Source organism: Micromonospora citrea, from assembly GCF_900090315.1.
In the GTDB taxonomy this organism is placed as follows: Bacteria; Actinomycetota; Actinomycetes; order Mycobacteriales; family Micromonosporaceae; genus Micromonospora; species Micromonospora citrea.
In genome coordinates, this window is the sequence record NZ_FMHZ01000002.1 from 1372530 (window position 1) to 1430200 (window position 57671).

Below are 57671 nucleotides of genomic sequence, written 5' to 3' on the forward strand. Positions count from 1 at the left end.
CGCTGCTGCGCCTCGACGGCCTCGTCGTCGACCGGGCGACCGGTGACCTCGCCGGCCGGATGCTGGTCTGGCCCGAGGCCGCCGCCATCTGGGGGCAGTCCCCGCTCGCCGGAATCGGGGCGGGCGCGTTCACGGCTGTCAGTTCCTGGGGAATCGGCGCCCACAGTCTGGCCCTCACCCTCGGCGCCGATCTCGGGCTCGTGGGCGTGCTGTGCTACGCAGCCGTCCTGGCCGCCGCCGTGCGGCCCGTCGGGCGCGCCTCCCAGCTCGGCGCGCGGCTGGCCGGGTTGTTCCTGGTGATGTTCCTGCCGATCTGGCTCACTGGACACTGGGAGGCCGCCCTGGCCGCCTGGCTACCGCTGGCGTTGCTCTCGCTCGTGCCCGCCCTCGCGGCCGACCGTCCACAGAGCACCGGCGGCCGGCACCACCGCAGGGTCCACCGGTCAGGACCCGACGGGGTGCTTCCCCGGCGCGGCGGCCGGCGGTCGGCGGTCGTGCCGGGGGGAACCGGCGACCCGACGCCACAGGTCGGTGTGCTGGCGCAGCACGCTCTGTAGCCCGTAGAGCCGGTGCACCCGGGCCCGGGCCCGGCCGGCCAGCTCAGCACGGCGCACCGGGTCGGTCATCAGCTCCCGCAGCGCCGCGGCGAGGCCGACGGGGTCCGAGGGCGCGACGACCACCCCGCTGTCGTCGCCGAGGATCTCGGCGGTCGCCCCCACGTCGGTGGCGACGACCGGGCAACCGAGCGCCATCGCCTCGACCACGACGTTGGGGAACCCCTCGGTGTGGCTGGGCAGGACGAACAGGTCGCAGCGACCCATCATGGCAAGGACCTCCGCATGCGGCAGCTCCCCCAGGAAGGACACCGACGCAGGCGGCTGGTGCTGCTCGGTGACCGATCGCAGGTAGGCCGGGTCGGCGGGGCCGACGAAGAGCAGCCGCCAGCCCGGCTGCGCGGCCGTCCGCCACGCGGTCAGCAGGTCCTCGACCCCCTTGGCGTGCAGGAACCAGCCAACGAACAGCACCGTGCGTTCCGCCGGCGCGGGGTCCCGGTGTGGCGCCGGGAGCCGGTCGAGGTCCACCCCGTTCGGCATCCGCCGCACCCACACCGTGGGGAGCTGGTTGCGGACAGTGGCCTCGGACGCCTCGTCGAGGACCAGAACGGCCGTCGCCAGCCGCATCGCCCGGGCCATCAACCGCCATTCCCGACTGCCGCGCCCGGCGATGTCGGGGATCCGCCCGAAGTGCAGGTGGTAGATGACCGGGCGCCGGTACACCCGGGTGATGAGCAGCAACGCCAGGTCCCGGAAGACGCCGGGGCCACCGGACGAGTGCAGGTGCACGACGTCGGTGCGGCCCGCGGCCAGGACGCGGCGCAGCGCCACGGCGCCGGCCGTGAGCTGGCGTACGCCCGCGGTCAGGCGCCGACCCCGCCCGAGTTCGTGCACGCCGCGCCACTGCTGGGCGATGTCGACCACCTCGATGTGGACCTCCGGATCGTCGCGGAACCGGTTGACCAGCATCGCCACCCCGCGGGCGATTCCTCCCATCGGTGGCGGCAACGGCCCCACCACACACACCCGCATCCGCTCCGGCATCTCAGTGTCCACGGTGTCCGGCACCCGTTACCTCCTGCACAGAATCGAGCAGCCGCGCCAGCGGCTGTGCGTACGCCCGGATGTCGAAGGAGTCCAGCGCCTGCTCCCGGGCGGCCTTGCGCATGAGCAGCCGTTCCTCGGTGGTCAGCCGCACCGCCCGGTGCAGCGCCGTTGTCAGCGCGGCCCCGGAGTGGTCGGCGCAGACCAGGGCGTTGACGCCGTCTTCCAGGTAGCGGCCCAGGTCGCTGGTCAGGTTGCAGATCACCGGGGTGCCGTTCGCCATCGACTCGCAGACCTTCGTCGGGAATCCGGCGTTGGCGTACCGTGCCGGTGGCCGGAGCAGGACGCTGAAGTCGGCCTCGCGCAGCAGGTGCGGCACGGTCCACTGCGGTACCCGGCCGACCACCTCCACCATCTCCGGCGGGTCGCCGCCGAGCAGGTCCCGCAGCTGTTGGCGGGACGGCCCCACCACCCGCAGCCGCAGCCGCGCACCGGAGCGCGCCACCGCCTCGACCGCCTGGACGACGGTGCCGAGCAGATCCTTGCGCCCGGGGGTGCCGGCGTAGACCAGGGTGAGCTCGTCACGCCCGGTGGCCGGGGCCTCCGGTGCGCCCGCCAGTTGCCGCACGTCGAGGGTCGGGGGCACCCGCACCACCGGGCAGCCCCGCCGCCGGAAGTGCTCCTCGAGCAGGGTGCTGATGGCGATGACGCCGGAGCAGCGCGGATAGTGGTGACGCAGGGCGAGCTTCGCCGACAGGTGCAGGGGGCCCAGCGCTCCGCCGGCCAGTTGCCGAGGGCTGTACCACTCGACCACGTCGACCACCAGCGGCACCCCGTGGCGCCGGCACCACCGGCGCAGGTGGACCATGTACGGCGTCCCGCCCCCGTAGACCACGACGTGCGAGGGTCGGGTCGGCTGCGCCGCCAGCCAGGCGACGGTCCGCGCCCCCCAGCGGAGGAGGACCTGGTTCGCCTTGGCGGCCGGGCTCGCCCCGGCGGGCGGCAGCTCGCCCACCCCGACGTGCGTTATCGTGCCCGGCGCAGCCGCGAAGTCGACGGGCCGAGGCTCGGTCGGGGTGTGTTCCCCGCCGACCACCACCACGTGTCGGCCGGTCAGGGCCAGCGACCGGGCGATCCCGTCGACCCGCCGGGAGCAGGCCTCGCCCCACGGGTAGCGGAACGGCCCCACGTACGCCACCCAGTCGGATGAATCAGTCACCGCGCCGTCCTTTCCGACACCGGGCCGGGTACGGCCACGGCGGAGACCTCCGTCAGGCGGGCGGCGAAGGCCCGGGCCACCTGACCCCTGCTGTGGTGGCGCCACGCCCATTCGTGCCCGGCACGGGCCAGTCGGCCGCGCAGGGCACCGTCGCGGCACAGCCGTTCGAGGGCCTGCCGCAGCTGTCTCTGGTCCTCGACGCCCACCCCCAGGGCGGCCCCGGCGGCATCGAGGTGCCGCATGGAGGCGAGCTCTCCCGGCCCGTACGCCAGGACGGGTCGCCCGGCGGCCAGGTACTGGGGGATCTTGGTGGAGAGCGAGAAACGGGTGTAGCGCCGCAGCTCCGGCCGGAAAGACTCCACATGCACCAGGACGTCCGCCTCGGCCAACGCGCGGGTGACCTCCGCGCCACCCAGGGACTCCCCGAGGTGGACCTGCGGGCAGTCAACGAACCGATCCCGGTAGCGGACCAGGTCCGCCTCGGGCGCGTGCACCGTCAACCGCGGTCGAGGCAGGTCCCCGGGCAGTTCGCCGAGGGCGAGGCCGACCTGACGCAGCACTGCCCACCGGTCGAGGTGCAGGCCCCCCACGTAGCTCAGGCGCAGCGCCCCGGTTTCCGCCCGACCGTCCACCGGGTCGACGAAGGCACTCTCGTCGACGCAGTTGGCGAACGCCGCGAACGGTCGGTCGTACCGCCGCTCGTACTCCCTGGCCATCTCGTCGCTGATGCACAGGCCGCTGACGCAGCGGCGCATGACCCGGTCCAGGTGGCGCCGGACCGAACGCTGGCCATAGCCGAGCAACTCACCGGAGGCGTAGAGGGTCGCCGGCCAGTCGTCCATGAAGTGGGGCACCAGCGGCGCGCCACTGCACTCGGCCAGCCGGTCTGCCAGCCGCATGATCCGGACGCTGCCCAGCATCGAGTAGACCACGTCGGGGCGGAACGCCCGGACCCACTCGACCAGCGGGCCGGCGATCCGCAGCGGGCTCAGGTCGGCCAGGGCCCGCAGTTCGGCGTGCAGCCGGGCCGACGAGGGTGCCCCCGCCGATACCGGTATCGCCCCGATCGCCGGATCGGCCCGCCCCCACGGCGAGCCGCCACGGCTCAGGAACCGCCGTCCGTAGTGGTCGACCGGGCTGCTACGCGGGTCGATCCGATGGAACCGGGAGCAGACCTCGGTGGAGGGTTCCGCGGCGGCGGTGTAGACCTGCGCGAGCCGGTCCCGCGGCCACCCCGCGAAGAGGTTGGCCAGGGTGATGCCGCTGCCCGTGGTGGCCCGGAAGGGCTCCGCCCCGACGACGAGGACGCGAGCCCGGCCCGGCTGCCCGTTCATGCCGTCACCCGCTGCCCGTGCGCCGCCGGTCGGGCTCGGGTCACCACCTGGCGGTAACCCAGTAGCGCCGCCGGGACGACCGTCACCAGCCCGACGGCCGCACCCAGCCACGGCACCGCGGCCGTCCCCAACGCTCCGGCGCCCCACCCCTTCAGCGGCACCGCCAGGGCGAGGTAGGCCGTCCAGCCGGCGAGCTGCGGGCGGACCACCCCGGCGGCGTTCTGCACCATGAACCAGGGTGAGGCCACCGCGAGCACCATCCACCAGGCACCGAGGCCGGCGAGCAGCCACCGGTCCGGTGCCTGCGCCATCCCCATCAGCGCGGCCAACGGCTCCCCACCGACGAGCGCCACCACGACGCTCGGCAACCCGACGGCTGCCACCGCGATGAGGGTCATCCGGCCGGTGAGGCGACGGACCCAGTCCACCCGTCCGTGGGCCAGCGCCTCACCGTACGCCGGCCACAACGCCGTGGTCATCATCGACATGAGCAGTCCCAACTGAGCGAACAAGCGGGCGGCCACGGCGAACACGGCCACCTCGGCCAGGCCGCGGGTCTGGGCGACGATCAGGGGGTCGGTGTTGGTCGCGACCGTCAGCACGGCCGTGAGCAGCAGGAACATCCCGCCCAGCTTGAGCAACACCCGGGCGGCGGATGCTTCCACGTACCGCGGTGACGGGGCCAGCTCCGGCATCCGCCGGATGTACAGCCACAGGCTGTTCACCAGGTTGCCCAGCAGCGGGCCGCTCACCGCGGCGGCCACCAGGGGCACCGGACCGGCGTCGAGGGCCACGGCGACCAGGGTCAGCGGGAGGCAGAGCAGGGACCCTGCCAGCTGCCACGAGTTGGCGCAGGCGACCTGCTGGACGCCGTACTGCACCCGAACGACCAGCGACATCGGCACGTTGAGGATGAAGACGGTCAGGCAGACCAGCGTCATGGTCCGGGCCGTCGGCACCAGCTCGGCGCTGGGCAGGTTGAACACGGCTACCCACGGGGTGACGAGCGCCCCGAGCCAGAGGGCGGCGCAGGCGGCACCCGCCGCGCCGGCCAGGGTCAGGTAGGCGGTGGAGACGTAGCGTCTGGCCTGCACGGCGTCGCCCCGGGCATGGGCGTCCGCCAGCTTGGTCATCAGCCCGTTACCCAGGCCGAGGTCGGCGAAGGCCGCCATCGCGGTGAGTGCCGTCACCGCCTGCCACAGGCCGAACAGCTCCACGCCCAGATACCGCTGGGTGAGCGGGAGCAGCAGCAGCGGCACGATGGCCCCGACCGCCCGGCTGCCCACCGTCGTCGCGATGCCGGCCACCAGCCTCCGGTCGCGGCCCCGGTCGGCCACCGCCGGGTCGGCCAGCGGGGCCCGGGCGTCGGCCGACTCCGTGACGGTGGGGTGCATCGTGGTCGGCCGCCCTAGACCGGACTCAGCGCGCGGGCAGCGGACTGCCACTCGACGGTCGCCACCAGGCCGGCGCGCAGCGAGTGCGGCCGGGCGGCGGGGAACAGCTCCCGCAGCCGGGTGCAGTCGGCCTGGGAGTCGCGGACGTCGCCGGGCCGCGGTGGGCCGTGCTCCACCTCGAGCCGCCAGCCGAGCACGCCCTCAAGCTCGGCGACCAGATCCCGCAGCGACGTACGGGTGCCGAACGCCAGGTTGACCACGTCGGACGCGCCGACGCGGCGCACCACGGCGTCGGTGATGACGTCGGTGACGTCGGCGACGTAGGTGAAGTCGCGGGTCTGCTGGCCGTCGCCGTGCAGCGTCAGGGGCCGGCCGTCGAGCGCGTCCGCGATGAACCTCGGCACCACGGCGGCGTAGGGGTGCTCGGGGTCCTGCCGCGGCCCGTACACGTTGAAGAAGCGGAACGGGAGCACCGCGAGGTCGAAGCAGGCAGCATAGGCGAGGGTGTAGGTCTCGGTGGCGAGCTTGGAGGCCGCGTACGGGCTCACCGGCATCGGCCGCAGCGCCTCGTGCCGGGGCATCCCCGGAACCGCCCCGTATACCGAGGAGGAGGAGGCCACCACCACGTGCCGCACGTCGTGGCGGCGCACCGCCTCCAGCACGCTCACCGTTCCCGTGGCGTTGGCGTGGTGGCTGCGCACCGGATCGTCGATCGACCCGGGCACCGAGCCGAGGGCACCGAGGTGCACGACGCTCGCGGCGCCCGGTAGCGCGTCGTCCAGCACGTCCGGGTCGCAGACCGAGCCGACGAGGACCCGGGCGGGTACGTCCCGCAAGTTGTCCAACGAACCGGTCGACAGGTCGTCGACCACCACGATCTCGCTGATCCGCGGCTGCTCAGCGAGCGCCCGTACCAGGTTCGAACCGATGAAACCGGCCCCCCCGCTGACCACAATCTTCAACTGTTCCCCCGATGTCGCATGTTGCTGCCTGTCGGCACCAACTAGGCGAATGACCCTTTTGCACCCTTCACGACAGTCAACGACAAGCAACACCCAAGGTCACGGTTCCGTATCAGGACGGGATGCCGTCGCACCGGCGATTCCCGCCACGTCGTCGGGGCGGTACCGGTCCACCGCCGCCCGCGCCCCGGCTAGTTGGGCGGGCGGTCATCAGGCGAACTGCTCCGCGTGCGCCTCGTACCAGCGCACCGTCTCTCGCAGGGCCTGGGCGCGCGGCACCGGCGTCACGTCGGGGAAGAGCGCGCGCAGCACCCCGTTGTCGGCGTCGGAGTGGCGGACATCGCCGGCGCGGGGCGGGCCGTGCACCACCTCGAGGCGGCGATCGAGCACCTCCTCCAGTTCCGCGATCAGTTCCAGCAGCGAGATCCGCGCGCCGAAGGCGAGATTCACCACGTCCGACGCGCAGACCCGGCGCAGGACCGCGTCGACGATGACGTCCGTGACGCTGCCGACGTAGGTGAAGTCGCGGGTCTGGGTGCCGTCGCCGTGCACCTGGAGCGGCCGGCCCGCCAGGGCCGCCGAGACGAACCTCGGCACCACGGCGGCGTACGCGTGGTTGGCGGCCTGGCGGGGCCCGTAGACGTTGAAGAAGCGGAACGGCAGCACGTCGATGCCGTAGCAGGAGGCGTAGGCGAGCGCGTATGCCTCGGTCGCGAGTTTCGAGACCGCGTACGGGCTCACCGGCATCGGCCGCAGGTCCTCCCGCCGGGGCAGGACGGGGTTGGCGCCGTAGACCGAGGACGAGGAGGCGACCACGACGTGGGGCACCCTGTGGCGCCGGACCACCTCCAGGACGCTCAGGGTACCGGTGGCGTTGGCGTGGTGGCTTCGCAGCGGGTCGTCGATGGAGCGGGGCACCGAGCCGAGGGCACCGAGGTGGACGACGCTGGCCGCCCCGCTCACCGCCTCGTCGAGCAGGTCGGGGTCGAGGACGGTCCCGGTGAACAGCCGCGCCGGCAGGTCGAGAAGGTTGTCCAGCGACCCGGTGGAGAGGTCGTCCACCACCACGATCTCACTGACCCGCGGCGCGTCGGCGAGGGCGCGTACCAGGTTGCAGCCGATGAAGCCGGCGCCACCGGTAACGACGATCTTCAAGGATCCTCCTCGTGGTTCCGCCCGACGCGCCACCTGCGCGTGGCACGGGGTACGAGCCGTCGGGCCGGTACCCGCTTCGACCAACGACCGGCGCACGGGCGCGTCACGCACGATGTGCGGAGCGTGACGAAGAGGCCCGTCGGTGCGCCTTCCGATACGCCCGTCGGGACGGCCGGGATGTGGTGAGCTGTAGGTATGGACCGGAGCCGGCTCGGGCTGGTGCTGCACCCCACCCGGGATGTCTCGGCCGTGGTCGACACGATCGTCGACTGGGCCGCCCGGCACCGGATCTCCCTGGCCGTACGCGCCGAGGACCGGCTCCGGGTGCCGGCCACGGTCGAGCCGCTGCCGGTGGGCGAGGTGGCCGTCCGGTCGGACGCGCTGATCGCCATCGGCGGGGACGGGACGATGCTCGGGGCGTTGCGCTCGGCCGTCCACGACCCGAAGCCGGTGCTCGGTGTGCACGTCGGCAAGCTCGGCTTCCTCGTCGAGGTGGAGCCGCCGGAGCTGCCGACAGCGCTGGACCGGCTGATCGCGCACGACTTCACGGTGGAGAGCCACAGCTGCCTGGCCTGCGACGTCTGTGGCGACGACGTCGTCGCGTTCAACGACGTGGCGCTGATCCGCCAGCCCGGCGCCGGCTTCGTCAGCGCCTCCCTCGCCGTCGACGGGCAGCAGTACGGGTACTACCGCTGCGACGCGCTGGTGGTCAGCACGCCCACCGGCTCGACCGCCTACAGCTACGCCGCCGGCGGCCCCCTGGTCTCGCCGGCCGCCCAGGCGGTCGTGGTTACCCCGTCCGCGCCGATGGCGGGCATCTCCCGGGCGGTGGTGCTCTCCCCCGACGAGACGATCCGCCTGGAACTGCGCGAGGGCTCCGGGCCGGTGGCGGTGGAGGTGGACGGCCTGGTCATCCGCGACGCCGCGAGGGAGGGCGTCGTGCAGGTGCGCTACCGACGCGACGCGGGCCTGGTCGTCCGCCTGGATCCGCGCCGCTACCAGGAACGCAACCAACTGAAGCTGAGCTTGCTGGACCTGCCGCTGCTGCCCGAGCAGCTCCGGGAACTGCTGCCGGAGGGCCTCCGCGAACGGCTCAACCGCCGCGACCTGCCCCCGCCCCGCTGACCGGCCCCGCGCGCCGGTCCCGGCCCGCCACCAGGCGCCGCTCGCTTGGTTCCCACCGCCAGACGCCCCTCGCCCGGCCCACCGCCAGGCCGATTCGAGCCCGCCACCAACGACACTGCCCGCCGAGTCACCGGCCCTCGCTTGCCCGGCGGGTCAACAGGTCGCGCCCGCCGGCTCGTCCGCCCGCCACGGCCGACTCGTCTTCGGCACCCTTTCGAGCTGATGTCGTAAGCGACTCACGCGTCTGTATCGGCCGTACGACACGGTTCGGGATCCGCACGGGTACCGAGAGGCCGCCGCCCCGGACCGTGGTCCGATGTCGCAAACGACTCAGCTCGAAAGGGGCCGGGGAAGGGTGCGCCCGCCGACGGCGTGCAAATTTCCGCAGCCGGCGGCCGGCAGACGGCGACAGCCGGCGGCGACAGGCGGCGGCCGGCGGCGACAGGCGGCGGCCAACGGCGACAGGCGGCGGCCAGCGGCGACAGGCGGCGGCCGGCGGCGACAGGCGGCGAGGCAGCCCTCAGAGGACGGACGGTGAGCGAACGGCGGGCGGGCGTGAGCCGAGGGTGGACGGGCAGGCCGAGGGGCGGACGAGCGGACCGAGGGGCAGACCGGCAGGCCGAGGGGCAGACCGGCAGGCCGAGGGGCAGACCGGCAGGCCGAGGGGCAGACCGGCAGGCCGAGGGGCAGACCGGCAGGCCGAGGGGCAGACCGGCAGGCCGAGGGTGGACGGGCGGACCAAGGGGCGGACGAGCGGGCGCGGACGGTTCTCAGGCGCGCTTGAGCACCTCCGACACCAGGTCCTTCGCCTCCTGCTGGATCCGGGCCAGGTGCTCGGGCCCCTGGAACGACTCGGCGTAGATCTTGTAGACGTCCTCCGTCCCGGACGGGCGGGCGGCGAACCAGCCGGACTCCGTGGTCACCTTGAGCCCGCCGATCGGCGCGTCGTTGCCCGGAGCGGTGGTGAGGGTCGCGGTGATCGGCTCGCCGGCCAGCTCGGTGGCGGTCACCTGTTCCGGCGAGAGCTTGCCGAGCACGGCCTTCTGCTCGCGGGTGGCCGGCGCGTCGATCCGGGCGTACGCGGGCGCGCCGAAGCGCTCGGCCAGTTCCGCCCAGTGCTCGCTGGGGGTACGGCCGGTGGTGGCGATGATCTCGGCGGCGAGGAGGCAGAGCAGGATGCCGTCCTTGTCGGTGGTCCAGGTGGCCCCGTCGCGGCGCAGGAAGGACGCGCCGGCGCTCTCCTCGCCGCCGAAGCCGACCGCGCCGTCGAGCAGCCCGGGGACGAACCACTTGAAGCCGACCGGCACCTCCAGCAGCGGGCGGCCCAGGTCGGCGGCGACGCGGTCGATCATCGATGACGAGACGAGGGTCTTGCCGACGGCGGCGGCCGGCCCCCACTGCGTCCGGGTGCGGAACAGGTGGGCGATCGCCACGGCGAGGTAGTGGTTGGGGTTCATCAGGCCGCCGTCGGGGGTGACGATGCCGTGCCGGTCGGCGTCGGCGTCGTTGCCGGTGGAGACCTGGTAGTCGGCGCGGGCCGCGATCAGCGAGGCCATCGCGTTCGGCGACGAGCAGTCCATCCGGATCCTGCCGTCGCCGTCGAGGGTCATGAACCGCCAGGTGGGGTCGACGGCCGGGTTGACCACGGTCAGGTCCAGCCGGTGCCGCTCGGCGATCTCGCCCCAGTAGGCGACGCTCGCCCCGCCGAGCGGGTCGGCGCCGATGCGCACCCCGGCGTCGCGGATCGCGTCGATGTCGATCGCCGCCGGCAGGTCGTCGACGTAGTTGGCGAGGAAGTCGTACGCCCCGGTGGTGTCGGCGGCCCGCGCGCGGGCGTGGGGGATCCGGCGGACCGCCTTGAGCCCGTCGGCCAGGATGGCGTTGGCCCGGTCCTGGATCCATCTGGTGACGTCGCTGTCCGCCGGCCCGCCATGGGTGGGGTTGTACTTGAAGCCGCCGTCGTCGGGCGGGTTGTGCGACGGGGTGATCACGATGCCGTCGGCGAGACCGCTGGTGCGTCCCCGGTTGTGGGTGAGGATGGCGTGCGACACCGCCGGGGTGGGCGTGTAGCCGTCGCGGCTGTCGAGCAGCACGGTGACCTCGTTGGCGGCGAGCACCTCGAGGGCGTCCACGGCGGCCGGGGCCGAGAGCGCGTGGGTGTCACGGCCGAGGAAGAGCGGCCCGTCCAGGCCCCGCTCGCGGCGGTAGTCGCAGAGCGCCTGGGTGACGGCGAGGATGTGGTCGGAGTTGAACGCGTTGCGCAGGCTCGACCCGCGGTGCCCGGAGGTGCCGAAGGAGACCTGCTGCGCCGGGTCCTGCGGATCCGGGTGCTCGGCGTAGTAGGCGGTCACCAGTCGCGGCACGTCGACCAGGTCGGCGGGCTGGGCGGGCTGGCCGGCCCGGGGGTGACTGCTCACGGTTCCACCTTCTGTCCCTTGCCGATGACCACGATGCCGTTGTCGGAGACGGTGTAGCGCTGCCGGTCCTTCTCCAGGTCGACGCCGATCTCGGCGCCCTCGGGCACGATCACGTTCTTGTCGAGGATCGCCCGGCGGACGACCGCGTGCCGGCCGATGTCCACGCCCTCCATCAGCACCGCGCCGTCCACGTGCGCCCAGGAGTGCACCTTCACCTTGGGCGAGACGATCGAGTTCTCCACGAGCGAGCCGGAGATCACCGCGCCGGGCGAGACCATCGAGGCGACGGCCCGGCCGACCCGTTCGCCCCACTGGTGGACGAACTTCGCCGGCGGGTAGGTGAGCTGCCCGGTGTAGATCGGCCACTCGAAGTTGTAGAGGTTGAACACCGGGTGCACGTTGATCAGGTCCATGTGGGCGTCGTAGAAGGAGTCGAGCGTCCCCACGTCGCGCCAGTAGCCGCGGTCCCGGTCGGTGCTGCCCGGCACCTCGTTGTCGCGGAAGTCGTAGACGTTGGCCTCGCCGCGCTCGACCAGCATCGGGATGATGCTGCCGCCCATGTCGTGCTTGCTGGTCTTGTCCTCCGCGTCGCGCTCGACCGCCTCGCAGAGCGCCTTCGTGGTGAACACGTAGTTGCCCATCGAGGCGTAGATCTGGTCGGGGGCGTCGGGCAGGCCGACCGCGTCGGTGGGCTTCTCGCGGAACGCCCGGATCCGCCGGCCGTCCTCGCCGACCTCGATGACGCCGAACTGGTCGGCCGTCGACAGCGGCTGCCGGATGCCGGCCACGGTGACGCCGGCCCCGGAGGCGATGTGGTCCTCCACCATCTGCCGCGGGTCCATCCGGTAGATGTGGTCGGCGCCGAAGACGATCACGTGGTCGGGCTGCTCGTCGTGGATGAGGTTGAAACTCTGGTAGATCGCGTCGGCGGAGCCGGCGAACCACCACGGGCCACGCCGCTGCTGCGCCGGCACCGGCGTGACGTAGTTCCCGAGCAGGGTCGACATCCGCCACGTCTTGGTGATGTGCCGGTCCAGCGAGTGCGACTTGTACTGGGTCAGCACGACGATCTTCAGATAGCCGGCGTTCGCCAGGTTGGAGAGGACGAAGTCGACCATGCGGTACATCCCGCCGAACGGGACGGCCGGCTTGGCCCGGTCCGTGGTGAGCGGCATGAGGCGCTTGCCCTCTCCGCCGGCCAGGACGATCGCGAGCACCTTGGCAGCCATGTCCCGACGCTAACCATCCGCCGGGGACTTCACCACTCGTACGGGCACACTCCTGCACTAGGGTGCGGGGGATGACGGATTCCGCACACCTTCGCGTCGATCTGCTGACCCGGGAGTACCCGCCGGAGGTGTACGGCGGGGCCGGCGTGCACGTGGAGTACCTGGCCCGGGAGCTGCGCCGCCTCGCCGACGTGCGGGTGCACTGCTTCGGCGCGCCACGCACCGAGCCGGGCGTCACCGCGTACGCCGAGCCGGCGAGCCTGACCGGCGCGAACGCCGCGCTGCGGACGATGGGCGTGGACCTGGAGATGGCGGCGGCGTGCGCCGGCACCGACGTGGTGCACAGCCACACCTGGTACGCGAACCTGGCCGGGCACGCCGCGAAGCTGCTGCACGGGGTGCCGCACGTGGTGACGGCGCACAGCCTGGAGCCGCTGCGGCCGTGGAAGGCCGAGCAGCTCGGCGGCGGCTACGCCCTCTCCTCGTGGTGCGAGCGCACGGCGTTCGAGGCCGCCGACGCGGTGATCGCGGTCAGCGAGGGGATGCGCCGCGACGTGCTGGCGGCCTATCCGGCGGTGGACCCGGACCGGGTCCGGGTGGTGCACAACGGCATCGACACCGACGAGTACTCCCCGGACCACGGCACGGACGTGGTCCACCGGCTCGGCATCGACCCGGCCCGGCCGAGCGTGGTCTACGTGGGGCGGATCACCCGGCAGAAGGGGCTGCCCTACCTGCTGCGGGCGGCGCGCGAGCTGCCGGGCGACACCCAGCTGGTGCTGCTGGTCGGCGCGCCCGACACCCCGGAGATCGCCGCCGAGGTGGAGGGGCTGGTGGCCGAGCTGCGGGCGACCCGCTCGGGCGTGGTCTGGGTGGCCGAGATGCTGCCCAAGCACGAGGTCATCCAGGTGCTCACGCACGCCACCGTCTTCGTCTGCCCGTCGGTCTACGAGCCGATGGGCATCGTGAACCTGGAGGCGATGGCCTGCGAGACGGCGGTGGTGGCCACCGCGACCGGCGGCATCCCCGAGGTGGTGGTCGACGGCACGACCGGCCTGCTGGTGCCGATCGAACAGGCCGACGACGGCAGCGGCCGACCGCTGCACCCGCAGCGGTTCGTGGCGGACCTGGCGGCGCGGATCAACGAATTGCTGGCCGACCCGGACCGGACCGCCGCGTTCGGCGTCGCGGGGCGGCGGCGCGCGGTGGAGCACTTCTCCTGGGACGCCATCGCCGCGCGCACCCTGGAGCTGTACCGCTCCCTGTCGAAGTAGGCCGGACGGCACCGCCCGCCCCGGCGCCGTATCGCCCCGGGCGATCTCCCCGGCCCTTTGATGATCACCCCACGCGCAGTTCCGCGCATAACTGTCGATGGTGCGCGAAGAACGAAAAATTGGGCGATCGTTGCCTATGATTGCGATTCGGGCTCATTCATCATCGCGTGGCGGAATCGAGCGGACCGACACCTCGGCGGACACGATGGGGTCGACGGCCAGGACGCCGAAGTCGCGGGCGTCCGCGAGCGCGTCTCCGGACCAGCCCGCCCAGCGGGGATCGTCGGTGAACACGTCCAGCAGCACGTTCGTGTACACCAGCGTGGTGGCGGTGTCGGCTGGCCGGTGCGAGAGCACCCCTGGCCGCGACCCGGCGCGTGTTCGTCGCGGTGGTGTCCCCGCCGCGCCGGTACGATGCCGGCATGAGCGCAGAGGCGGTTGGCAGATCGATGCCCCCCGTGGTGACGCTCGACGATCTGACCGCGATGATGGCCGCGGACGAGCATCACCGGTACGAGATCAGCCCTGAGGGAGTTCTCTCGATCATGCCGCCGCCGGGATATGCCCATGCGATCATCGCGACCCGGCTCATGGTGTGGCTCGCCCAGGGCGGTGTGCCGGCGGACCGCATCGCCCAGGCGGTCGGGCTGCGCATCCCGGGCCGCAGTGGCGGGGTCGGCGGGCGCATCCCCGATCTGGTTGTCTGGAGCAAGACCCAGTCCGACGGGGTGTGGCTGCCGGCCGGTGACGTCCTTCTCGTGGTCGAGATCGTCTCACCCGGGTCCGAGGGCATCGACACGGTGACCAAGCGCGGCGAGTACGCCACGGCCGGCATCCCGCAGTACTGGATCGTGGAGCAGGACCCGGCACAGACTGTCACGATGCACACCTTGGACGGCGAGGACTACGGCGTACGGGCACGCATGCCGCTCGCATGGCTGCTCAACACCAGCCCCGCAGAGCACGACCTCGGCTGACCGGAGACACGCCGAGACGCACAGATCGTGGCACCCGGGACCCCACCTGGCCTGGTCGGGCTCAGCCTGGCGGGACGATCAGGTGAAGCCTGGGGAAGTAACTGCGGTAGCGGGCGCCGTCGCGAGTGAGCAGCCGATACCCACACACCGCGGCGGGCGCTCCGATGTAGAAGTCGGCGATCGGTGACCGCTTGGCCCCTCCCTGGGAGCGGTATCTGGCGTAGGCCTTCCTCGCCAGGAACCCCCTGGTCTCCGCGCCACTCACCCGGACGATTCGCAGCGCACCGCCCTCCTCCGCGACGTCGACCTCGTGCAGCCCGTGTCAGGCCCGCATCGCGGCCGGGATCGTGACCTGGCCCTTGCTGTTGAGTTTCATGACGCTTCCCCCTACCACGTAATGCGAACGACACGTGTCGGAGGTGGATTCGGGCAGGCTGCGGGGCAGCCTCAGGTGACGTGCAGGGCGGCGGCGAGGCGGGCCAGGCCGGCGGGAGCGGCGGCGTACCGGGCCACGGTGGCGACCAGGTCGCGCGCCGCCGGCCGGTCGTGCACCTCGCTGCGCGCGGTGCGTTCGGCGTCCAGCAGCGCCCGCCCCGCCCGGGCCATGTCGCCGGCGAGAGCGTGTACGCGGGCCACGTCGAGCAGGTACGCCGCCCGGTGCTCGGGCGGCAGCCACCGCCACTGCTCACCGGAGACGAGGCGATCGTGCCGTACCGTCGCCGCCCGCACGTCTCCGACGGCGGCCTCGGCCACCACCCGCGCCGCCTCGACCGACGCCCGGCCGAAGCCGCCGCCGACCGCTGCCGCTGCCTCGGCCTGGTCGAGCAGGGCGGCCAGCCGGCGCTCGTCTCCCCGGCCGGCAGCGGCGAGAGCGGCCTGGAGCAGCAACGTCACGCGCAGCGACGGAGCACCGTCACCGCCCGGCGGCGGGGCACCCTCGGCCGACTCGCTCTGCGACAGGTCGCCACCGGCCGCCTCGCGCGGTGGAAGTCGGCGGGCGGCCACGAGCGCCGTCTCCATCGCGGAGCGCCGCCGGCCGACGGCCCGCAGCGCCTGGCTCAGCGGTACGGTGGCGACGCCCGCCAGCCGCGCGTCGTCCGTGGCCAGCGCCACGGCCATCCCCCGGTCGGCGGCCAGCCACGCCAACTCTCCCTGACCGACCTTGACCAGCACCAGGGCGACGAGCCCGTACGCGGCCACCAGCAGCTCGTCGGCGACCGCCAGTTCGTCGGCGACCCGGCCGGGGCTGGCGACCCGCGCCTCGCGGGCGGCGTCGAGCAGCCCGGGCAGCAGGCCGAGCAGGACCGGGTACCGGGCGTGCCGGTAGCTCTGCTCGGCATGGTCGAGGCGGGCCCGCACCTGCGCGACGTCGGGCGGCCGGGACGACGCCTCGACGTGGTAACGGGCCAGGGCGGCCCGGACCCGCGCCACACCGGCGACGGCGACGTCCGGTTGCCCGACCCGCTCCGCGAGCAGCACCTCCAGGTCGATCCGCAGCGCCTCGGCGACCTCCCGCAGGTTGGACATCCGGTCCAGCGGGCGTACCCCGCGCTCGACCTTGTCCACCCAGCTCTTCGACTTGCCGAGGCGGTCGGCGAACTGCTGCTGGGTCATGTTGCGCCGCACCCGCCACTGGGCGACCCGCCGGCCCACCGGCAGGCCGGTCACCGCCGGCCCGTCCCGCTCACCGCAGGATCCCGACCGCGACGAGCACGAGTACGAGCAGCGCGACCGTGAGGCCGTAGGCGTACTGGCGACGGGTGAGCGGCGCGCGCTGCGGGCGGGGCGGACAGGGCACCTGGTCCCCGTCGGGCTGTCGAGCGCGGGCACCCGGGACCGGGTGCGCCGCCGGCAGCGGCCCGTCAGGCGGACGCTCCTGCATCGTGAGCCTCCTTGCAGGTGAGTACGAAGCACGTGGTCAGGGCGAGGTACGCGAAGCGTGCGGTGTGGGTCGTGGGCGGATCGGGCGAAGAGGACCACCGCGTTCTCCCGCCCGGCCCCGGGGCGCTCCGCTGCTGACGAGAGAACCCCTGCCATCCCCAACTTAGAAGGCACTGCCTTCACAGTCAACAGAGCATGCACGGCGCGTCACTCCGGGTGCGAAGATCGGAGCGCTGACGAGAGGTGGCGCCACCCATGCCGCAAGCACCGCTGTACGAGCAGATAATCGCCGACATCACGGCCTCAATCCGCGCGGGCACCCTTCAGCCCGGCGACAAGCTGCCGTCTATCGCCGAGATGCGCGAGCAGTACCAATCGAGCGCATGGCCCGTGCGATACGCGCTGCGGATCCTGGAGGAGAGAGGCTGGATCGTGACCCGGCAGGGCAAGGGCTCGTTCGTGGCACCCGAACCACCCGCCTGAACTCCACCCTCCCGCCCCCTGGGCATAGCGGTCCAAGTCTCGGGACAAGCGGTAGACCTTGGCAGGAGCGGCCCTTGGCGGGGCCCTTTCCTACCAGGATCTACGACGATCTGAGGCAACGGCAGGTCGTCGTCGGAATCCTCGTCATGAGCAGCGCGCTCCGTTGATCGGCCACGGCAGGCGTGCGAGTCGTTGACGACATCAGCTCGAAAGGACGGCAGAAGCTAGCTGGCGACCCCCGCCCCGCCGCACCCTGCGGCCCGCCGTCCTCGCCGAGGGCACGCAGGCCCCAGCGGCACGCAAGCCCCAGCGGCACGCAAGCCCGTCGGGCGGGTGAGCACGTGACGCACCGACCGGAGCCCCGGAGCCCCGACACGCTCCGCCGGCACGATGCGCGAGGCCCGCCAGGAGCGGGCCCGGACGGAGTCGGGACGCTTGGCCGCGCGCGAAAGGATCTCGCGCAGTAGGTTGAATCGGTGACTGGACGGTTCCCGATCGAAGACGTCTCCCCCGTCGTCTCCTGCGGTCGCTACCCGGCCAAGGCGGTGGTCGGCGAGGCGGTGCCGGTGTCGGCCCGCGCCTACCGCGAGGGGCACGACGCGCTGGGCTGCAACGTGGTGTGGCTGGGCCCCGACGGGCGGGCCCGGCCGTTCACCCGGATGCGTCCCGGCGAGCCCGGCCAGGACCGCTGGCACGCGGTCATCCGTCCCGACGCGGTCGGCGAGTGGGTCTTCACCGTCGAGGCGTTCCAGGATCCGTACCTGACCTGGCAGAACGCGGTCACCAAGAAGATCGCCGCCGGGCAGGGGCCGGCGGACCTCGCCAACGACCTCGCCGAGGGCGCCCGGGTGCTGACCGCGGCCGTGGAGCTGGTGCCGGCCGGCGACGCGGGGCGGGTCCGCGCGGCGGTGGCGGCGCTGGGCGACGCCGAGAGGGAGCTGCCCCGCCGGGTCGCCCCGGCGCTGGAGCTGGCCGCCCTACTCTGGGAGCACCCGGTGCGGGAGCTGGTCACCACCGGCGAGGAGCACCGGCTCTGGGTGGACCGCAAGCGGGCGCTCTTCTCCGCCTGGTACGAGTTCTTCCCCCGCTCGGAGGGGGCGATCCCCGCGACCGTGGACGCGCCGGCCCGCTCCGGCACCTTCGCGACCGCCGCCGAGCGCCTGCCGGGCGTCGCCGCGATGGGCTTCGACGTGCTCTACCTGCCGCCGATCCACCCGATCGGCCGGATCAACCGCAAGGGCCGCAACAACTCGCTGACCGCCGGCCCGGACGACGTCGGCTCGCCGTGGGCGATCGGCGCCGCCGAGGGCGGCCACGACGCCATCCACCCCGACCTGGGCACGGCGGAGGACTTCCGCGACTTCGTCGCCGCCGCCGCCGAGCAGGGCCTGGAGGTGGCGATGGACCTGGCGTTGCAGTGCGCCCCGGACCACCCCTGGGTCACCGAGCATCCGGAGTGGTTCACCACCCGGGCCGACGGCACCATCGCGTACGCGGAGAACCCGCCGAAGAAGTACCAGGACATCTACCCGCTGAACTTCGACAACGACCCCGAGGGCATCCGGGCGGAGATCCTGCGGGTGGTGCTGCACTGGGTGGGCGAGGGCATCCGGATCTTCCGGGTCGACAACCCGCACACCAAGCCGTTCGACTTCTGGCACTGGCTGATCGCCGAGGTGAAGAAGGTCGACCCGGACGTGCTCTTCCTGGCCGAGGCGTTCACCCGGCCGGCGATCATGCACGGGCTGGGCAAGATCGGGTTCACCCAGTCGTACACGTACTTCACCTGGCGCACCTCCGCCGCCGAGATGCGGGCGTACTGCGAGGAACTGGTGGCCGCGGCCGACCACATGCGGCCGAACTTCTGGCCGAACACGCCGGACATCCTGCACTCCTCGTTGCAGCACGGCGGCCCGCCGATGTTCAAGATCCGGGCGGTGCTGGCCGCGCTGCTCTCCCCCTCCTGGGGCATGTACGCCGGCTACGAACTCTTCGAGCACACCGCCCGGCCCGGCGCGGAGGAGTACCTCGACAACGAGAAGTACGAGCTGCGCCCCCGGGACTGGGCCGGCGCGCAGGCGCAGGGGCGCTCACTCGCCCCGTTCATCGCCACCCTCAACCAGGTACGCCGGGACAACCCGGCCCTGCACCAGCTGCGCAACCTCGTCTTCCACGAGATCGACAACCCGGCGCTGCTCTGCTGGTCCAAGCACGACCCCGACACCGGCAACACGGTCCTCGTGGTCTGCTCGTTCGACCCGCAGGGCGTGCAGTGGGGCAACACCACGCTCGACATGCCGGCGCTCGGGCTGGACTGGCACGACCGGTTCACCGTGCACGACGAGCTGACCGGGGCCAGCTACGACTGGGGGCAGCGCAACGCCGTACGCCTCGACCCGTACCTGCAACCGGCGCACGTGCTGACCGTGCGGCGACCGGTCGCCGGTCCCGACGCCGCCCCGGCGCCGGCGTCCGGCGCGCCGGACCTGACCGTCGAGAGCGTGCCCGACGACCTCTCGGGCGGCACCGCCCCGACCGCCCCCGCCCAGGAGGACGACCCCCGATGGACGAGCTGATCACCGGCGCGACGCACGACCCGCACGCCGTCCTCGGCGCGCACCCCGCCGACGGGCGCACGACCGTGCGCACACTGCGCCGGGGCGCCGCCGACGTCGCCCTCCTGGTCGGCGGCGAGCGGCACCCGATGCGGCGCGCGCACGACGCCGGGGTCTTCGAGGCGACGGTGCCGGGCGAGGTGCTCGACTACCGGATCGAGGTCGACGGCCGGCCCCACGACGACCCCTACCGCTACCCGCCCACGCTCGGCGAGCTGGACCTGCACCTGATCGGCGAGGGCCGGCACGAGCGCCTCTGGGAGGCCCTCGGCGCCCGGGTCTTCGACGAGGGCGTGGCGTTCACCGTGTGGGCGCCGAACGCGCGGGGCGTCCGGCTGGTCGGCGACTTCGCCGGCTGGGGGCCCGACGACGGCTGGCCGATGCGCTCGCTCGGCTCCAGCGGGGTGTGGGAGATCTTCGTCCCGGGCGTCGGGGCCGGGGCCCGCTACAAGTACCGGATCCTGGGCGCCGACGGGCAGTGGCGGGACAAGGCCGACCCCCTGGCGGCGTACGCGGAGGTGCCGCCGGCCACCGCCTCGGTGGTGCACCACTCCACGTACGAGTGGAGCGACGCCGACTGGCTGGCGCGGCGGGCGCGGCGGCAGCCGCACCAGGAGCCGATGAGCGTCTACGAGGTGCACCTGGGGTCGTGGCGGCCCGGGCTGGGCTACCGGGAGCTGGCCGAGGAGCTGGTCGCGTACGTCACCGGGCTGGGCTTCACCCACGTGGAGTTCCTGCCGGTGATGGAGCACCCGTTCGGCGGCTCGTGGGGCTACCAGGTCACCGGCTACTACGCGCCGACCTCCCGCTTCGGCGACCCCGACGAGTTCCGTCACCTGGTGGACCGGCTGCACGCCGCCGGGATCGGAGTGATCCTCGACTGGGTGCCTGCGCACTTCCCCAAGGACGAGTGGGCGCTCGCCCGCTTCGACGGCACGCCGCTCTACGAGCACCCCGACCCGCGCCGCGGCGAGCACCCCGACTGGGGCACGTACGTCTTCGACTTCGGCCGCCGGGAGGTGCGCAACTTCCTGGTCGCCAACGCCCTCTACTGGTGCGAGCAGTTCCACGTCGACGGGCTGCGGGTCGACGCGGTCGCCTCGATGCTCTACCTGGACTACTCCCGCCAGGAGGGGCAGTGGACGCCGAACGTGCACGGCGGCCGGGAGAACCTGGAGGCCATCGCGTTCATGCAGGAGGTGAACGCGACGGTCTACAAGCACCACGCCGGGGTGGTGGTGATCGCCGAGGAGTCCACCGCCTGGCCGGGGGTCACCCGCTCCACCGACGCCGGCGGGCTGGGCTTCGGCTTCAAGTGGAACATGGGCTGGATGCACGACACCCTGCTCTACACCTCGAAGGATCCGATCTACCGGCAGCACCACCACCATCAGCTCACGTTCTCCCTGGCGTACGCCTGGAGCGAGAACTACGTGCTGCCGATCAGCCACGACGAGGTGGTGCACGGCAAGGGCTCGCTGGCCGGCAAGATGCCCGGCGACACCTGGCAGCGGCTGGCGACCGTGCGCGCCCTGCTGGCGTACATGTGGGCGCACCCGGGCAAGCAACTGCTCTTCATGGGCTGCGAGCTGGCCGACGACCGGGAGTGGAGCGAGGAGCGGGGCCTCGACTGGCACCTGCTGCACGACCCGGCCCGGGCGGGCGTGCAGCGCCTCGTCGGCGACCTCAACCGCGTCTACCGGGACGTCCCGGCGCTGTGGGCGCAGGACACCGAGCCCGCCGGGTTCCGCTGGATCGCCGGGGACGACGTCGCCAACAACGCCGTCTCGTTCGTCCGGATCGCCCCGGACGGCGCGACCCTGGTCTGCGTGGCGAACTTCTCCGCCCGGCCGCTGCACGACTACCGGATCGGCCTGCCGGCCGGCGGGGCGTGGACGGAGGTGCTGAACACCGACGCGCACCACTACGGCGGGTCGGGGGTGGGCAACCTGGGCGAGGTGCACGCCGAGGCGGTGCCGTGGCACGGGCTACCGGCGTCCGCCGCCCTCCAGGTGCCGCCCCTCGGCGTGCTCTGGCTGCGCCGCGACTGAGCGAGGCGCGGCCCCGCGGGAGACCTTGGTAGGAAACGGCCCCCGGACGGGCCTCTTCCTACCAAGATCGGGAACGGGAAGAGGCCGCCCGGCTCAGAGTCGGGTGATGCGGACGGCGTCGGCGACGACGTACCCCTGAGTGCTGGTCCAGCGGCTGACCCCGACGACCTGGCGCGTCCCCGCGGCGAGGTCGTAGGTGCCCAGCACCCGCCACTGCCCGCCGCCGGTGCGCTGGTCGACCCTGGCCGTGACGGTCCCGTTCGCCGTCGCCACCAGGTACGGCGTGGCGCTGTTGTAGCCGGGGTCGGCCGGGTACCAGACCTCGACCCGGTAGCTGCCCGTGGCGGGCAGCGTCGCGGTGAACCAGGCCGGGTCGCTGACCGCCTGCGGGGTGGCGAAGCGGTAGTCGGCGCCGTAGCGCGCCGGGAGGTACGACGACGTGCCCCAGGTGGCGGCGGCGGTGAAGCCGCCGGTGGTGGAGTTGTCCACGATCACGCTGAACGTCCCGCCCGTGCCGGTGACGACCCGCGCGTTGCTGGCGGCGCTCTCGTGGTGCAGCCGGTCCAGGGCCGTCACCAGATAGCGGTACGTCGAGCCGGCCGCCGCGCTGGCGTCGGTGAACGTCCCGGTCGTGCCCGAGGCGCGGACCGTGCCGAGCAGGTGACGGGCGTCGGCCAGGTCGCAGGCGTCGACCGCGCCGTCGCCGGGCAGCCGGTAGACCGCGTACGCGGTCGTGCTGCCGGTGGCGCCGCGCTGCCAGGTGAGGGTCACCCCGCCGGTGCCGCGTACCGCCGAGGTGAGGTTGGGTGCGGCGGGCGCGGCGCCGCCCACCCCGGCCGGCGCCAGCGCGGGCCGGGGGTAGTGGTCGGTCGCCACCCGGGAGACGGCCCCGATCCGGTCGGCGCGGACGTCCTTGGCGCTGAAGTGGATGTCGCCGACGATCCTCGGGTGGCTGCGGTTGAGCGTCAGGTGGTCGGTCAGCTCGGCCGGGTCCTGCCAGGCGGCGTCCTGGCCGGACGCCCCGGCCCGGTAGGTGGCCTGCCCGACGAGCAGCTGCACGTCGGTGCCGGTCACGGTCTCGGACCACCAGCGCACCAGCTCCGCGTAGTCGGCCGCCGGGTGGCCGATGTGCCAGTAGAGCTGCGGGGCGATGTAGTCGAGCCAGCCCTGCCGCACCCAGCGGCGGGTGTCGGCGTAGATGGCGTCGTACGACTGGAGGCCGGTGGTGCGCGAGCCGAGCGGGTCGGTGCCGGCGTTGCGCCAGATGCCGAACGGGCTGACGCCCAGCTTCACCCACGGCTTGACCGCCCGGATCCTGTCGCGCATCTCCCGCACCAGCAGGTTGACGTTGTTGCGCCGCCAGTCGCCGATGTTGCCGAAGCCGGCACCGTACTGGGCGTAGGTCGCCTGGTCGGGGAAGGCCACCCCGCTGACCGGGTACGGGTAGAAGTAGTCGTCCCAGTGCACCGCGTCGATGTCGTAGCGCTTGACGGCGTCCATCATCGCGTCCTGCACGAAGGCGCGGACGGCCGGGATGCCGGGGTTGTAGTAGATGTGTCCGCCGTAGGTGACGGTCCAGCCCGGGTTCTTGCGGGCCGGGTGGCTGGCCGCCAGCTTGGTGAGGTCGGTGTGGTTGGCCACCCGGTACGGGTTGAACCAGGCGTGGAACTCCAGGTTGCGGGCGTGCGCCTCGGCCACCATGAAGGCCAGCGGGTCGTAGCCGGGGTTGCCGCCCTGGGTGCCGGTGAGCCACTGCGACCAGGGCTCGTACGTCGACGGCCAGAACGCGTCGGCGGCCGGGCGGATCTGCACGACGACGGCGTTCATCCGCCGCTGCCGGGCCAGGTCGAGCCAGCCCCGGAACTCCGCCTGCTGCGCGGTCGGGGTGAGCCCGGTGCGGCTCGGCCAGTCGATGTTCGCCACGCTGGCGATCCACATGGCGCGGAACTGCCGCTTCGGCGTCGCCGGGTCGGTCACGCAGGCCGCCTCGGCGGCCACCGGCACGGTGTCCGGGGCGTCGGGCCGGGCTGGCGCGCCCGTGGGGACCGCCGTGCCGAGCGTCAGCGCCGCCACCAGCGCGGCGAGGGGAAGGAATCGACCAAAGTCTACGCGCACGAAAAGATGTTCATCGTTTCGCGAACGTCGCGCAAGTATTCTTCACAACTCTCACCGTTCGGGGTCGCGCCCCCACCCGCCGTGGACCGGTCAGACCAGCCCGGCGTCGCGCAGCAGCTTCCACAGGCCGGCGCCGTCGGGCGCCGAGAGCCACCGCTGCCCCACCGGCCCGGAGGCCGACTGCCCGGCCGGGGCGGGCAGGCTGCCGGCCAGCACCGACTGTGCGGGCGAGAGCCGGCGGATCGCCACCCCCGCCACGTTCTGCGGGTGGGCGGCCGCGAACTCGCGGTAGATCTCCGGGTCGTGCTGCCCGTCGTCGCCGACCAGCAGCCACTTCACGTCGGGGAACTCCTTGGCCAGCCGGGCCAGCGTGACCCGCTTGTGCTCCCGGCCGCTGCGGAACCAGCGGTCCGCGGTCGGCCCCCAGTCGGTCAGCAGCAGCGGCCCGGCCGGGTAGAGGTGCCGGGACAGGAAGCGGGTCAGCGTCGGCGCGACGTTCCACGCACCGGTGGAGAGGTAGAAGACCGGGGCGCCGGGGTGCGCGGTGGCCAGCCGCTCGTAGAGCACCGCCATGCCGGGCACCGCCGCCCGGGCGTGCTCGTCGAGGACGAAGGTGTTCCAGGCGGCGAGCAGCGGGCGGGGCAGCGCGGTGACCATGACCGTGTCGTCGATGTCGGAGAGGATGCCGAAGCGCACCTCCGGGTCGAGGATGCGCACCGGCGCCTCGACCGGCTCGGCCTCGGGCAGGCTGATCCGCACCGCCCCCCAGCCGGGCGGCAGGTCCGCCTCGACGAGCGTGTCGATGAAGCCGCTGCGGTCCGTGGTCGCCTCGTGGCGTACCCCGCCGGCCTCGATGGTCACCGTGACGTGCTTGGCGGGCAGCGTGGTGAAGCTGCGCCAGCCGCGCACCTTCTCCAGCCGGCCCCGCTGGCGGGTGTCCGGCCGCCCCAGCAGCACCCGGCACATCACGCGGGCCCAGCCCGGCGCGCCGTAGCCGGCGTACGCGACGATGTTCGTCCGCCAGCCGGTGCGCCGCAACCGGCGCTCGACCAGCGAGTGCACGGCGTCCTCGATCCGCGCGGCCCGGTGCAGGTTCGGTACGGCCAACTGGCCGGCGGCAGTGGGTGGCACGCCAGCAACCCTGCCACAACCCGGCGGCCTCGGCCACGCGAGGCGATCTTCGTCGGCCCCGGGCTGCGCCGATCCGCCCCGGCCGGCCCCGACGACGTGAAACACTCCGGTCGGGACGACGACGGGGGCGTTGGTCGTGTCGCAACCAGTGCGCAAGCGTGGGCGGTGGCGCCCGCAGCTCGACCGGCCGGCGCTCGTGGCGCTGCTGTTCGGGCTCGCCGGGGTCGGCTACCGGCTGGTCCTGACCCTGCGCACGGTGCCGGTCTCCAACAGCGACGAGGCCACCTTCGGGCTGGCCGCGCTGCACATCGCGCAGGGCCGCGAGCTGCCCGTCTTCCTCTACGGCCAGCGCTACATGGGGATGCTGGAGTCCTATCTCGCCGCCCCGCTGATCGCCGCGGCCGGGCCGAGCTGGCCGCTGCTGCGCCTGCCGCTGGTGCTGCTCTACGCGCTCTTCCTCTGGTTGATCCACCGGCTCACCCGGCGGACCTGCTCGCCCTGGTTCGCCGCCTTCGTCGTCGGGCTGCTGGCGCTCGGCGGGGAGCGGGTGGTGCGCGACCAGTTGACGGTGGTCGGCGGCCGGCCGGAGGTCAAGGTGGCGGTGCTGGTGATGCTGCTGGTCGTGGTGGGGCTCGCCCGGGGGACCGTGCGGCACCGCCGGCTGGCCGTCGGGCTCTTCGGCCTGCTCGCCGGGGTGGCGGTGTGGTCGGACTGGCTGATCGTGCCCTACCTGGGGGCGGCCGGGCTGGCGCTGCTGTGGGTCGCCCGCCGGGAGCTGCTCGGCTGGGCGGGGGCGCTGCTGCTGGCGGGGTTCGCCGTCGGGGTCGCGCCGATGATCCGCGACAACCTGGTCGCCCCGCCCGGCGAGGACTCACTGTCGGTGCTCCAGGAGATCAGCACCAAGGCGGGGCCGCCCCCGTCGTGGTCGCGGCGGCTGGACGGCGGCCTGCTGGAGGGGGTGCCGCTGGCCGCCGGCCTCTGCCCGGTGGACGGCTGCACCCGGGGTCAGGAGTGGTTCGGACTGCTCTACCCGGTGCTGCTGGCGGTCGCCGCCGCGCTCGCCGTGGTCGCGTACCGGCGGGCCGCGGGCGGCCCGGCCGGCCGGCGGGTCGGCCCCGTGGTGCACCTCGCGCTCGTCGTCGGCGCCGCGTTGACCCTGCTGTCGTACGTGCGCAGCCCGCTGGCCGCCACCAGCCCGCTGGACAACGCCCGCTACCTGTCGGTGCTCCAGCTCTCCCTGCCGGCGGTGCTGTGGCCGCTGTGGCTGGCGGCGGTGGCCTGCTGGCGGGGCACGGTCGGGGCGCTCGGCCGGCTGGCCGGCGCGCTCGCCACCGCCGTGCTGGCCGCGCTGGCCGCGACCACGCTGGTGGTCACCGTGCTGTTCGCCGCCACCGGGACGACCGCGTCCCGGATCGAGGAGCGGCAGGCCCGCGAGCTGGCCGACCGGCTCCGCGCGGACGGCCCGCGCGAGGTGTACGGGGACTACTGGACCTGCAACCGGCTGATCTTCAACACCGACGAGTCGGTGGTGTGCGCGGTGCTCGACGGCGACCTCACCCCCGGGCAGAACCGCTACCCCGCGTACTGGCGGCAGGTGGGGCGGGCCGACCGGCCGGGGTACGTGCTGCCGGCCGGCTCGACCGCGGAGCGCCGGCTGCGCGGGCTGCTGGGCGACCGGGCCGACGCGGCGCTGCGCGCCGAGGTGGGCGGGTATCGCGTGTACCACCCCGAGACGCCGGTGCGGCCCTGGCGGTAGCGACGGCCCGTACGCTGGCCGGACCGGCGCGCGGACGGCGTGCCGAGCGAGGAGTCCACCGATGATCGTCCTGCTGCCGCCCTCCGAGGGAAAGGCCGACGCCGGCACCGGCCGGCGGCTGGACCTGGCCCGGCTCTCCCTGCCGGAGCTGACCGGCGCGCGGGAGGAGGTGCTGGCCGCGCTGATGGCGCTCAGCGAGGGCGGCGACGAGGCGGCGGCCCGGGAGGCGCTGGGGCTCAGCGAGGGCCAGCGGGGCGAGCTGCGGCGCAACGCCCGGCTGCGGGTGGCGGCCACCGCGCCCGCCGGCGGGCTCTACACCGGGGTGCTCTACGAGGCGCTCGACCTCGCCTCGCTCCCGCCGGCGGCGCAGCGGGCGGCGCGCCGGTCGGTGCTGATCAGCTCGGGCCTCTGGGGTGCGGTACGCCTCACCGACCGGATCCCGCCCTACCGGTGCCCGATCGGCGCGCGGCTGCCGGGTGTCGGGGCGCTGTCGGCGTACTGGCGGCGGGCGCTCGGGCCGGCGATGGAGGCGGCGGCGGGCGCGGGGCCGGTGCTCGACCTGCGCTCCGGCGCGTACGCGGCCACCTGGGTGCCCCGGGGCGAGGTGGCCGCCCGTACCGTGACGGTCCGGGTGCTGCACGAGCGGGAGGTCGACGGCGTGCCCGTCCGGTCGGTGGTGAGCCACTTCAACAAGGCGACCAAGGGCCGGCTGGTGCGGGACCTGCTGACCGCGGGCGCGCGGCCGCGCTCGGCCGACGGGCTGGTGGCCGCGCTGCGGGACCTGAAGTACACGGTGCTGGAGCAGCCCGGCCCCGCCGGCCGGCCACGTCAGGTCGATCTGGTCGTCACCGAGCTGTAGGACACCCGCAAGATTTCCTCAAGGCTGCGGCGCACGGGTTTCGCGGTCGGCGTCGACGGGTCACGGTAGGAGGACCCCGACGCCGACAAGGAGTGCCTGAGTTGGCTCCCGAACAGATCCTGCTCGACCGGCCGCGCCTGCCGTCCACCCCGCCGCCACTGGACTGGCTGACCCTTGCCGACGCGTTCGAGGCCGCCTGCCTGCTGCGCTGCACGCCACTGCCGGCCGCCACCGGTGCCCGCCGACCGGTGCCGCACCACCGCCCTGCGATCGTCGAGTTCAACCGGGAGGAGACCGCGCAGCGGTTCCGGCAGCTGCTCGGCCGCCTCGACGTCCCCGTCGACCACGAGGTGACCGTCGGCGGGCTGCGCCGCCGGTACGAGCTGCACAGGCTCTCCGTGCCGCCGGCGCACCGCCCGGCGTACGCGCGGGTGTTGGAGGCCGGCTGGCGTCAGGGCCGCCGCGAGCTGCTGGGCGGCCCGTTCCCCGGCGCGTCGACGGCGCGGCGGGTGTGGCGTCCCCGGCTGGCGGCGGCGGCCTGGCGGGCCGCCCTGCTCGCCGGGGGGCGGCACGTCCGACGGCACATCCTCGGCGTCCGGCTCACCGACCGCGAGCTGGCCGCCGTCCTGGTGCGCGGGGCCGCCCTGCTGGAGGTGCCCGCGCTGCTGCGCCCCGGCACCGGCTGCTTCCTGGTCTGCGTCGCCGACGGCCCCGACCGGGAGCGGATCCTGCACAGCGCCGCGCTGGAGCCGGCCAGGGCGGCCGAACCGGCCTGAGACGTCGCGGCGGGGCCCGCCACGGCACCACGGACACGACGCGGCACTGTCCGGCCGACGGCACCACGGACACGGACGCGGCACCGCCGGCCTGCGGCGTCCGGACACGGACGCGGCGCCGCCGGCCCACGGGGTCACGGGCCGGGCGACGACGCTCGGCGCGGCCCGAGCCGTGGACGGCGGCTTGCGGTGACGGCCCGAGCCGTGAACGGCGGCTTGCGGTGACGGCCCGCGCGGGCGCAGAGTGCAGCGCGTGAGTCGAACCCGGTTCCGTCGCGTTCGCCCGCGCCCCGGCCGCCCGGCGGCGCTGCTGGCGCTGCTGCTGCTGGTGACGCTGCCCGGCATCGCCGGCTGCCGGGACTCCCCCGAGGCGCCCGTGCCGATCCGGATCGCGACGGGCAGCCCGACGGCGGTCTACCACGCCTTCGGCCGGTCGCTGGCCGACATCCTCAACCGGGAGATGCCGAACGTCCAGGCCAGCGTGGTGGTCACCGCCGCCTCGGCGGAGAACGTCCGGCTGGTCGGCTCGGGCGAGGCGGAGCTGGGCTTCACCCAGGCCGACGTGCTGCCTGCCGCGCCGGCGGCGCACCCGTCCGTGGTCGCGGTCGCCCGCGTCTACGACGACCTGCTGCACCTGGTCACCACCGCCGGCGGCCCAGTCCGCACGCTGGCCGACCTGCGCGGCCGGCGGGTCTCCGTGGGTGCCCCCGGGTCGGGCACCGAGATCACCGCCTCCCGGCTGCTGGAGGTGGCGCACCTGGGCGACGGCCGGGTGCGCCGGGAGCGGCTCGGCCTCGACGACTCGGTCGCGGCGCTGCGGGCCGGCACGATCGACGCGTTCTTCTTCTCCGGCGGCCTGCCCGTCAGCGCGGTCAAGCAGCTGGCCGGCGACAGCGCGACCCGGATCGTCGACCTCGGCGAGTGGACCGATCCGCTGCGCGGCAGCAATCCCGAGGTCTACGTCTCCCGGGACATCCCGCGCTCGGTGTACGGCACCGACCCGGTCACCACCGTCGCCAACCCCAACTTCCTGATCGTCCGGGCCGACCTGCCGGAGTCGCTGGTGCGGGAGGTGACCCGGCTGCTGATGGAACGACGGCAGGAGCTGGCCGCGGCGCACCCGGCCGCCGGCCGGATGAGCCCCCGCTCGGCCATCGCCACCGCCCCGCTGCCGCTGCACCCGGGCGCCGCCGACTGGTATCGCGCCGCCAAACCCTGACCGCCGTACGGGCGGGGCCGCCGCACGGCGGGCCGCCGAGGGCCGGTGCGCCCTCCCCGGCGGGGACGTCGGGTGCCCCTACCGCAAGGCTGGGTCGGCGAGGGCAGGCGCTCCCTTCCCAGCGGGGGTGGCGGGTGGCCCTACCGTGAGGCCGGGTCGGCGAGGGCCGGCACGCCCTCCCCGGCGGGAGCGTCGGGCGGGTCGGTCGGGGCCGGGAACCAGAGGCCGGCGACCAGGCCGCGCGGCTCGCCCCGGCGCATGGTGAGCCGCCCGTCGGAGGCGTCGACCAGCACGGCGACGATGGTGAGGCCCAGCCCGGCGCCGTCGACGTTCTGCACCTCCGGCGCCCGCCAGAACCGCTCGGTCGCCTGGCCGAGCTGGCTCTCGGTCATGCCGGGGCCGGTGTCCCGGACCTCCAGGGCGGTCCCGCCCTCGTGGTGCCGCACGGCCACCGTCACCTCCCCGCCGGCGCCGCTGAACTTCACCGCGTTGTCGATCAGCGCGTCCAGGGCCTGGTCGATGGCGGTCGGCACGGTCCGCGCGTACGCCGGGGAGTCGCCCGCCGTCAGCCGGAGGGTGACCGACCGGTGCCGGGCGAGCGGCTCCCACGCGGCGACCCGGGACGCGGCCACGGCCGCCGCGTCGACGGTGACCCGCTGGTTCTCCCGCCGTTCGGCGCGGGCCAGGGTGAGCAGCGCGTCCAGCACCAGGGCGAGCCGGTCCGTCTCCTCCAGGGCCAGCCGGTGCTCGGCCCGCCCGTCCGGGTCGGTCAGGCTGGGTCCAAGCTCCTCCACCCGCAGCCGCAGCGCGGTCAGCGGGTTGCGCAGCTGGTGGCTGGCGTGCGCGACGAACGCGCGCTGCCGGTCCATCACGTCGGAGACCACGTCGGCCATGTGGTTGAAGCTGGCCGCCAGCCGGCGCAGCTCCGGCGGGCCGAGCCGGTGCTGCACGCGGGCGCCGCGGTCGCCCTCGGCGATCTCGTGGGTGACCGCGTCCAGCTCGGTGACCGGCCGCAGCACCCAGCCGGCCAACCCGAACGCGGTGAGCACGCAGGCCAGCACGGCGAGCAGACCCGTGCCGGCCAGCAGCAGCCACCAGAGCGTGACGGCGCGCCGGACGTCGTCGGTCGGGGTGGCCGTGACCACCGCGCCGAGCACCTCACCGCCGTCGTTGATCGGCACCGCCACCACGATCGGCCGGTCGACCCAGGGCCAGACCGATTCCGGCCCGCTGGACTGCTGGCCGGAGAGCGCCGTGTCGAGCGCGGCGCGGGTCCCGCCGGCCGGCCGCCAGTTCTCCGAGGCCGCCACCGTCCGGCGTTCCCGGTCGACCACCGCGGCGCCGATCCCGTAGAGGTCGTCGTAGCTGCGCAGCTCGTTGTCGAGCGGGCCGGGGGTCCCGCCGCGCAGCGCCGGGCCGGCCAGCGAGGCGAACCGGGTGGCGTCGGCGAGCCGGTCGGCGCGCACCCGGTCGGTCTCGCGGGTCGCCAGGGTGGCCGCGAGCGGGGTCTCCAGCGCGATCAGCACCAGCACCATGAGCAGCAGGTAGCTGATCACCAGCCGACGTCGCACGGCGTCGCCTCACTCGCCGCGCAGCCGGTAGCCGACCCCGCGGACGGTCTCCACGAGGCGGGGGTCACCCAGCTTGCCGCGCAGCGACCCGACGTGCACCTCCACGGTGTGCCCGTCGCCCCAGGTGGTGCCCCAGGCGTCCAGCAGGATCCGCTCGCGGGGCACCGCCACCCCGGGCTGCCGGGCCAGGGAGAGCATGACGTCGAACTCCTTGCGGGTCAGCGCCACCGGCCGGCCGTCCACGGCCACCGTCCGCGCGGCCACGTCGATGCGTACGGGCCCGACGTCGATGAGGTTGCGCTCGGGCACCGTGTGCGCCGCCCGGCGCAGCACCGCCTCGATGCGCGCCTGCAGCTCCGTCATGGAGAAGGGCTTGACCACGTAGTCGTCCGCGCCCAACCGCAGGCCGAGCACCCGGTCGCGTTCCTCGCCCCGGGCGGTCACCGCGATGATGCCGAGCTGGCTGCTGCGCCGGCGCAGCTCCCGGCACAGGTCGGTGCCGTCCCCGTCGGGCAGGGTCAGGTCGAGCAGCACGAGGTCGCAGGGGGCGGCGGCAAGGGCGGCGGCGACGGTCGCCGCGTGCTCCACCTCGTAGCCGCGGCGGGTGAGCGCGGAGGAGAGCGCGGCGGCCACCCGGCAGTCGTCCTCGACCAGCAGGATGCGCACCCGGGGCCCCCATTCGTCGGTTCGTCGACCCGAATGGTGGCAGAAGCCGGCCCGGAGCGGGAGGGTAGGCCCCGCGTCGACCGCGCACAGCGCGCCCGGGGCATCGACGGGCCGGGGTTCAAAGCCCGAAGACGTCGTCGGCGGGCCGAGGGTCAGAGCCCGAAGACGTCGTCGGCGGGCCGAGGGTCAGAGCCCGAAGACCTCGTCGGCGGCGGCGTCCCGCACGCCGTCGACGAAGCCCCGGAACCCGGGGTCGTGGTGGCTGGCCGGCACGCTCGTGACGTTCTCGCCGGTGGCCTGGGTGACCGCGTCGACCAGGGGCGGGTAGTCGAGTTCGGCGTCGCCCAGGGTGTCGTCGTCGGCCTGACCCAGGTTGATCACGTGTTGCACGTCCTCGGTCGGGGTGTCCGGGTCGCCGGCCCACTCGCCGCCGGCCCGGTAGCACTCGTCGTACAGCGCGCGCTGGCCGTCGGTCCAGTCGTCGTCGTAGCTCTCCATCGCCCACCCCTCCACGCGGCCGCTCCCACCTGAGAGCATGCCGGGCGGCGGGGCACCGGAGCGGCCGTACCGCCGGAAAACCGGGCCGGCCGTGCGTAGGCTGCCGGGATGATCTACAAGCTGCTGACGACCGTCGAGTGGGACGATGCGCTGGCCGCGGGGCACTTCGCCGGCACCGCCATGGACGCGCAGTCCGGGTTCATCCACCTTTCCGGGCCGGACCAGGTGGTCGAGACGGCCCGGCGGGTCTTCACCGGCGCCACCGGGCTGACCCTGCTCACCGTCGACCCGGCCCGGCTCGGCGACGCGCTGCGCTGGGAGCCCTCGCGCGGCGGCGCGCTCTTCCCCCACCTCTACGGGCCGCTGCCGGTGCCGGCCGTGGTGGCCGCCGCCGCGCTGCCGGCGGACGTGCCCGTCGCCGACGCGGTGGCGGCGTTGCTGCCCTGAGCGGGTCGATATGCTACGCCGAGTCCGCGCGCCCCGGCCCCACTTCCGTGCCCGGGGCCGGCGCGGCAGCCCGGATCCGCGCGGCCGGCCGCCGCTCGCGGCGCACGCCGAACGCGGGTCACCGACGGCGCCCGGCGCGCCCTGCGAGCATGCGAGTTGAAGGATGACTGACAGCAGTTCCCCGTCCCCCTCGGTCTTCGTCCACCCGACGGCCGACGTCGAGGAGGGTGCCCGGGTCGGCGACGGCACCAAGGTCTGGCACCTGGCCCACATCCGGTCCACCGCCCAGGTGGGCGCCGGCTGCGTCATCGGCCGCAACGTCTACGTCGACGCCGGCGTCACGGTCGGCGACCTGGTCAAGATCCAGAACAACGTCTCCGTCTACCAGGGCGTGACCCTGGAGGACGAGGTGTTCGTCGGGCCGTGCGCGGTCTTCACCAACGACTTCCGGCCCCGGGCGCAGAACCCGGACTGGAAGATCACCCCGACCGTGGTCCGCCGGGGCGCCTCGATCGGCGCGAACGCGACCCTGGTCTGCGGCATCGAGGTGGGCGAGTACGCGATGATCGCCGCGGGTTCCGTGGTCACCAGGGACGTGGCGCCGTACCAGCTCGTGGCGGGCAACCCGGCGCGGCCGAAGGGCTGGGTCGACGAGCGGGGCGAGGTCGTCTCCCGCGACGTGGACGCCCCGCCGCAGCGGCAGGGCTGATCCCCCGACGACGAACGGCGGTGGACGGGCCCCCGTCCACCGCCGTTCGTGCGTCCGCGCTCAGCGGCAGAGCCGGCCGATCTCCTCCCGGAACCGCTCCATCGGGTTCGCCTCCGCCGGGCCGAGCAGGTAGGTCTTGAGCTCGCGCCGGGCCTCGGTCATCGGGTCGTCGCCGGCCCGGGTCACCGACACGATCTTCTCCAGCTCGCCGCAGTCGCGAGAGAGCAGGTACGCGGCCCGCGACGTCGGGTACTCCCGGCGGAACTCGTCCTCGGGCAGGCCGCCCGGGTTGGCCACCACGTACGGCCGCTGGCTCTGCACGAAGTCGGAGACCACACTGGACACGTCGCTGATCAGCAGGTCGGTCTGGTTGAAGCAGTCGAACAGCGCGGGCGTCCGGCCGGTCACCACGAGGTGCCGCGTGCCGTCCAGGGAGCGGGCGTCGGGGTCGCCGCCCGCGGCGCGGATCCGCTCCACGATCCGCTCGTGCACCGCCTTGGCCTCCTTCGAGCGGGAGCCGGTCAGCGGGTGCGGCTTGTAGACGAGCCGGACCGCGGGCGTGGTGGCCAGCAGCCCCTTGACGATCCGCTCCCCCATCAGCACCAGCGAGGTGTGGTACGGGTCGTCGTCGAGCCACCCCTCCCAGGTCGGGGCGTAGAGCACGGTGAACGGCCGGTCGACCGACTCGGCGCCGAACGTGTGCACCCCGGCCAGCTGCGGCCGTCCGATCTCGACGATGTCGGAGTCGAGGACGCCCACCCCGGCGCGGGCGTACCGCTCGCGCCCGGCGAGGCCGGCGACCCACACCTCGTCGTACACCTTGCTGTAGGGGTTGACGCTGGCCTGCTTGTCGCTGTCGCCGTGGCCGACGAAGACGTGCTTCATGCCGGGCTCGCGGAGCATGTGGATGTTCGCGCCGACGTTCGCGGCGTAGAGCGCGGCGCGCACGCTGCCCAGTTCGAGGTTCATGAAGTCCACGCCGGCCGGCACGCAGATCACCGGCAGCCGGGTGTCGGCCAGTTCGAGGAAGGCGTCCTTGCTGCGCATCAGCACCACCGCGCGCTGGTCGAGCGCCTCGGTCGGGGCGAGCCACATGTTGGCCTGGTAGACGTCCTTGGCCGGCCCGGCGAAGTAGAGGGCCACCTGCGGGCGGTAGCTGTCCAGCCAACGCTGGACGGCGGGCAGCAGCGGGCTCTGGCCCATGCCGCGCCCGCGCAGCCAGGTCAGCGCGACGATCCCGCCGACCAGGGCGGCGGCGAACACCGCCACCGCGCCCGCGCCGATCACCGGGGCGGCGTTGTCGAGGACCGCCGCGAACACGGCGGCGGGCGCCAGCACCACGTTGACCAGGGCCAGCCGGTCACCCGCGAGCCAGGCCGCCCAGTCGGGCGGGCGGGGCGCGGCGCGCATCGGGCCCAGCTCGATGTTGCGCACCAGCGCCGACTGGGGGTTGCGCCGGTCGATCATCGTGGCGAGCGCACCGGAGAAGACCGAGATCAGCCAGACCAGGGAGGGCAGCGCCAGGATCAGGCTGAGCTCCGCCGCGCCGGGCCGGACCTCGGCCACCACCAGCAGGACGACCGCGACGTCGCGGGCGAGCTGGCGGTAGTCGCCCCGCAGGCCGACCTTCTCCAGCAGCACGTGGGTGGCGGGTGACCAGCGGGCGAGCGCGTACTCGCCCACGAGCGCGGCGAGCCCGGCGACGGCGAAGACGCCGACCCAGCCGAACGCGCCGGCGGCGAACATCACGAGGTAGGCCAGCAGCAGCAGCGCGCCGCGGGCGGCGACTCCCGCCGGTCCCATCAACTTGCCGAACAAGGACTAGCTCCCTACGAGATCGACGACTGGCTCACTGGCCGTCACTGGCGCCGTGACGGCAGGGATCCCCCGCTCAGGCGGCCGTCGGCACGCCGGGACGCCACCGGCGCGCCGGCCGGGCTCGCGACGGGACGGAGGTCGCGGTCGACCGCCTGTCCGCCCGTCGTCGCCGACCAGCGACGGCACCGGCGTCCGCGGCCACCCGCCACCACGCCGGTGTGACCTTAACGCGAAGGAACACGCCGGTACCGCTCGGGTACCGCCACACCAGGACGATTTGCTCGCACCGGACCGGGACGGCAACCGGATCCGGACTATCCGCCGCAAAAGCGACACCGGCGACGGCGGGCGGCGACCCGCGGGTTCGCCGGGACGGTACGCCCGTCGTGCATTCCTATACTGGTCCGGCCGCTCGCCGTCCGGCGTGGCCGCGCGCGGCCACGCCGCGGCTCCGTGCACCAGTCGTCGCGGGGGAACCGCGTGTTCCGTTGGAAAGGATCCACGGATTGACCACCCTCATCGCGCTCGCCGTCGCCGTCGTGCCCGGCGCGCTGCTCGGATTCGCACTGCCTCCCGGTCGCTACCGGTGGGCCACCTGGGCTGCCGCCCCGGCGCTGACCCTTGGCCTGGTCACCCTCGCCATGACATGGCTGCCGCAGCTCGGCCTGCCGGACGGCCCGCTGGCGGTCCTCGCCGCCGAGGTGCTGCTCGCCGGCCTGGCGGTGCTCGCCTCCCGGCTGGTCACCCGCGGCCTGGTCGCGGCCGACGTCGCCGGCCGGGACGCGGCCACCACCGGCCGGGACACCGACGGGCCCCCGGCCGACGAGACGACCGGCACCGGATGGCGGGCCCGGGTCGCGCGGCTGCGACTGCCGGCCGTACGCCCCCGCCTGGCCGACGTCGTCGGGATCTCGGTGCCCGCCGCGATCAGCGTCGCCTTCGGCTGGCTGATGCTGGGCCGGCTCGTCGCCCCGCCCGGCTGGGACGCCATGAACCACGGCTTCCTCACCCGGCGGATCATGGACACCGACAGCGTGCTGATCTCCTCGGCCTGCACCAGCGGTTCCACCGACCCGGCGCTGTCCTGCTCCTTCTACCCGCTCGCGGCGAACGTGTCCTGGGCCCAGGCGGCGGAACTCTCCGGCGGCCGGATCAGCACGGTGCTGAGCGCCTGGTCGATCGTGGTCGGGCCGCTCGCGCTGGTGGCGGCCGTCTACGCCTGCGTCCGGGCCCTCGGCGGCAGGCCGGTGGTGGCCGCCAGCGCCGCCGCCGCGCCGGCCGTGCTCGGCCCGATGTGGATGTCGGTGATCACGGGTCGGATCACCGAGCAGACCGCCCCCTGCATGGCGGGGGCGATCGCGCTGCTGATCGCGCTCGCCGCGCGCGGGGCCCACCCCGTCCGGCTGGGCCTGCTCGCCGGCCTGTGCGGCGCCGGGATCGTCATGACGCACACCTACGACGTGCTGTTCATCGCGGTCCTGGCGATCGGCATGCTGCTGGCCGTACGCGGCCGGTGGGCGCTGCGCCGGGTCGCCGCGGCGGCCGGCGCGATGGTGGTCGCCGGGCTGGTGCCGCTGCTGCCCCTGCTCGGGGTGCTGGCCGGCGCCAACGGCGAGCGGCTGTCGAACCCGCCCGCCCTGCTCGGCAAGTACGGCGAGTCGTTCGAGTACTGGGTCACCGACCCGCAGCGCTACGTGTTGTTCGCCTACCCGGGGGTGGGCGGCGCGGACTTCCAGCTCAGCGAGCCGACGATCCAGGTCGGCCTCTGGCTCGTGATTCCGTGTCTGCTGCTCTCGCCGCTCTGCCTGGTGCTGCCCCGGCTGCGTTGGGCCCGGCCGTGGTTCGCGGCGGGCGTGGTCTGGACCGCGATCGGGGTGTGGACCACCGCCTCCGACTCGGCGGCCGCGATGACGCTGTCCAGCCTCTGGTACGGCGTCCGGGAACGGGTCCGCTCGATGATCTTCCCGGTATACGGGGTGCTGGCGGTGGCCGGCGCGGTGGTGCTGGGGCTGGCCGTGCAGTGGCTGCTGACCCGGGTCGCCGCGAAGGCGGCGGCGCTGCGCGGGTCCGAGACGCCCGCGGCGGTCGCCGCGGGGGCCCTGACGGTGGTGCTGCTCGGTCTCGCGGCGGTGCCGGCGAGCTGGCAGCCGCTGCGCGGCGCGTTCAAGGGCCGGGCGCCGGTGGGCGCGTCCTACGAGAAGGCGTACCGGTGGCTGGCGGAGAACAACCCGCCCGGCGCCACCGTCGCCTACGACCGGCACCACGAGTACATCACCTGGGCCTACGCCGACTACGAGGTGCCGCTGCTGTTCGGCATCCCGCCGCTGCCCGGCCTGCCGAGGGAGAACTACGAGCGGCGGTGGCACGCCTGGGACTGGCTGGTGGACAACCCCGACGCCCGGCCGGCCGGCTGCGAGGTGCGCCAGTTCAACATTTCGTACGTGGTGGTCGGGAAGCGGAACATGCCCGGCGCCTGGGACAAGCACTACGAGCGCGAGCGGCTGGAGGCCAGCGACAAGCTGGAGCTGGCCCACACGATCGGCCGGATCAGCATCTACCGGGTCACCGAGGCCGGCCGGAGCTGCGCCACCGAAGGTTGAGCGCGACGGGTCGGGGCACGCGCGTCGTGCCCCGGCCCGCCCGGGCGGGCCGGCCGTCCCGGCGCGCGCACAACGTGAGAGGGGCGGGGCGACCGTGGTCGCCCCGCCCCTCTCACGCGCTCGTCCGGCGCGGTCAGCGCCCGTTGTCGGTGAAGAGCCGGCCGACGACGCGGTGCGCGGGCAGGATGCGCTGCCGCTCCACGTCAGCGTCGGCGATGCCGGCGACGATGTCCAGGAAGTGGTCGAGCTGGGCGGCGAGCGGCTCGCGGTTGGTGAGCAGCTCCGGCACCTCGATGATGCTCTGCTGCCGGTATCCGCGCCCGTCCGGCGTGGCCGCGTCCGAGGACACGTGCCGGTAGATCGTGACGTGCTTGCGGATCAGGTCCGCCTCGATCAGCCGCTCGACCTCGCTGATCACCAGCGTGCGGACCTTGCGCTGCCCGATCCGGCTGGCCGAGACGTTGGCCAGGGCGCCGCTGCCGAAGCTGAGCACGGTCTCCGCCACGTCCTCCGCCTCGGTCAGCGAGTCGGGGTGGAAGTGGCCGAAGGTGCCCCGGACCATCGCCGGCTCCTCGCCGCCGAACGCCTGGATAGCCAGGTCGACGTCGTGGATGAGCAGGTCCCAGGCGACCCCGGTGCGGATCCGCGGCGCGTACGGCGAGTGCCGCGTGGCGGTCAGGTGCACCGGACGGTCGACCAGGGCGAGGGCGGTCAGCACCGCCGGGTTGAACCGCTCCAGCAGCCCGCACAGCAGCGGCACGCCGCGCTTGCCGGCGGTGGCCACGATCTCCTCGGTCTCGGCGAGGTCGCCGCAGACCGGCTTCTCGATCAGCAGCGGCTTGTCCGCGGCGAGCACCTGGTCGGCGAGGCCGTGGTGGAACTCGGTCGGCGCGGCGATCACCACGGCGTCGACGTCGGAGAGGTCGTCGGCGTTCGGGGCCCAGCCGGCCCCGTACCGCTCGGCGATCTGCTGGCCGACGGAGCGCCGGGGCTCGATGACCCGGGCCAGCTCGGCCCGGTCGGACTGGGCGATCACGCGGGCGTGCAGCGAGCCCATCACCCCGGTGCCGACCAGGGCGAAACGCAGCTTGGCGGTCACGCGCCCACCGCCGTCCGGACGGCCTCGACCACCTGGTCCAGGTCACTGTCGGTGAGGTGGTGGTGCACCGGCAGCGAGACGCACTGGCGCACGACGCGCTCGGTCACCGGCGCCGGGTCGGCGACGACCCGGGGGTGCTCCCGGTAGCAGTCGTAGTCGTAGACCGTCTTCGGGTAGTAGATGCCGCAGCCCACCCCGCGCTCGGTCAGCCGGGCGATCACCTCGTCGCGGGTCACCGGGGCCTCGTCGGTGACCAGCACCGTGTACTGGTGCCAGACGTGCGACCGGCCGGGCAGCTCGGTCGGCAGGCGCAGCCCGGGCACGTCGGCCAGGCCGGCGGAGAGGCGGGCGGCGTTGTCCTTGCGGCGCTTGACGTTCTCGCCGTACGCGGCGATCTGCGGGATGCCCAGCGCGGCCTGCAGGTCGGTGAGGCGGTAGTTGTGCCCCGCCATCTCGTACTGGTAGCGCTGCCGCATGCCCTGGTTGCGCAGCACCCGCAGCCGGTCGGCGAGCCCCGCGTCGTTGGTGGTGATCATGCCGCCCTCACCGGTGGTGAGGTTCTTGGTGGCGTACAGCGAGAAGGTGCCGAGCCCGAAGCTGCCGGCGCCGCGCCCGGAGATCGTCGCGCCCAGCGACTGGGCGGTGTCCTCGACGAGGCCGAGGCCGTGCCGCTGCGCCAGCGGGGCGATCGCGTCCATGTCGGCGGGCTGGCCGTACAGGTGGACCGGCATGAGCACCTTGGTGCGCGGGCCGACGGCGGCGGCGAGGGCCTCCGGGTCGACGCAGAAGTCGTCCTCGCGGATGTCGGCGAACCGGGCGGTGGCGCCCGCCTCGAGGATCGCGTTCAGGGTGGCGACGAAGGTGAAGGGACTGGTGACGACCTCGTCGCCCGGCTGGAGGTCGAGCACCTGGAGCGCGGCCACGAGCGCGGTGGTGCCGTTGTTGACGGCCACGGCGTGCTCGACGCCGACCAGGTCGGCGAACTCGCGCTCCAGGCGGGCCACCATCGGTCCCTGCGCGATGACGCCCGAACGGATCACCTCGACCGCCAACCGTTCGGCCGCCTCGTCCAGCTTGACGACGGAAATCGGGATCACAGGAGCTCTCCTTGGGGTGTGGGGCAGCGTGCAGACCGTAGCAGCGCGGGAGGACCCCGGCACATCTGGACCGCCCCGGGGAGAATCCGCGCACGCCCGGCCCCGGCCCCGACTCGCCGCCGGCCTGGGTTCGTGGTACGCACCGCCCTGCGCTAGTCTCGGCGAATTGTGCAGGCGACCCGGACGGGTCAGGGCGACGCGGAGGCAGGACGGCCGTGGCAGAGACCGCGACGCAGGTCGAAACGGTGACCGCACCGGCCGGGGGGCCGGGCGCGGCGAAGAGCCGGTCCCGCTGGCTCTCGCTGGGAGTACGTGTCGTCGTGATCGCGGCGATCGCCGCGGGCATGACCTGGAGCGTCGTCAGTCAGTGGCCGGACGTCCGGCAGACCTGGCTCGACCTGGCGTGGCCGTCCGTGGTGCTCGCCGTGCTGGCGGTGCTCGCCGGCATGTTCGCCAACTCGATGGCGTGGCGGGCCGCCGCGGCGGACCTGGAGCACCGGGTGTCCGTTCCCGCCGCCCTGCGGATCTGCATGGTCGGGCAGCTCGGCAAGTACATCCCGGGCAGCGTGTGGGCGTACGTCCTGCAGATGGAGCTGGGCCGGCGGGCCGGCCTGCCGCGCGCGCGGGCCTTCCTGGCCACGCTGGTCGCGCTGGGCCTCGGCGTGGTCGCCGCGCTCGGCGTCGGCCTGCTCAGCCTGCCCTCCCTGCTCGACGCGACCGCCGAGACCGGGGCCGAGTACGCGGAGCCGGTCCGGGTGGCGCTCTACATCGTCGCCGTGCTGTTCCCGATCGCCCTGATCTGCGCCATCCCGGCGGTGCTCACCCGGCTGATCCAGCTCACCCTCAAGGTGCTGCGCCGCCCGCCGCTGCAGCACAAGCTGACGCTGCCCGGCGTGCTGCGGGTGGTCGGCTGGAGCGCCCTGGGCTACACCCTCTTCGGCGTGCACCTGTGGCTGCTGGCCAACGCCCAGGCCGCTCCCGGCCTCGGCGGCCTGCTGCGCAGCATCGGCTCGTTCGCCATCGCGATGACCGTCGGGATGTTCGCCTTCCTCTCCCCCTCCGGGCTCGGCGTCCGGGAGGCCGTGCTGGTCGCCACCATGGCGCCCTTCCTCGTCGACGCCGGCGGCATCGGCGCGGCGACGGGCATCGCGCTCGCCTCGCGGCTGATCTTCACGGTGGCGGACCTGCTCGCCGCCGGCATCGCCGCCCTGTCCGGGGTGCGGCAGCTCCGCCGGGGGGCACCCACCGACGCGCTCCCCGACGACGGGGACGCGGCCGTGGTGGTCGAGCAGGTTCCCGCGCCCCGCTCCGGCGCCGATCAGGCCGCCGCGCCGGTCACCACCCGCTGATCCCTCCCGCCCGGACGGCGACCCACCGCCCCCGGGCCCCGCTCACCCGGCCACGGCCCGCGCCGGACGGTGGCCCCGAGGGTGTCTCGAGGGCCCTGGCCGGACCGGCGGGCGTCACCCGGCAGCGACGGCCACACCGACCGCCGCGCCGTCGCCGGCCGTGCCCCGGCCCCCCGAACGCCCGGCGCGGGCAACCCACGAAACGACGGCGCCCCCGACCACGTCTCTGGTCGGGGGCGCCGTCGTCGGGCGTACGGTCAGCGGCGGCGGCCGGCCGCCATCTCGCCGAGCACATCCAGGTGCCGGTGGAGCACCCGGTCGAGGCTGAAGCGTTCCCGGATGAGCGCCTGGCCGTTGACGCCGATCTGCTTGGCCAGGGCCGGATCGGTCAGCGCGGCGATCAGCCGCTCGGCCAGGCCCGACACGTCGCCGGGCCGGCAGAGCAGGACGTTCTCGCCGTCGCGCAGCGAGATGCCGGGGAAGTTGTCCGCCCGCGCGGGCGCCACCACCGGCACGCCCGCCGCCATCGCCTCCAGCGTCGCCGTGCCGAGGCCGAGCCCCTGCTCGTGCGACTCCACCGTCGCGGCGGCCAGGTAGTCGGGGATCTCGCTCTTGGGCACCTTGCCGGCCGCGATGACGGCGTGCTCGACGCCGAGCGCGCGGGCCCGCTCCGCGAAGACCCCGTAGTAGACCTGGCCGCAGACGAGCAGCTTCGCGTCGGGCACCCTGGCCAGCACCGCGGGCAGCGCCTCGACCAGCGCGACCCGGTCACGCAGCGGGATCACGTGCCCCACCGACAGGATCACCGGCGAGGTGCCCAGGTCGTGGCGCTCACGGACCCGCTGGGCGTTGCCGCCGACCACCCAGTCCGGGTCCACCCCGACCGGGATCGGCACCAGGCCCGAGTACGCGCCCCGGTAGCGGGCCTCGATGTACTCCTGCATGAGCACGTCCATCACCACGAGCCGCGGCCTGGACCGCCGCATGAACGGCTTGACCATGGTCGCGTCCAGCCCGCGGAACACCTTGGCGTAGCGGGCCTGCGGGTTCTCCAGCCGGGTGTGGATGGACAGCAGCACCGGCACCCCGCGCTTGCGCGCGTAGAGCGCGGTCGCCCAGGTCAGGTCGAAGAACTGACCGTGCTGGTGGATGACGTCCGGCCGGAACTCGTCGAGCAGCTTGCGGACGTGGCGCAGCAGGGTGGGCCGGCTGGTGAACGAGATGTCGAAGCTCACGGCCAGCCGGGTCTGCGGCAGCATCCACGCCGGGAGCCGGACGATGCGCAGCCCGTCGCGCTCCTCGATCGCCGGGGCGTCCTGGTAGGCGGCCGTGAGCACCAGGACGTCGTGCCCCTCGGCGGCGTAGCCCTTGGCGAGCGACTCGGACAGGTGTGAGCTTCCGCCCGCGCGCGGCGGGAAGAAGTTGTTGACGACAGCGATACGCACGGGAGGGGTACTCCTAGCTATCCGCGACAGGGACGAACCGGACATCGCCGCCGTCCAACTCGACTGTGGAGACCACCCGAGCCGGGACGCCCGTCACGACCGCCCCCGGTGGCACGTCCTTGGTGACCACGGCGCCCGCGCCGACGACCGCGCCGTCACCGATGGTGACGCCCATCATCACGGTCGCGTTCGCCCCGATGAACACCCGGTCGCCGATCACCACCGGCGCCCGGTCCACCGAAGCATGGGCACGGCCCGACACGCAACGCCGCGCCGTGGAGTGGGTGTAGATCTGCGCGCCGCAACTGATGTCGCAGCCGGCGCCGATGGTCAGCCCGCCGGAGCCGTCGATGACGGTGAACGCGCCGATCCACGTCCCGGCGCCGATCACCGGCTCGCCGATGACCCAGGCGTGTGGGTTGTACGGGTTCGCCGGGAGCCCGTGCGACGACGGGCCCCCGGCGGACGGCGGCTGGGTCACGCGACCTCGGTCTTGATGAGGTCGGTCATGCCGTCCTCGACCGCGATGGTCGGCTCCCACCCGAGCACCTCGCGGGCCCGGGTGATGTCGGCCGCGCGACGGCTGACCAGCACCTCACGCGGGTTGAACTGCGGCTGCACGTCCACGCCGACGGCCTTGATCAGGATCTCGGCCAGGGTGGCGATCGAGGTGTCGATGCCGGTGCCGATGTTGACCGGCACGTTGCCCTGCTCGGCCTCCATCGCGGCGACCACGGAGCGGGCGATGTCGTGGACGTGGATGAAGTCCATCGACTGCTCGCCCTTGCCGTCGATGACCGGCGGCTCGCCGTTCTTCAACCGCTTGACGAAGTGGTTGATCACCGAGGTGTAGTAGGCGGTCGGCTTCTGGCCCGGGCCGTAGACGTTGAAGAACCGCAGGGCGATCCAGTTCAGGCCCTTGCTGCGCTGGTAGAAGCCGAGCAGGTCCTCGCCGGCCCGCTTCGAGATGCAGTACGGGGTGAGCGGGTCGAGCCGGTCGTCCTCGTGCATCGGCAGCTTCTTCGGGTCACCGTAGACCGACGCCGACGACGCGAAGACCAGCCGCTTGACGCCGTGGTCGGCGGCGGCGGCGAAGACGTTGTGGTTGCCGACCATGTTGATGTCGATCGACTCGTACGGGTCGGCCTGGCTCTTGTTGATCGAGACAGCCGCGAGGTGGATCACGTGGTCGCAGCCCTTCATGGCCGCGTGCACGGCGCCGCCGTAGCGGACGTCCTGGTCGATCAGCTCGACGTCGCCGGTGGCCACCAGCTCCGCGACGCGGTCCCGGTCACCGCGGAACATGTTGTCGAAGATGCGGACCTTGTAGCCCTTCTCCAACAGCATCGGCACCACGTGCAGGCCGATGAAACCCGCGCCTCCGGTGATGAAGACGGTCTGCTTCGACATGGCGGAGCGTGTCCTTCCTGGGGGTCAGCGGCTGGTGGCCGCGGTGTTGACGACGTCTACCAGCGCGGCCGCGACGGTCTCGACCTGGTCGTCGGTGAGGTTGGCGTGCATCGGGATGGCCAGGTGCCGGGCGAACAGGTCCGCCGAGACCGGGCAGGGCGTGGTCTGGCCGTAGAGCGGCTGGACGTGCGAGGCGTACGTGCCGAAGGTGCACTGCACGCCGCGCTGCCGCAACTCCAGCGCCACCGCGCCCCGGTCGACCGAGGGGTCGAGCGTGACGACGTACGACTGCCAGGGGTGCTCGCGGTCCGGCGCCTCGTACGGGGTGGTGATCAGCTCGTGGTCCTTGAGCAGCTCGCCGTAGCGGGCCGCGGTGCGGCGCTTCGCGGCCAGCAGGTCCGGCAGCCGGTCGAGCTGGGCGAGCATGATCGCCGCGGAGATGTCGGAGAGCCGGTAGTTGTAGCCCAGCTCGGTGAAGGTCGGGATCGGCAGGTGCGACAGCTCGGCGCGGGTGAGCGCCCCCTCCACCCCGTACGTGTGCAGCTTGCGGGCGTGCGCGGCGAGGTCGTCGCGGTCGGTGACGTAGGCCCCGCCCTCGCCGGCGGTGATGCCCTTGCGGCCGTGGAAGCTGAAGGTGGCGACGTCGGCGAGGCTGCCGGCCGGCCGGCCCTTGTAGGTGGCGCCGGCGGAGCAGGCGGCGTCCTCGACGAGGAACAGGCCGTGCTTGTCGGCGATGGCGCGCAGCTCGTCGTAGTCGGCGGGCTGCCCGAACGCGTCGACGGCGATGATGCCGACGGTGCGCGGCGTGACAGCGGCCTCGACGGCGGCCGGGTCGACCGTCCAGGTGTCCGGGCGCACGTCGGCGAAGACCGGCTTGGCGCCGGTCCACATCACGGAGTGCCCGGTGGCCGGGAAGGTGTAGTCGCCGACGATGACCTCGTCGCCCGGCTTGACACCGAGCGTGAGCAGCGCGAGGTGCAGCGCCGAGCCGCAGTTGCTGGTGGCGAGGGCGTGCCGGGTGCCGACGGTGGCGGCGAAGCGCTCCTCGAAGCGGCGGCAGGTGGGCCCGGAGCCGGCGAGCCAGCCCGAGGCGAAGACCTCGGCGATGGCGGCGAGCTCGGCTTCGCCGACCGTGGGCTGGCCGAGCGCGATGACCTCAGACATGTGACCCCCAGAGTGATGGACCCGGAGCAGTCTAGGCCAACCGGGCGGGTCGTCCGCGAGTCGGGCGCGCGGGTGCGTGTGGTTACCATCGGTCGCGGCGTCGGCAGGGGAGATGAGATGACCAGGTTCGTGGTGGTGGGTGGCGGCATCGTCGGGCTCGCGGTGGCACACCGGCTGATGACCGACCGGCCCGGGGACCAGGTCACCGTGCTGGAGAAGGAGGCCGGCTGGGCGGCCCACCAGACGGGCCACAACTCCGGCGTCATCCACGCCGGCGTCTACTACAAGCCGGGCAGCCTGAAGGCCACCATGTGCAAGGCCGGCAGCGCGTCGATGGTCGAGTTCTGCGAGCGGCACGGGATCGCGTACGACATCTGCGGGAAGCTGATCGTCGCCACCGACGCCGCGGAGCTGCCCCGGCTGCACGACCTGCACCAGCGGGCCCTCGCCAACGGCCTGCCGGTGCGGCTGATCGAGGCCGCCGAGGCCGCCGAGCACGAGCCGCACGTGGCGGCCGTCGCCGCGCTGCACGTCGCCTCGACCGGCATCGTCGACTTCGGGGCGGTCTGCCGCAAGCTGGCCGAACTGCTCGCGGCGGGCGGCGCGGACCTGCGGACGGAGACCGAGGTCACGGCCGTGTCCACCCGACCGGAGGGCGTGGTGGTGAGCACCACCCGGGGCGAGGTGGTCGCCGACGTCCTGGTCAACTGCGCCGGCCTGCACGCCGACCGGATCTCCCGGCTGGCCGGGGTGCCGACGCCGGTGCGGATCGTGCCGTTCCGCGGCGAGTACTACGAGCTGGTGCCGCAGCGGCAGGGCCTGGTGCGGGGCCTGATCTATCCGGTGCCGGACCCGCAGTTCCCGTTCCTCGGGGTGCACCTGACCAAGATGATCGACGGCAGCGTGCACGCCGGCCCGAACGCGGTGCTGGCGACCGCCCGGGAGGGCTACTCCTGGGGCCGGATCAGCCCCCGCGACATCTGGGACGAGCTGACCTACCGGGGCCTGTGGGCGCTGGGCCGCCGCCACTACCGCTACGGGCTGACCGAGGTGGCCCGGTCGCTGTCGAAGAAGCGGTTCGCCGCGAGCCTGGCCCGGCTGGTGCCGGAGCTGACCCCGGCCGACATCGTGCGGGCCGGCGCCGGCGTCCGCGCCCAGGCGATCCTGCCCGACGGCGGCCTGGTCGACGACTTCCTGATCGTCGAGGCGGACCGGCAGGTGCACGTGCTGAACGCGCCCTCCCCCGCCGCGACCAGCTCGCTGGAGATCGCCCGGCACATCGTCTCCCGGCTCCCGGTCGACGCGCCGCGCTGACCTCCTACGCGCCGGCCGGGCCCGGCGGCGCCCCGGCCGGCGCGGTCCACCCGGCTGCTCGTCCACCCGGCACCACAGCCCGGCGGGCGGCCGGACGTGACACCGCCCGGCGTGCGGTCGGTCAGCCGGCGGGCGGCTGGCGGGCGGTCAGGCGGGCGTGACGTCCGCCGCGCGGGGGCGGGGCACGGCGGCGCCCGCGCCGAGCCCGGTGGCCACCGCCTCGACCAGCGTGTCCAGGTACGCGTCGGTCAGCGGCGTCCGGGCGATCGCCAGGCGCCAGTAGAGCGGGCCGACGATCAGGTCGACGGCCGCCTCGGGGTCGGTGTCGGGCGGCAGCTCGCCGCGCTGCACGGCGCGGCCGATCAGCCGGCCGCCGATCTCCTGCTGCCGGGCCCGCAGCACCTGCTGCAGGGTCTGGTCGATGGTCGGGTTGCGGGCGGCCTCGGCGAGCAGGTCGGGGATGATCTGCGAGGCAAGCGGGTGGCGCAGCGCGTGCGCCACCACCTGGAAGAGCAGTTGGAGGTCGCCGCGCAGGGTGCCGGTGTCCAGCGCCGGCAGCTTGCCGGTGGCCGCCGCGGCGACGATCTCCAGCACGAGTTCCAGCTTCGAGCTCCAGCGGCGGTAGATGGCGGTCTTGCTCACCCCGGCCCGCCGGGCCACCGCCTCGATCGAGAGCCGGCCGTAGCCGACGGCGGCGAGCTCCTGCATCAGCGCGCGGCGGATCGCGGTGGTGATGTCGTCCCGCAGCACCGCCGCGCCGGCCGGCGCCCGCCTCTTCCCGGTCGTCACCTGGAGCTCGTCTCGGCTGTCACGAGGAACAATGTAGCGCAACGACGGTACGGTTGCGTCCCGACGTGTTTCGGACTACTGTCCACGCAGCGGCGAGGCGGCGCTCCACGCTCGGTTCCATCGTCGCGCCTCACCCGTCGTCACGAAAGATCGGAGCGGCCATCCCATGGCCAACACCGCGCTGGCCGATCCCGACTCCGGTCTGTCCCAGGCGCAACTGGCCGCCCGGTACGGACTCCGGGTCGCGGGCGAGCGGCCACCACTGGGCGAGTACGCCCGGCGGCTCTGGCGCTACCGGCACTTCATCGCCTCGTACGCCAACGCGAAGCTGGTCGCCTCGTTCAGCAACGCCCGACTCGGGCAGCTGTGGCAGGTGCTCACCCCGCTGACCAACGCGGCGGTCTACTACCTGATCTTCGGCGTGGTGCTGAAGCAGGACAGCATCCCGAACTTCATCGCGTACCTCTGCACGGGTCTGTTCATCTTCAACTTCACCCAGACCGCGGTGCAGAGCGGCACCCAGTCGATCACCGGCAACCTGGGCCTGATCCGGGCGCTGCACTTCCCCCGGGCCTGCCTGCCGCTGGCCGTCACGGTCACCCAGTTCCAGCAGCTCCTCGGCTCGATGGTGGTGCTCGTCGCCATCGTGCTGGTGACCGGCGAGCCGATCACCTTCGCCTGGCTGCTGCTGGTCCCGGCGATCCTGCTCCAGGCGGTCTTCAACGCCGGGCTGACCATGACGGTGGCCCGGATGGGCGCGAAGCTGGCCGACCTCAAGCAGGTCATGCCCTTCGTCCTGCGCACCTGGATGTACGGCTCCGGCGTGCTCTACAGCGTGGCGCTGTTCGAGGAGCAGCTGCCCGCGTGGGCGTCCCGGCTGGTCGAGTTCAACCCCGCGCTGGTCTACATCGAGCTGGCCCGGGTCGCGCTGCTGGAGCAGGCGCCGCTGCTCAGCTCCTCCCTGCTCCAGCTCTGGCTGGCCGCGGTGGGCTGGGCGATCGTGATGGGCGTCGGGGGTTTCATCTACTTCTGGCGGGGCGAACAGGAGTACGGCCGTGGCTGAGCAGTTCGAGTCGTCCAACGACGTGACGGTGACGCTGCCCCGGATCCAGGAGCGGGTCCCGACCGTGGTGGTCGACGACGCGCACGTGATCTACCGGGTGCACAAGGGCGGCGGCGGGGGCGGCGGCCCGGTCGGCGCGCTCAAGCGGATGGTCAGCCGCACCTCGGCGCCGAACATCCGCGAGGTGCACGCGGTCAAGGGGGTCAGCTTCACCGCGTACCGGGGCGAGGCGATCGGGCTGATCGGCAGCAACGGCTCCGGCAAGTCGACCATGCTGCGGGCCATCGCCGGCCTGCTGCCGGTCAACCGCGGCGCGGTCTACACCCAGGGGCAGCCCTCGCTGCTCGGCGTGAACGCCGCCCTGCTCAACGACCTGTCCGGCGAGCGCAACGTGGTGCTGGGCTGCCTGGCCATGGGGATGCCGCCGGAGGAGGTGCAGCGGCAGACCCCGGAGATCATCGAGTTCTCCGGGATCAACCAGCGGGGCGACTTCGCCTCGCTGCCGATGCGCACCTACTCCTCCGGCATGGCGGCCCGGCTGCGCTTCTCCATCGCCGCCGCGAAGAAGCACGACGTGCTGCTCATCGACGAGGCCCTCGCCACCGGCGACAAGGGCTTCCGCAAGCGCAGCGAGCAGCGGGTGCGGGAGCTGCGGGAGAGCGCCGGCACGGTGTTCCTCGTCAGCCACCAGCTCTCCTCGATCAGGGACACCTGCGAGCGGACGATCTGGCTGGAATCGGGCGTCCTGCGGATGGACGGGCCGACCGACGAGGTGCTGCGGGCGTACGAGGCGTTCGCCAACGGCAAGTAGCGCGTCGTCCCGGCGCCGTCCGACGACCGCGTCGGGGCGTTGGGGCGAAACGCCCGGCGCGTTAAGGTTCATCCCGTCGCCGCGCGGGCGGAACCTTCTGTTCACGCACCCCTGAGAGTGAGGATTCGGCAATGACGCAGGACCACACCACTGGCCCGGACGCCGCACCGGAGACCCCGGCGCCGTGGCGGCCCTCGCGGACGGTGGCGGTGGTGCTGGCCGGCGGCACCGGGACCCGGCTCGGCCTCGGCATCCCGAAGCAGCTGCTGAAGATCGCCGGCAAGCCGATCATCGAGCACACCCTGGCGGTCTTCGAGGCGGCCCCCGAGATCGACGAGATCATCGTGCTGATGGCCACCGGTCACGTCGCCGAGGCCCAGCAGATCGTCGACAAGGCCGGCTTCCGCAAGGTCACCAAGGTGATCGAGGGCGGCGAGACCCGCAACGCCACCACGCGGATCGCGCTGGACGCGGTCGGCGAGGGCGACTGCAACATCCTCTTCCACGACGCGGTGCGGCCCCTGGTCAGCGGCCGGATCGTGCGCGAGTGCGTGAACGCGCTCTGGACGTACGCGGCCGTCGACGTGGCCATCCCGTCGGCCGACACGATCATCAAGGTCGACGAGAACGACTGCATCACCGACATCCCGGTGCGCTCGTCGCTGCGCCGGGGCCAGACCCCGCAGGCGTTCCGCTCGGGCACCATCCGCGAGGCCTACCGGCTCGCCGAGGGCGACCCGCACTTCGCCGCCACCGACGACTGCGGCGTGGTGCTGCGCTACCTGCCGGGCACGCCGATCAAGGTCATCGACGGCTCGGACGAGAACATCAAGGTCACCCACCCGGTCGACGTGCACCTGGCGGACAAGCTGTTCCAGCTCGCCGCAGCGCAGGCGCCCCGGGTCACCGACCACCGCAGCTACACCGAGGAGCTGACCGGCCGCACCATCGTCATCTTCGGCGGCAGCTACGGCATCGGCCACGACCTGGCCGAGATCGCCCGCCGCTACGGCGCGCAGGTCTTCCCGTTCAGCCGGTCCAGCACGGGCACCCACGTGGAACGCGCCGCGGACGTCGAGGCGGCGCTGAAGACCGCCTTCGACGCCACCGGGCGGATCGACCACGTGGTGGTCACCGCCGGCATCCTGGAGAAGGGCCCGCTCGCCGAGATGGACGAGGAGACCATGGACCGGGTGCTCCAGGTCAACTTCGTCGGGCCGGTGATCGCCGCCCGCCAGTCGCTGCCCTACCTCCAGCAGACCAAGGGCCAGCTGCTGCTCTACACCTCCAGCTCCTACACCCGGGGCCGGGCCGACTACGCGCTCTACTCCTCCACCAAGGCGGCCCTGGTCAACCTCACCCAGGCGCTCTCCGACGAGTGGGCCGAGTTCGGCGTACGGGTGAACTGCGTCAACCCCGAGCGCACGGCCACCCCGATGCGCACCAAGGCGTTCGGCGAGGAGCCGGAGCACACCCTGCTCGCCGCCGAGACCGTCGCCCAGGCCTCGCTGGACGTGCTGATCTCGGACCTCACCGGCCAGGTCATCGACGTGCGCCGGGCGCCGGGCGAGGTGCCGGCCCAGTCGGTGCCGGGGCAGTCCGAGCGGGCCGCCAGCGCGGCCAGCGCCGGCTGACGCGGGTCTCGGGCCACGGCGGGGAACGGAGCCGACATGCGTGGTGACCTGGTCCGGAAGCTGGCCGCCCGCGCCCTGGCCACCGGCCTGGCGGTGCTGGCCTTCCTCGTCGTCGCGCTGACCGGCGCGACCGGCTGGGGGCTGGGGCTGGCCGTGGCCGCCCTGGCGGCGGTCGCGTGGGAGCGGCGGGTGCGGCCGGGCGCCGACAGCGTCGCCGAGACCGCGCTGGTCGCGGCGGCGGTCCTGGTCGGGTACGCCCGGCGCCTCGACGCCGGATTCGACCCCGCGCTGGCCGCGACGGCGCTGGTGCTGCTGGTGCTCGTGCTGCTCGTCGGGCCGCTGCGCGACGCCGGCGGGCTGGAACTGCGCGCCGCGAACCTGCCGGTGCGCTCGTGGACGCCGCTGGTCGCCGCGCGCCTCGGCGACGCGCTGCTGGTGCTGCTCGCCGTGGTGGCGGCGGCCGCCGCGGCGGCCCTGCCCGCCTGGGTCGCGCTGGTCGCCGTCGCGCTGGTCGCCGCCGGCGCCGGGGCGGTCGGGCTGAACCTGGCCCGGCGCCGGTTCCGGCCGGGGGCGGGCGGGTCGCCGGTCACCCGGGCGCTGCGCCGCCACCAGCCCGAGTTCCTGCTCCACTTCTCCGCCCCGCCCGGCTCGGAATACCAGGTCACCATGTGGCTGCCCTACCTGGAGCGGATCGGGCGGCCGTTCCTGGTCATGCTGCGGGAGCCGGAGTTCCTGCCCGCCGTCGCCGCGGCCACCACCGCGCCGGTGGTCTACTGCCCGACGCTCAAGGCGATGGACGAGGCGCTGGTGCCCAGCCTGCGGGTGGCCTTCTACGTCAACCACGGCGCGAAGAACAGCCACTGCATCCGCTTCACCCAGCTGACCCACGTCCAGCTGCACCACGGCGACAGCGACAAGGCGCCCAGCGCCAACCCGGTCTCGGCCATCTTCGACCGGATCTTCGTCGCCGGCCAGGCCGCCGTCGAGCGGTACGCCCGCGCCGGCGTCGACATCCCGGCGGAGAAGTTCGTGGTGGTCGGCCGGCCGCAGGTGGAGTCGATCGAGGTCCGGCCGGAGCCGGCGCGCGGCCTGCCGCACCCGACGGTGCTCTACACGCCGACCTGGACGGGGCACCACGCGGACGCCAACTACTGCTCGCTGCCGGTGGCCGAGGCGCTGCTGCGCGGGCTGCTGGCGCGCGGCGCGACGGTGATCCTGCGGGCCCACCCCTACACGTCGCAGAATCCGGCCTCGGCGCGGCAGCTGGGGCGGCTCACCGAGCTGCTGGCCGCGGACCGGGCCCGCACCGGCCGGCAGCACGTCTTCGGCGCCGCCGCCCGCGAGCTGACCCTGGCCGAGTGCGCGAACCGCTCGGACGCGCTGGTCTCCGACGTGTCCGGGGTGATCTCCGACTACCTCTACTCGGGCAAGCCGTACGCGGTGACGGACATGGGCGGCGAGGGCGACCGGTTCGCCGAACGCTTCCCGCTGGCCGGCTCGGGATACGTGCTGCGCCACGACATGTCCAACGTCGACGAGGTGCTGACCGCGCTCCTGGACACCGACCCGCTGGCCTCGGCCCGCTGGGCCACCCGCACCCGCTACCTGGGCGACTTCCCCGCCGACTCGTACGCCGAGGCGTTCCTCGACGCCGCGCGGCGGCAGCTCGACGCGGGCTGGAACCCGCCGGTCCCGCGCGCCGCCGGCGGGGCCGACCTGCCGGTCGAGCCGGACGAGGCGACCCTTTCCCCCAGCACCTGATCCGCCGCCCCGGCGCGGCGACCGGGACCCGATCCGCGCCCTGGCGCGGCGGTCCCGCGCCCGGCCGCCGCGCCGCCCCGGGTCGGCGCGGGGTTCAGCGGTAGGGGTCGACGAGGGCCAGGACCGCCTCCGGGTCCTCGACGTGGGCGTTGTGGCCCAGGCCGGGCAGGGTGGCGACCGGGACGCCCAGCTCCTTCAGCTGGGCGTCGGTGACCATGGGGTCGTGCTCGCCGCGGGCCAGCAGCACCGGCACGTCGGTCGCCGCCAGCAGGGCGGGCAGGTTCGGCTCGCCCACCCCGAACGCCGCCGGGTCCATCGCCAGCCGCCAGCGGCCGTCGACCTGCCGCAGCCCGGCCTCGACCACCGGGTGGTCCGGCGCGAAGAGGCCCGTCAGGCCGGCCACCCGCAGGTAGCGGCGGGCCGCCTCGTCCCGGCCGGCGAACCAGGTCACCGGGCGGCCGGCCAGCTCACCGGCCCTGGCCAGCTCGGCCGGGGACCAGACGGCCTTGATGCCGAGCCCGACCACGGCGTCGACCGGCAGCCCCGCGTCGCGGGCGGCCAGCGCCAGCCCGACCACGCCGCCGAGGGAGTGCCCCAGCACGACGAGCCGGTCGCCCACCGTGAGCCCCGCGGCGAGCCGGTCGGCCAGCCCGGCGAACGAGTACGACGGCAACGGCGGCGACCACCCGTGGCCGGCGAGGTCGGGCGCCAGCCACCGGCCCGGCCACCGGCGCTCCAGCAGCGGCGCCGAGGGCAGCCACACGTCGCCGGTCGCGCCCATGCCGTGCAGCAGCAGGAGGACCCGCCGACCGTCCCGGTCACCCGATTCATCGACCATGGCCCGCAGTGTGCCACCCGCCGGCCGCCCCGGCGAGGGCCGTGACCCGGAGACGACATCGGGCGCCGGCCCCCGGGTGGGGAGCCGACGCCCGACGAGTGTCGCTCAGGCGGAGTAGCCGCGGGTGGCGGCCCAGTTCGCCAGGGCGATGGTGGACATCCAGTACGAGGCGGTGGCCGGGTTCGCCGAGTCGGCGATCTTCACCAGCCGTCCCTCGTCCTGGTAGCCCACGACGGCGATGTAGTGGCCGCCGGGGAACGAGTGCCAGCCGCCGTCGGTGTCCGTGGCGCTGCCGGCGACGTTCACCACGACGCCCCGGCCGGCGGCGATGGCGGCGACGACGTCGGCCTGGAGCCGGTCCGTCTGCGCCGGGGTCGCGGCGCTGCCCGGGATCATCCGCGTCCGGTACGGGTCGCCCTTCACCGTCGCGTTCAGCACCCGGGTGGTGTCGTCGGCGGAGTCGGTGCCCATCTCGTCGGTGCCCAGCTGGGCGCCGAGGGCGTCCTGGCTGCGCGCGACACCGGCGGCGCTGAGGGCGTGCCGGACGGCGGCGGGACCGCAGTTGTAGAAGGTCGTCTGGGCCTGGTAGTCGTAGTCCAGGGTCTTGGACTTCGGCGGCTTCGGCGACTCCGCCTTCCGGGTCAGGTCCGGGTCCGGCCTGGCGCTGGTGGCGCTCGCCGAGGGAACGGCGCTGGACGCGGCCGGGGCGGCGGTCGACGGGACGGCCGCGACGCGGTCCTCGCCGCGCGAGGCGGCGGCGACGCGCTGCTCGGTCACGGCCACCGGGGCCTGCGCGGCGGCCGGCGAGGCGTCGGTCTCGGCCAGCAGCGCGCCGGTGCCGGACGCCAGCACGAGCGCGGCGGCCGACGCGGCGGCCACCTGGTAGGGACGCTCGGACGTCAGGCGGCGGAGCTGTCGCTTGAGGTGGTGCTTCATGGTTTCCTCCACGGGCTCGGGGGGTGAGCGGCCGTCGGTCCCTCTCCGCAGGAGGAACCGACCGCGCGGACGGCGTCCGGCGGTGGTGGACCACTCAGGGGATGTGCCCGGGATGCCGGGCGACGGGCGGTGACCGGTGGGTCAGCTCGCGGCGTACGGCCGGGCGAGCGCGGGCACCGCGGCGCCGTGGAGGCGGCGGCGGGGGGTGGCTGGGTGCTGCACGAGGATGGAACTCCTTCCGACACCGCCGACCGGGTTAGCTGACGGATTCGGGCGGGAAGAACGCCCTACCGCGGGCCGTGGCCCGCGGATTCACCCCGATGTTGCAGTGGGTCCCCGGCTCGTCTCTGCACGATTAGGCGGGTCGGCGCGGCGTCGCCTCTTGCGAACGGGTACCGCACCGGACGCGCCGACACTACTGGCCGGTCGGCGGCCTGCCAACCCGCTCTCACCTGCCTAAACCTTGATCGTGCGACATTTTTTGCGGGCAGTCCGACACTGACGTGACTCAATGGGACGACCGTTTCCACGCGCGCCTTCGGGCCACAACCGGACGAGCGGCAGCCATCGACGCCGAATCGCCGGCGAAAATCGGCCGGACCGCGCCGCATGACCGGTTCGGCGGCGCTGTGACCGGCGTCACCGAAATGCCGTCGCGTTCAGCCCGCGCGGGCGGGCCGCCAGCGCGCGGCGGGCGCGGGACGATGCGCGGTGGCCGCCGTGCGGGCGGCCGGGAGCCGGCCCGGCCGGAGCCGGCCCGCCGCGGCGTACGCCTCCGCGGCGAGGGCGCGGGCCGCCTCGGCGGCCAGGTCGGCGTCCCGCCACGCGAGGCGCTCCCGCTCGGCGGCGGCCCGGTAGCCGGCCCGCTTCGCGTCGCGTACCGCCCGGGCCAGGACGATCTCCTGCTCCGCCGGATGACGTCGGGGATCCCAGCCCGCCCGGTGACCGAACACGTCGCTGAGTTGCCGGGCGGTCAGGTCGCCGCGCCAGTGGGCGGCCATCGCCGCGTGGTGCAGCCAGCGCTCCCGGGCGGCGTACTCGGCGGGCGTGCGCGGGGTGCGCGGAGACGGCAGGAGGGCGGCCCCGGTGAACCGGCGGGCGGCCGTCTCCGCCTCGTCGTACGCCTGCCACGCGCGGCCGACCGCCTCCTGCGCGGCGAGCCAGTCGGCCCGCAGCCGGCGCGCGGTACGGGCGGCGCGGTCCGCCGCGACGGCCACCTCCTCGGCGTAGCGGCGCAGGTCGGCCGCCTCGGCCGCCGGGTCGTCGGCGGGCGGGGCGGCCGGCTCTTCGGCGGGTGGGACCCGCTCCGGGCGGGCGACCAGGACGGCGAGCAGGGTCAGGGCCAGCAGGAGCAGGGCGGACCAGATGGCGGCGGCCCGCGGCACCTCGATCAGGAACTGGTAGAGGACGGTCTCCATGGTCGGCACCTCACGGGTAGCGAGTGCGGCAGCGGGGCACCCGGCGGAAGCGTCGACGCCACGGCGGGCCCGACGGGTGCGGATGGTGGAGAGCGAAGGAAGGGCACCTTGCTGACGCCTGAGGTGGAGCGGGGGCCCTTGCCGACGCGTGGGGGCGGACACGTCCCGGGGCCGTCGTCGGCCCTGCCGGGGGGGGTGCGGCTCAGCCGCGCGGCGGGGCGCGGGGGCCGGCGGTGCCCGGGGCGCGCGCGGCGGGCGCGGGGGCCGGTCCGACGGCGACGGTCGCGGCCGCCGGACCCGGGTCGGCCGCGGGGGCGAGGGGGGCGGGGCCGGCAGCGGCCCGCTCGTCGGCGCCCCCGGCCCCGTCGGCGTTCCCGGCCCCGTCGGCGTTCCCGGCCCCGTCGTCGTCGACCTCGGGGAAGCCCGGCAGGCCGACGGCGGCCGTCGGAGCGAGGCCCGCCCCGGCCGGGGGCACCGCCACGGCGGCCACCGAAGGCACCGTGACGGTGGTGGGGGTCAGCCCCGCAGAGGCAGAGGCGGCGGCGGGTAGCGCCCCCGCGCCGACGGCGAACGCGACCGCGACGGCGAGCCCGGTCAGCAGCCGCGCGGCCCACCGCGCCACCCACCACAGGGGACAGGTGAGCACGACGGGCAGCACGCGACCACGCTACCGCCGACGCCGCCGGTCCGCATCGCCGCCGGGCGTGTCGCCGCGGACCGCACCGACCAGGGTGGACCGGTGCTCGCGCCGCCCGCGCGAGCACCGGGCCCGTGGCCGCCGGTCGGGTGACCGGGCTGGTTGAGCCAGGTCGCCGCCAGTACGCCTGACCGCTACCAGGGCACCGGGCCGTCCTCGGCGAAGAACCCGCCCGTCGACCCGTCCGCGCCGAGGGTGGCCAGGCGCACCAGGACCGCGGCGCCCTGCGCGACGGTGAGGACCCCGGTGTGGTTGTTGCTGTCCGTGTCGACGAAGCCGGGGACCATGCCCTACTCGTGGCGTCCGGTGCGGCGCTGATGGTTCGTGCCGCGTCTGTTCGGAACATGGAGATGCCGGCGATCCGATCCTCGTGACACCTCGGCGGTGTGGCCCACGCCACCGGTCACGGCTGTCACGGAACGAGAGGGACCGGCGTCCTGTGCCTCGGCCGCCGGGTGGCCTAGTATGCCGTGACCTGGCGGTGACGAGAGGCGAGGCGAATGCACCAGCGGATCCTGATGCGGGCGAAGAAGGGCCCCTTCGACGTCTACTCCGCCGAGGAGTCGCACGAAGCGAACTGGATCGGCGAGAACAACGGCAACCTCGTCTTCAGCCACGCCGCGCACAAGCTGCTGCAGACCGCCACCGCCGAGATCACCCCGACCGAGTTCAAGGTCAACCCGCGCGACGCCGACATGATCAACGAGCGGTACGACGTCTACGTGGTGCCGCTGGCCAACGCCTTCCGGCGCAGCTACGCCCACCGCATCGAGCTCATGACGAGACTCGTCGAGCGGCTGAAGATCCCGGTCGTGGTGCTCGGCGTGGGCGTGCAGACCGACGTCAACGGCGACCGGGAGTACCTGCGCCCGATCGACGACGTGGTGACCCGGTTCGTCAAGGCGGTGCTCGACCGCTCGCACAGCATCGGCGTACGCGGTGAGATCACCGAGGGCTACCTGCGCAC

50 protein-coding genes and 1 riboswitch (2 of these 51 cut by a window edge) are annotated in these 57671 nt (G+C 73.9%); of the genes, 21 read left to right on the plus strand and 29 right to left on the minus strand.

The window, feature by feature from the left end:
* Positions 1–557 carry the end of an O-antigen ligase family protein gene (locus GA0070606_RS06435; RefSeq protein ID WP_091095945.1) on the plus strand. It extends 694 nt beyond the left edge of the window, so the window shows 557 of its 1251 coding nt (coding positions 695–1251); the start codon falls outside the window, past its left edge; the stop codon is at positions 555–557.
* Here GA0070606_RS06435 and GA0070606_RS06440 read toward each other — a convergent pair.
* The 6 genes from GA0070606_RS06440 to GA0070606_RS06465 all read right to left on the minus strand — a co-directional run bounded on the left by GA0070606_RS06440 (position 444) and on the right by GA0070606_RS06465 (position 7662).
* A complete protein-coding gene (locus tag GA0070606_RS06440; protein ID WP_091095947.1) occupies positions 444–1622 on the minus strand; it encodes a glycosyltransferase family 4 protein in 1179 nt (392 codons plus the stop codon). The genes GA0070606_RS06435 and GA0070606_RS06440 overlap by 114 nt on opposite strands.
* Positions 1600–2817 carry a glycosyltransferase gene (locus GA0070606_RS06445; RefSeq protein ID WP_245724587.1) on the minus strand — a complete coding sequence of 406 codons (1218 nt, stop codon included), beginning with the start codon at positions 2815–2817 and terminating at the stop codon, positions 1600–1602. The genes GA0070606_RS06440 and GA0070606_RS06445 overlap by 23 nt, the downstream gene beginning before the upstream one ends.
* The gene (locus GA0070606_RS06450; RefSeq protein WP_176737250.1) at positions 2814–4151 is read right to left on the minus strand and encodes a glycosyltransferase family protein; all 1338 of its coding nucleotides are present in this window, start codon (positions 4149–4151) and stop codon (positions 2814–2816) included. The genes GA0070606_RS06445 and GA0070606_RS06450 overlap by 4 nt, the downstream gene beginning before the upstream one ends.
* A complete protein-coding gene (locus tag GA0070606_RS06455) occupies positions 4148–5545 on the minus strand; it encodes an oligosaccharide flippase family protein (RefSeq protein ID WP_091095951.1) in 1398 nt (465 codons plus the stop codon). Before GA0070606_RS06455 ends, GA0070606_RS06450 begins: the two co-directional genes overlap by 4 nt.
* Before the next feature lie 14 nt (positions 5546–5559).
* Positions 5560–6498: an NAD-dependent epimerase/dehydratase family protein gene (locus GA0070606_RS06460; RefSeq protein WP_245724588.1), complete on the minus strand. Its 939-nt coding sequence runs from the start codon at positions 6496–6498 to the stop codon at positions 5560–5562.
* A gap of 219 nt (positions 6499–6717) precedes the next feature.
* Positions 6718–7662 (minus strand): NAD-dependent epimerase/dehydratase family protein, encoded by a 945-nt coding sequence (locus GA0070606_RS06465; RefSeq protein WP_091095955.1) that lies wholly within the window; start codon positions 7660–7662, stop codon positions 6718–6720.
* A 195-nt stretch (positions 7663–7857) separates the two neighbouring features.
* On the opposite strand from GA0070606_RS06465, the gene GA0070606_RS06470 reads away from it, so the two are divergent.
* The gene (locus GA0070606_RS06470) at positions 7858–8787 is read left to right on the plus strand and encodes an NAD(+)/NADH kinase (RefSeq protein ID WP_091095957.1); all 930 of its coding nucleotides are present in this window, start codon (positions 7858–7860) and stop codon (positions 8785–8787) included.
* Positions 8788–9557: 770 nt separating this feature from the next.
* Here GA0070606_RS06470 and pgm read toward each other — a convergent pair.
* Entirely contained in the window at positions 9558–11204 is a 1647-nt protein-coding gene (gene pgm, locus GA0070606_RS06475; protein ID WP_091095959.1) for a phosphoglucomutase (alpha-D-glucose-1,6-bisphosphate-dependent), read from the minus strand.
* Complete coding sequence (gene glgC, locus GA0070606_RS06480; RefSeq protein WP_091095961.1) at positions 11201–12433, minus strand: glucose-1-phosphate adenylyltransferase; 1233 nt, start codon at positions 12431–12433, stop codon at positions 11201–11203. Before glgC ends, pgm begins: the two co-directional genes overlap by 4 nt.
* 71 nt (positions 12434–12504) lie before the next feature.
* Here glgC and glgA point away from each other — a divergent pair, with 71 nt between their 5' ends.
* Positions 12505–13707, plus strand: a complete 1203-nt coding sequence (glgA, locus tag GA0070606_RS06485) for a glycogen synthase (protein ID WP_091095963.1) — start codon at positions 12505–12507, stop codon at positions 13705–13707.
* A 153-nt stretch (positions 13708–13860) separates the two neighbouring features.
* Here glgA and GA0070606_RS32395 read toward each other — a convergent pair whose 3' ends face one another.
* A complete protein-coding gene (locus tag GA0070606_RS32395; protein WP_176737251.1) occupies positions 13861–14013 on the minus strand; it encodes a hypothetical protein in 153 nt (50 codons plus the stop codon).
* A 116-nt stretch (positions 14014–14129) separates the two neighbouring features.
* On the opposite strand from GA0070606_RS32395, the gene GA0070606_RS06495 reads away from it, so the two are divergent.
* Positions 14130–14684, plus strand: a complete 555-nt coding sequence (locus tag GA0070606_RS06495; RefSeq protein WP_245724589.1) for a Uma2 family endonuclease — start codon at positions 14130–14132, stop codon at positions 14682–14684.
* A 447-nt stretch (positions 14685–15131) separates the two neighbouring features.
* Here the strand turns inward: GA0070606_RS06495 and GA0070606_RS06505 are convergent, their stop codons facing one another.
* Both GA0070606_RS06505 and GA0070606_RS33160 read right to left on the minus strand, forming a co-directional pair.
* Positions 15132–16352, minus strand: coding sequence for a helix-turn-helix domain-containing protein (locus tag GA0070606_RS06505; protein ID WP_245724590.1), 1221 nt, complete (start codon positions 16350–16352; stop codon positions 15132–15134).
* Between the two features lie 16 nt (positions 16353–16368).
* Positions 16369–16566 carry a hypothetical protein gene (locus tag GA0070606_RS33160; protein WP_245724591.1) on the minus strand — a complete coding sequence of 66 codons (198 nt, stop codon included), beginning with the start codon at positions 16564–16566 and terminating at the stop codon, positions 16369–16371.
* A 254-nt stretch (positions 16567–16820) separates the two neighbouring features.
* Between GA0070606_RS33160 and GA0070606_RS06510 the strand changes: the two genes are divergently transcribed.
* The 3 genes from GA0070606_RS06510 to glgB all read left to right on the plus strand — a co-directional run bounded on the left by GA0070606_RS06510 (position 16821) and on the right by glgB (position 21714).
* Complete coding sequence (locus GA0070606_RS06510; RefSeq protein WP_091095969.1) at positions 16821–17048, plus strand: winged helix-turn-helix domain-containing protein; 228 nt, start codon at positions 16821–16823, stop codon at positions 17046–17048.
* A 476-nt stretch (positions 17049–17524) separates the two neighbouring features.
* Positions 17525–19624 (plus strand): alpha-1,4-glucan--maltose-1-phosphate maltosyltransferase, encoded by a 2100-nt coding sequence (locus GA0070606_RS06515; protein ID WP_091095970.1) that lies wholly within the window; start codon positions 17525–17527, stop codon positions 19622–19624.
* Positions 19612–21714: a 1,4-alpha-glucan branching protein GlgB gene (gene glgB / locus GA0070606_RS06520; protein WP_091095972.1), complete on the plus strand. Its 2103-nt coding sequence runs from the start codon at positions 19612–19614 to the stop codon at positions 21712–21714. The genes GA0070606_RS06515 and glgB overlap by 13 nt, the downstream gene beginning before the upstream one ends.
* A gap of 93 nt (positions 21715–21807) precedes the next feature.
* On the opposite strand, the gene GA0070606_RS06525 is transcribed toward glgB, so the two are convergent.
* Both GA0070606_RS06525 and GA0070606_RS06530 read right to left on the minus strand, forming a co-directional pair.
* Positions 21808–23829, minus strand: coding sequence for a family 10 glycosylhydrolase (locus GA0070606_RS06525; RefSeq protein ID WP_091095974.1), 2022 nt, complete (start codon positions 23827–23829; stop codon positions 21808–21810).
* 90 nt (positions 23830–23919) lie between these two features.
* Complete coding sequence (locus GA0070606_RS06530; protein WP_091095976.1) at positions 23920–24960, minus strand: App1 family protein phosphatidate phosphatase; 1041 nt, start codon at positions 24958–24960, stop codon at positions 23920–23922.
* A gap of 136 nt (positions 24961–25096) precedes the next feature.
* Between GA0070606_RS06530 and GA0070606_RS06535 the strand changes: the two genes are divergently transcribed.
* The 4 genes from GA0070606_RS06535 to GA0070606_RS06550 all read left to right on the plus strand — a co-directional run bounded on the left by GA0070606_RS06535 (position 25097) and on the right by GA0070606_RS06550 (position 29570).
* Positions 25097–26716: a hypothetical protein gene (locus tag GA0070606_RS06535; RefSeq protein WP_091095978.1), complete on the plus strand. Its 1620-nt coding sequence runs from the start codon at positions 25097–25099 to the stop codon at positions 26714–26716.
* 61 nt (positions 26717–26777) lie between these two features.
* Positions 26778–27575: a peroxide stress protein YaaA gene (yaaA, locus tag GA0070606_RS06540; protein ID WP_091095979.1), complete on the plus strand. Its 798-nt coding sequence runs from the start codon at positions 26778–26780 to the stop codon at positions 27573–27575.
* 101 nt (positions 27576–27676) lie between these two features.
* Complete coding sequence (locus GA0070606_RS06545) at positions 27677–28351, plus strand: hypothetical protein (RefSeq protein WP_091095980.1); 675 nt, start codon at positions 27677–27679, stop codon at positions 28349–28351.
* Between the two features lie 244 nt (positions 28352–28595).
* Positions 28596–29570, plus strand: a complete 975-nt coding sequence (locus GA0070606_RS06550) for a TAXI family TRAP transporter solute-binding subunit (RefSeq protein WP_425413029.1) — start codon at positions 28596–28598, stop codon at positions 29568–29570.
* 140 nt (positions 29571–29710) lie between these two features.
* Here GA0070606_RS06550 and GA0070606_RS06555 read toward each other — a convergent pair whose 3' ends face one another.
* From GA0070606_RS06555 to GA0070606_RS06565, 3 genes are all read right to left on the minus strand, one after another.
* Positions 29711–31141, minus strand: coding sequence for a sensor histidine kinase (locus GA0070606_RS06555; protein WP_091095982.1), 1431 nt, complete (start codon positions 31139–31141; stop codon positions 29711–29713).
* Positions 31142–31150: 9 nt separating this feature from the next.
* A complete protein-coding gene (locus tag GA0070606_RS06560) occupies positions 31151–31807 on the minus strand; it encodes a response regulator transcription factor (RefSeq protein ID WP_091095983.1) in 657 nt (218 codons plus the stop codon).
* 186 nt (positions 31808–31993) lie between these two features.
* Complete coding sequence (locus GA0070606_RS06565) at positions 31994–32305, minus strand: hypothetical protein (RefSeq protein WP_091095984.1); 312 nt, start codon at positions 32303–32305, stop codon at positions 31994–31996.
* Between the two features lie 108 nt (positions 32306–32413).
* Here GA0070606_RS06565 and GA0070606_RS06570 point away from each other — a divergent pair, with 108 nt between their 5' ends.
* Positions 32414–32752, plus strand: a complete 339-nt coding sequence (locus tag GA0070606_RS06570) for a DUF952 domain-containing protein (RefSeq protein WP_091095985.1) — start codon at positions 32414–32416, stop codon at positions 32750–32752.
* 163 nt (positions 32753–32915) lie between these two features.
* Complete coding sequence (locus tag GA0070606_RS06575) at positions 32916–33461, plus strand: acyltransferase (RefSeq protein WP_091095986.1); 546 nt, start codon at positions 32916–32918, stop codon at positions 33459–33461.
* A 60-nt stretch (positions 33462–33521) separates the two neighbouring features.
* Here the strand turns inward: GA0070606_RS06575 and GA0070606_RS06580 are convergent, their stop codons facing one another.
* Complete coding sequence (locus GA0070606_RS06580; protein ID WP_176737252.1) at positions 33522–35279, minus strand: CDP-glycerol glycerophosphotransferase family protein; 1758 nt, start codon at positions 35277–35279, stop codon at positions 33522–33524.
* A gap of 506 nt (positions 35280–35785) precedes the next feature.
* Between GA0070606_RS06580 and GA0070606_RS06585 the strand changes: the two genes are divergently transcribed.
* Complete coding sequence (locus GA0070606_RS06585) at positions 35786–37879, plus strand: DUF6541 family protein (protein WP_091095988.1); 2094 nt, start codon at positions 35786–35788, stop codon at positions 37877–37879.
* Positions 37880–38012: 133 nt separating this feature from the next.
* On the opposite strand, the gene GA0070606_RS06590 is transcribed toward GA0070606_RS06585, so the two are convergent.
* Positions 38013–38978 (minus strand): Gfo/Idh/MocA family protein, encoded by a 966-nt coding sequence (locus tag GA0070606_RS06590; RefSeq protein WP_091095989.1) that lies wholly within the window; start codon positions 38976–38978, stop codon positions 38013–38015.
* On the minus strand, positions 38975–40075 hold the full coding sequence (locus GA0070606_RS06595) for a DegT/DnrJ/EryC1/StrS family aminotransferase (RefSeq protein ID WP_091095990.1): 1101 nt from the start codon (positions 40073–40075) through the stop codon (positions 38975–38977). Before GA0070606_RS06595 ends, GA0070606_RS06590 begins: the two co-directional genes overlap by 4 nt.
* 215 nt (positions 40076–40290) lie before the next feature.
* On the opposite strand from GA0070606_RS06595, the gene GA0070606_RS06600 reads away from it, so the two are divergent.
* Positions 40291–41424, plus strand: a complete 1134-nt coding sequence (locus GA0070606_RS06600; protein WP_091095991.1) for a lysylphosphatidylglycerol synthase transmembrane domain-containing protein — start codon at positions 40291–40293, stop codon at positions 41422–41424.
* Positions 41425–41681: 257 nt separating this feature from the next.
* Here GA0070606_RS06600 and GA0070606_RS06605 read toward each other — a convergent pair whose 3' ends face one another.
* The 4 genes from GA0070606_RS06605 to GA0070606_RS06620 are packed head-to-tail and all read right to left on the minus strand — an operon-like array spanning position 41682 to position 45443.
* A complete protein-coding gene (locus tag GA0070606_RS06605; RefSeq protein ID WP_176737253.1) occupies positions 41682–42869 on the minus strand; it encodes a glycosyltransferase family 4 protein in 1188 nt (395 codons plus the stop codon).
* A 13-nt stretch (positions 42870–42882) separates the two neighbouring features.
* Entirely contained in the window at positions 42883–43350 is a 468-nt protein-coding gene (locus GA0070606_RS06610) for an acyltransferase (RefSeq protein WP_091095993.1), read from the minus strand.
* The gene (locus GA0070606_RS06615) at positions 43347–44279 is read right to left on the minus strand and encodes an NAD-dependent epimerase/dehydratase family protein (RefSeq protein ID WP_091095995.1); all 933 of its coding nucleotides are present in this window, start codon (positions 44277–44279) and stop codon (positions 43347–43349) included. Before GA0070606_RS06615 ends, GA0070606_RS06610 begins: the two co-directional genes overlap by 4 nt.
* A 24-nt stretch (positions 44280–44303) precedes the next feature.
* A complete protein-coding gene (locus GA0070606_RS06620; RefSeq protein ID WP_091095997.1) occupies positions 44304–45443 on the minus strand; it encodes a DegT/DnrJ/EryC1/StrS family aminotransferase in 1140 nt (379 codons plus the stop codon).
* A gap of 117 nt (positions 45444–45560) precedes the next feature.
* Between GA0070606_RS06620 and lhgO the strand changes: the two genes are divergently transcribed.
* Positions 45561–46757 carry an L-2-hydroxyglutarate oxidase gene (gene lhgO, locus GA0070606_RS06625; RefSeq protein WP_091095999.1) on the plus strand — a complete coding sequence of 399 codons (1197 nt, stop codon included), beginning with the start codon at positions 45561–45563 and terminating at the stop codon, positions 46755–46757.
* 147 nt (positions 46758–46904) lie between these two features.
* Here lhgO and GA0070606_RS06630 read toward each other — a convergent pair whose 3' ends face one another.
* Entirely contained in the window at positions 46905–47507 is a 603-nt protein-coding gene (locus tag GA0070606_RS06630) for a TetR/AcrR family transcriptional regulator (RefSeq protein ID WP_091107382.1), read from the minus strand.
* 205 nt (positions 47508–47712) lie between these two features.
* Between GA0070606_RS06630 and GA0070606_RS06635 the strand changes: the two genes are divergently transcribed.
* From GA0070606_RS06635 to GA0070606_RS06650, 4 genes are all read left to right on the plus strand, one after another.
* Positions 47713–48609: an ABC transporter permease gene (locus GA0070606_RS06635; protein WP_091096001.1), complete on the plus strand. Its 897-nt coding sequence runs from the start codon at positions 47713–47715 to the stop codon at positions 48607–48609.
* On the plus strand, positions 48602–49420 hold the full coding sequence (locus tag GA0070606_RS06640) for an ABC transporter ATP-binding protein (protein WP_091096002.1): 819 nt from the start codon (positions 48602–48604) through the stop codon (positions 49418–49420). The genes GA0070606_RS06635 and GA0070606_RS06640 overlap by 8 nt, the downstream gene beginning before the upstream one ends.
* Before the next feature lie 131 nt (positions 49421–49551).
* Entirely contained in the window at positions 49552–51054 is a 1503-nt protein-coding gene (locus tag GA0070606_RS06645) for a bifunctional cytidylyltransferase/SDR family oxidoreductase (protein ID WP_091096004.1), read from the plus strand.
* 36 nt (positions 51055–51090) lie between these two features.
* Positions 51091–52815, plus strand: a complete 1725-nt coding sequence (locus GA0070606_RS06650; RefSeq protein WP_091096006.1) for a CDP-glycerol glycerophosphotransferase family protein — start codon at positions 51091–51093, stop codon at positions 52813–52815.
* A 94-nt stretch (positions 52816–52909) separates the two neighbouring features.
* Here the strand turns inward: GA0070606_RS06650 and GA0070606_RS06655 are convergent, their stop codons facing one another.
* From GA0070606_RS06655 to GA0070606_RS06675, 5 genes are all read right to left on the minus strand, one after another.
* Positions 52910–53653 carry an alpha/beta fold hydrolase gene (locus tag GA0070606_RS06655; protein WP_091096008.1) on the minus strand — a complete coding sequence of 248 codons (744 nt, stop codon included), beginning with the start codon at positions 53651–53653 and terminating at the stop codon, positions 52910–52912.
* Positions 53654–53758: 105 nt separating this feature from the next.
* Positions 53759–54601 carry a C39 family peptidase gene (locus GA0070606_RS06660; protein ID WP_091096010.1) on the minus strand — a complete coding sequence of 281 codons (843 nt, stop codon included), beginning with the start codon at positions 54599–54601 and terminating at the stop codon, positions 53759–53761.
* Positions 54602–54819: 218 nt separating this feature from the next.
* A riboswitch (cyclic di-AMP (ydaO/yuaA leader) is annotated at positions 54820–54961 on the minus strand.
* Positions 54962–55248: 287 nt separating this feature from the next.
* A complete protein-coding gene (locus GA0070606_RS06665; RefSeq protein WP_091096012.1) occupies positions 55249–56007 on the minus strand; it encodes a hypothetical protein in 759 nt (252 codons plus the stop codon).
* Between the two features lie 202 nt (positions 56008–56209).
* The gene (locus GA0070606_RS06670; RefSeq protein WP_091096014.1) at positions 56210–56665 is read right to left on the minus strand and encodes a hypothetical protein; all 456 of its coding nucleotides are present in this window, start codon (positions 56663–56665) and stop codon (positions 56210–56212) included.
* Positions 56666–56838: 173 nt separating this feature from the next.
* Positions 56839–56991: a Rossmann-fold NAD(P)-binding domain-containing protein gene (locus tag GA0070606_RS06675; RefSeq protein WP_218105989.1), complete on the minus strand. Its 153-nt coding sequence runs from the start codon at positions 56989–56991 to the stop codon at positions 56839–56841.
* 213 nt (positions 56992–57204) lie between these two features.
* Here GA0070606_RS06675 and GA0070606_RS06680 point away from each other — a divergent pair, with 213 nt between their 5' ends.
* Positions 57205–57671 carry the 5' portion of a polysaccharide pyruvyl transferase family protein gene (locus GA0070606_RS06680; protein WP_091096016.1) on the plus strand. It continues 859 nt past the right edge of the window, so only the first 467 of its 1326 coding nucleotides appear in the window; its start codon is at positions 57205–57207; its stop codon lies off the right edge, out of view.

Coding starts and splice junctions, on each gene's coding strand:
- GA0070606_RS06645 (WP_091096004.1), top strand. CDS start 49,552: ATGACGCAGGACCACACCACTGGCCCGGACGCCGCACCGGAGACCCCG.
- GA0070606_RS06620 (WP_091095997.1), bottom strand. CDS start 45,443: ATGTCTGAGGTCATCGCGCTCGGCCAGCCCACGGTCGGCGAAGCCGAG.
- GA0070606_RS06655 (WP_091096008.1), bottom strand. CDS start 53,653: ATGGTCGATGAATCGGGTGACCGGGACGGTCGGCGGGTCCTCCTGCTG.
- GA0070606_RS06565 (WP_091095984.1), bottom strand. CDS start 32,305: ATGGAGAGCTACGACGACGACTGGACCGACGGCCAGCGCGCGCTGTAC.
- GA0070606_RS06495 (WP_245724589.1), top strand. CDS start 14,130: ATGAGCGCAGAGGCGGTTGGCAGATCGATGCCCCCCGTGGTGACGCTC.
- glgB (WP_091095972.1), top strand. CDS start 19,612: ATGGACGAGCTGATCACCGGCGCGACGCACGACCCGCACGCCGTCCTC.
- GA0070606_RS06450 (WP_176737250.1), bottom strand. CDS start 4,151: ATGAACGGGCAGCCGGGCCGGGCTCGCGTCCTCGTCGTCGGGGCGGAG.
- GA0070606_RS06470 (WP_091095957.1), top strand. CDS start 7,858: ATGGACCGGAGCCGGCTCGGGCTGGTGCTGCACCCCACCCGGGATGTC.
- GA0070606_RS06675 (WP_218105989.1), bottom strand. CDS start 56,991: ATGGTCCCCGGCTTCGTCGACACGGACAGCAACAACCACACCGGGGTC.
- glgA (WP_091095963.1), top strand. CDS start 12,505: ATGACGGATTCCGCACACCTTCGCGTCGATCTGCTGACCCGGGAGTAC.
- GA0070606_RS06455 (WP_091095951.1), bottom strand. CDS start 5,545: ATGCACCCCACCGTCACGGAGTCGGCCGACGCCCGGGCCCCGCTGGCC.
- lhgO (WP_091095999.1), top strand. CDS start 45,561: ATGACCAGGTTCGTGGTGGTGGGTGGCGGCATCGTCGGGCTCGCGGTG.
- GA0070606_RS06510 (WP_091095969.1), top strand. CDS start 16,821: ATGCCGCAAGCACCGCTGTACGAGCAGATAATCGCCGACATCACGGCC.
- GA0070606_RS33160 (WP_245724591.1), bottom strand. CDS start 16,566: ATGCAGGAGCGTCCGCCTGACGGGCCGCTGCCGGCGGCGCACCCGGTC.
- GA0070606_RS06665 (WP_091096012.1), bottom strand. CDS start 56,007: ATGGAGACCGTCCTCTACCAGTTCCTGATCGAGGTGCCGCGGGCCGCC.
- yaaA (WP_091095979.1), top strand. CDS start 26,778: ATGATCGTCCTGCTGCCGCCCTCCGAGGGAAAGGCCGACGCCGGCACC.
- glgC (WP_091095961.1), bottom strand. CDS start 12,433: ATGGCTGCCAAGGTGCTCGCGATCGTCCTGGCCGGCGGAGAGGGCAAG.
- GA0070606_RS06570 (WP_091095985.1), top strand. CDS start 32,414: ATGATCTACAAGCTGCTGACGACCGTCGAGTGGGACGATGCGCTGGCC.
- GA0070606_RS06615 (WP_091095995.1), bottom strand. CDS start 44,279: ATGTCGAAGCAGACCGTCTTCATCACCGGAGGCGCGGGTTTCATCGGC.
- GA0070606_RS06635 (WP_091096001.1), top strand. CDS start 47,713: ATGGCCAACACCGCGCTGGCCGATCCCGACTCCGGTCTGTCCCAGGCG.
- GA0070606_RS06575 (WP_091095986.1), top strand. CDS start 32,916: ATGACTGACAGCAGTTCCCCGTCCCCCTCGGTCTTCGTCCACCCGACG.
- GA0070606_RS06650 (WP_091096006.1), top strand. CDS start 51,091: ATGCGTGGTGACCTGGTCCGGAAGCTGGCCGCCCGCGCCCTGGCCACC.